Origin of the sequence: Acinetobacter sp. IK23 (genome assembly GCF_035615275.1) — a bacterium.
GTDB lineage: Bacteria > Pseudomonadota > Gammaproteobacteria > Pseudomonadales > Moraxellaceae > Acinetobacter > Acinetobacter seifertii.
On the sequence record NZ_JANBNX010000030.1, the window covers coordinates 1 to 44419 of the forward strand.

Sequence of the window (44419 nt, forward strand, 5' to 3'; positions counted from 1 at the left end):
TTTTAAAACTTATTTTTCAAACCACCTTATCATCAAATTCATCACTTAAAGCAACCAACTTAATCACAAGTAACTGTTTTTCAACAAGTTTCTATCTGCATCACCGCCGATGGATGTGCATTATAGAGGATTAAGAACCAGTTGCAAGCGAAAATTAAAAACTTATGACTTGAGCGTTCACTTTTAAATCAAGTATTAGGTTAAGTTATTGTTTTATATTGATAATTATTTTAAATATTTATTTTTGACCCAAATAAGCCAGTATCATCATCGATAATTCTTGCTTAAGTTGTTGTTCTGATATGAGAAAATTATTCTGACTCACGTAACGCATCATCGTAAAAAGCGTACTATTAATAATTACAAAGGATTTATGTTTCACTTGTTCGAAGTCCCACTGATGAGGATTTCTACTAAATGTATATAGTCCCACTTCAAAAAAATGCTTCTCTAAAATCTGAGCAGCTTGCGAATGACTATAGTCATGCCAATGTTTCAGTACTTCTATAAAAAATCCGTGATCGGCTTTTAATGCATTAAATCCTAGCTCTATCGCCAAGGGAATAAGCAGATCTAAAGGAATATTTCCTTGATGCATAACTAATTCTTTGAGTTGTTGTCCTAATAGTTCGCTTTTACGGCGCAATAGTTCTTCTATGATTTGATCTTTATTCTCAAAGTATTGGTAAATCGAGCCTACACTTACTCCAGATTTCTCTGCAATTTTAGGAGTTGTGGTATGAAGCAATCCATATTGGGCAATACAGTGCTGTGTTGCCTCTAAGATATGGTCAACAATAACTTTTGAACGCTGTTGCTGTGGGACTTTTCTCATCGTTTTTTTATTCGTTAAATACGAATTGAATGCGAATAATTATTCATATTAGCCTATTTATTATTCAGATCAATAAGTAAGTAACGATATGCAAATGATTAGCCCGACTCGACTTGCTTCTTTTAATGATATGCAAGATAGTAATTTCTTTACTCAGTTTTTAAATATCTGTTGTGAAAAACCTGTACAACCCAACTATACGGAATATGTATCTTTACAACGTGCTCTTTGTGAAGGGGACGTTGAAATGGATAAGGTGATTGATTGGGTTATGCAAAACCCCAAAGATCATCGCATGATTTTTGAAAAGATATTATTTCAAGGCCGTAATGACCTATTCGAGCCTATACCTACTGAGTTAGAAAATTTCTTTAATTACATTGAACAAAAGCCTGAGTGGTTAGATCAGCGCCAAATTGATGCGGCTGTTAAATTTACTCATCGTTTAGGAATAAATAATGGTTTTATTCTTAGAGATTTATCTTTAATGGCGGGATATTTATATCCTGGATTTAATCAACCCTTAATTTTAACAGGCGCACTAAAGAAACAGGCAGGTACTCGTTTAGCAGAAACTACAAAATGGTGGGTTGATATTACTGAACCTCAAGGACTTGATCGTTTAAGCTCAGGTTTTACTTCAACGATTTATGTTCGTTTTATTCATGCTCTTGTTCGCCGACAATTAAAAAAGTCTGATCGTTGGAATAGTGACGTTTGGGGAATTCCTCTTAATCAGTTTGATTTAGCCATGACTAATTTGGCTTTTAGCAGTGTAGTTTTACTTGGTATGAGAGCTTTAGGTATCTGGCCAACCAAACAAGAAGCCAAGAGTTTTTTGCATTTTTGGCGTTATGTCGGATGGTTAATGGGTATTGATGAAAAATGGCTTATTCAATCTGAAACTGAAGGCTGGCGATTACTTTATTGGATGCAGTTTGCTCATCCTCACTCCGATCACAGCAGTGTTGAGTTAGGATCAAGCTTGTCAAAAGAACCTTTTGAAAGAAAATATCTGCATCTGCGCTCTTTGCAGCAGAAGCTTGCTTATCGACAACATTTAGAACTTACCCAATTTTTTATTGGTAAGAAACGGATGAAATTACTTGGATTGCCTCAACAGTCTGCTCCATGGTTTGCTTATTATCTGATTTTGCGTAATTCAGTACTTTTTAACGGCGCAAAAATTTCACCAAAAGTTGAATTTTTTTTAACTCAATCAGGTCGTAATCTACAGAAACTTGGCCTACGTCTTTATGAAAATCAAGGCAAGGCAAAAACCTTAGCGAGTATGCATCAATAGTTTTTAAAACCTAAAAATAAAAAATGGAAGCCCGTTATCCGGACTTCCATTTTTAAATATTAAGGAGCCTATTGAGCTGATGAACTGTGCATTTCTGCGTGATTCATTTGCTCATGTGACTCCATCATCTGCTTATTCTTTTGACTTGGCATATAGTCTGGTTCATTATTAATTGCCCAGTAGAAAATAAGCATAAATAGTAAGGCTAAGATAGAAGCTACAATAAGTAACTTCCATCCCCACCAAGATTGTTCAGGCGATAATTTATTTGTCATTTCATTTCTCTCTTTAAATTAATTCTTTCAGTTCATTTAATTCATTAAGCTGTTTAAAACTTCATGCTCATACGAACCCAATAATTTCTTCCGATATTATTGAACTGCTCTTCGCTCGCAAATCCAAAGCCTGCACTACCCGCTTTATTTAAGTGTTCTGTGTAGGTCTTATCTAATACGTTATCGATGCCAACAGAGACATCAATATCTTTACGAAGGTTGTAACTTCCGTTTAGAGAAAGAGTTGAAAAACCTTTACTTGGTTTTAGATCATATCCCACGATATTACCTTGATGTAGACTCACACGGTTTTGCTCAGCAACCGCTCGCCACAACAGACCCAAGTTATACTTATCAGCTACATAGCGAATATTTAGGCGACCTTCTAAAGGTGAAATTTGAGGTAGCGGCTTGTCATCTGTAGTGTTTTTACCCCATGCATACATTGCACTCAAATCTGCTTGAATATGGTCAGTAAATTGGTATCCAATACCCGCCTCTGCACCAGCAATAGTCGCGTCAACATTTTTGGCACCCGCAGTAATATCATTGCTCATATCATGCCCACCCATTCCCATACTTGGGTGATGGTGGTAACTCATTAAGATGTAGTCATCTACTAAACCTGCATAAGCTGAAGCCCATGTATTTAAAGCTCCATGTTGTTGCTGGAAGCCTAGATCCAACTGCAATGTTTTCTCAGGGTTGACACCGTTAAAGGTATTGGTTGAGCCAGCGTTACCATGTTTAGGCGAGAAAAGCTCCCAATAATCAGGCATACGCTCTACATAACCTAAACCAATATAGCTTTTTAAGTCATGCTCAGGATGTTGATTTTCCCAACGGACGAATGCACTCGGTAACGTCTTTTCAAGCTTTGTATTAAAGCCTTGTGCTTTAGAGTCGGCACGTTCATCTTCAACTGTGACTCGATCTAAACGCACACCTGTAACTAGTTTATTGAGATCGTTCCATTGATAACCAAGTTCACCAAAAGCACCGTATGATTGAAAACGCATATCTTGACGATATGGAATATTCATTGAAGGCATATTTGGCGATGACATGCCACCGCCATGTTGATTAAATTGAGAATCTACACCTGTGATTAGGCTCCACTTATTCCATTCAGAGGTCATGGCCAAGCGCGAGTTTAGTGTACGGCGTGTCACTTCCATTGCCATCGCGTTTGGCATGAGCATGGTCATACCACCATGATTCATTTCAACTAATGGCGGAGTACGTAAGCTAAAGTTATCCATGATATGGTCGTTATAGCTGTAGTTCACCTGCCCTTCAATTTTCTTAATGACATCAGTGATATTTTTCTTTTCAAAACGTAGCCCTAAGCTTTCACGTGCAAACTGAGAACCATCCATAGAACGCCCAGCATAAAGCGATTCACCATCCGATTTCCCACCCGTGAGCTCGATCCACGTGTTTTCATCTGGAGTAAAGCCAAGTGCTACATCAGCATTCCACTTCTTCCATGCTGAAGGTACGGTATTGCCGTCACCATCTTGATAACTATTGGACTCTGAACGGTTGGCATTTAAACGGATATATTTTTTCTCATCACCAACGGCCGCTTCAACATTATGATCAATACGTCCATATGAGCCTAGTAAAACACTCGCTTGTCCACGATAAGGTTTTTCAGAGGTGAGCTTTTCAGGCTGACGTTCAAACAGGACTGTTGCTGCCGAACCTGTATTGGCATATTGAACAGTTTGCGGACCTTTAATGACAGAAATACGGTCATAACTTTCTGGAGAGATATAAGAAGTTGGAGCATCCATACGGTTTGGACATGCACCTAGGTTTTCCGTTCCATCTGTCAAAATTTTGATGCGTGAACCAAACATGCCTCGGAATGTCACATCACCATTTGTTCCACCACTTTGTATTGAGTTAAAACCCATAATACTTTGTAGATAGTCTGCCCCATCTGTAGCAGGTACTGGCTGAATTGGCTGTTTCGGGTCTGCATGTACAATCAAACCATTTGCATCGTTTCCTTGCTGTGCTGTAACAACAATAGGTGCTAATGAATGAAGCGATTTTGAATCGGCATCATTTTTTTCTGAATCGGCAAAAGCGAAACCCGAATGAGAGACAGCAAGCATCGCAACCCATAAAGGCTGTAATAAGAATTTAGAATGTGGCATTTTTTATACGCTCTAAAACATAAATAAAGTGATATTGAAGTCAATGAAGACCCCAACAAAAAATTGCTTTTATTTATGCAAATAGAGGCGGTGCACGCCCTTGCGGGAGTAAGAAGAGTCGCTGTAGTGCAAAATAAACATGTCGAAATGCTTGTTGATAGGCGACTAAGCGAACTTGTATACGAACAAGTACCTCTTTTACGCCAAATTCAGGTGGTAAAACGAGATTGGCATAGACGGTACAATATTGGCACTGGTGATTTGCATCATGGTGGTCATGATGTTCAGGTACTTGTGCCTGTTCGATATGGTGTTCGTGATGTGAATGATGCATGGCATGTGACATGGTTTCCGTCTGTGCCTTGGGTTTAAGCAAAGCACGGGTAATAGTTTCACAGACCGGAGCAATTTGATATTGCTTCGGTAATAGCGGCTGTAGAAATACCGCAATCTGTAAAAACACTGCTGCACATGCGAGCAACAGACCACTACGAAAAACCAAAAATCACATCCACATTATAATGTTTGAAAAACTTTTAACGTTTTACCGCAACTTTTTCACGCTCGCGTTGACGAACAATCTTTTCGACTTTTTCACGTGCGCGCTGACGTTTAAGTGGCGACAAATAATCCACAAACAATTTGCCTTTTAAGTGATCCATTTCATGTTGGATACAAACAGCGAGAAGTCCGTCAGCTTCTATCTCAAATGCTTGACCTTCAAGGTTAATTGCCTCGATTTTCACACGTGACGGGCGATCAACTTTGTCGTATATTTGTGGCACTGATAGACAGCCTTCTTCGTACGGCTGCGTCTCTTCAGTCAGTGGAGTTATTTTGGGGTTAATGAAAACCAAAGGTTCATCTTTAGATTCAGACAAATCTATGACGATAAGCTGAATATGACGATCGACCTGAGAAGCTGCTAAACCAATACCTGGTGCCGCATACATGGTTTCAAGCATATCTGCTGCAAGTTGACGAATTTCATCAGTAACTTCTTCAACAGGCTTAGCAATGGTACGAAGACGGGGATCAGGAAAACTTAAAATAGGTAATAAGGCCATACTGACGTCCTCACTTATGCCATTGATTAAAAAACCAAATGAAGGAAATACTTCATCGAAAAATTGTGTGTTAGCCGCCTATTATAACGCATCTGCACGCATAATTTTTAGGAATTATCATAATGAAAAAGGTTTTTGACGGCATGGTTCAATTTCATGCTTTGGGGATAAAAAAGCATTTACTTGCTTTAGCACTCTGTACAGGGGTTGCATTTGGTACGGTAGCAGAGGTTCATGCTGCCAGTCCGAATCATAATCCGCCTTCTCTTAAAAGCAATGCACCCAATGTGTATGTTGTAAAACGTGGAGATACCCTATGGGATATTTCCGGTCATTTTCTAAATAAACCATGGCGTTGGCCTGAAATCTGGGCAAGCAATCAACATGTGAAAAATCCACACTGGATTTATCCAGGTGACAGATTACTACTATGCAGCTTAGATGGACGACCATTGGTAGGTAAAGATGAAGGAGATGGCTGTGTAGGTATTATTCGTCGTTACACAGGCCAAACCACAAACTTGCAACCACAAGTTCGTGTCGAAGCATTAAATAATAGTGTACCGGTTATTCCACTTGAACATATTAAACAGTGGTTAGAGCACAGTACTATTTTACCAGCCGATTCAATTGCCAACACACCTTACATTGTTGGGACAGCAGATCAACGTGTACTTGCAGGAAAAGGCCAAACTATTTATGCAAGAGGAAAAGGTCTAGTTGAAGGTCAGCGCTATGCTGTTTATCGCGAAGGCGAACCTTACTATTTCACAGACAGTAAAGGTAAAAAGCATAGTTTAGGCATAGAGCTGTCACAGGTTGCTTCTGGTGTTGCGATGTCTACTGAAAAAGACATTACCACATTAGAACTTACCGATAGCTATGATGGTGAAGTACGTCGTGGCGATCGTGTTATGCCTGAAGAACAAGCTAATTTACCAACATTATTTTACCCCGTAGATGCTAAACAAGTAACTGACGGCGGCAAAATTATTCGGGTCATGGGATCAATTGGTAGAGCTGCAAAAAATAGTGTCGTGACTTTAGACCGCGGTACAGCACAAGGTGTTCAGGTTGGTCAGGTTTTTGATATTGATCAACAAGGCGAGACCATTCGCGATCCAAAAACAAAAGAACCAATTCAGCTCCCTGGTCAACAAATTGGTAGTTTAATGGTCTTTAGGACTTTTGATCAGCTGAGCTATGCTTATGTTCTAGAAAGCAACTTACCAATTAAAGTCGGTTCAAGCATTCAGCCACCTCGTTTTACTGATTAGTGCTGGATGTACCATTTACAATGCTTACCCAACTTTCTTCACACCATTACCACACACTTAAAGTGTGGTATTTGGTGCAACACTCATTAGTTAGCTTCAAAAAAATTATTGATTATTTTGGAGACTGTGAAAAAGCCACTCAACCTGATGGTTTAGCAAAGTGGCAATCTCTTGGCTTACATGCTAATCACTTAAAGCGTCTAAACGAGTTTCAAACGGCGCAAGGTCAAACCGAGTTTGAACGACTTATACAACAAGTTCAGCAGCATACTGATTTTATTTTAACGCCAGATGATGCTGGCTATCCAACTCAATTACTCCCTTATATAGATCATCCACCTGTTATTTTTGGAAAAGGTCAGGCACAAGCATTATTACAACCGCAAATTGCGATTGTCGGTAGCCGAAAACCTAGCCCACATGGTCGTCAGGTGGCTTATGATTTTGCCTATTATTTAAGTGAAAAAGGTTTTTATGTGAGTAGCGGCTTGGCATACGGCATTGATGAAGCAGCTCATCAAGGTGCATCTGTTCATCAACGTACGATAGCGGTGACAGGTACAGGTTTAGACAGTACCTATCCAGCTCAAAATAAAAAATTGGCAGAACATATTCTGGCTCAGAACGGCGCCATCATTAGTGAGTTTTTACCGGGAACACCACCACTACAGCAGCATTTTCCGCGTAGAAACCGAATTGTTAGCGGTCTGAGTTTAGGCGTATTAGTTGTAGAAGCGACTTTAAAAAGTGGCTCCCTCATTACTGCCAATAAAGCAGCTGAGCAAGGCAAAATCGTATTTGCCATTCCCGGTCATATTTACAGTGAATTTCATCAAGGTTGCCATCAACTTATTCGTGAAGGTGCAATTTTAGTCGATCACCCTGAACAAATTATTGAAGACCTCGCCCTACCCACCCAATGGCAGAGCCAACAAAACTCAACAGAGGAGGCAATCGTTTCTTGCACCCCAGAAATTCCAGAGCATTTGATTAATCTTTATCAGTCTTTAGACTGGGTAGGCCAAAATATTGACCAGCTTGTTTTGCACCATTCACAACCTGTTTCTGAACTCATCTCATCATTGATGGAACTAGAACTACTCGGTTTATGTATGCAACAATCAGGATTGTATTTACGTTGTCGTTCTTAATATTAGAGCGCACAATAACGACTCTGTTTGATTGAAAGGAAAGTATTACCATGATTACGACCTCAGTGACCGAAGCAGCCGAATGTTTACAACAAGGTCAAGTTTTGGCATATCCAACTGAGGCAGTCTGGGGACTAGGCTGTGACCCGTTTAATGAGCAAGCTTTTCAAAAAATTCTTGAATTGAAGCAGCGTCCTATCGAAAAAGGCGTCATTTTATTAGCTGGGCACATTAGTCAAGTCGAGCATTTGCTGACTTCTTTACCTCAAACGACTCAACAAGAGATCATTGACTGCTGGTCTAATCATCAACCATCAGAAAGAGCTACGACTTGGTTATTGCCAGCTGATCAACATATTCCTTCATGGATTAAGGGCGAACATCCTCTTGTTGCTGTACGAGTAACAACACATCCTTTATGTGTGGCATTGTGCAACGCTTTTCATGGTTTTATTGTGTCGACGAGTGCTAATCCTAGTGGACAAGAACCTGCTCATTCACTACAAGATGCCTGCCAATACTTTGGTTCACAATTAAACTATCTCAATGGCGACTTAGGGCAAAGTCAGCAACCAAGCCGAATCATTAATGCATTAACTGGTGAAGTCATTCGTCCTTAATTGTAGACAAAAAAAAGCTCAGTTATATAGGGATAACTGAGCATAAAAAAGGATGGGTATATACCGCATCCAGAGGGTTTGGATATCTCTGGAACGAAAGAAAAATTGCTTAAAATAGCGTCTTTCGTAGTGGACGCTATTATGTGGTAAGAGACTATCGTAGAGAAATATATAATTTCTCTAAAAAAAGCATGAAAAGTGTAGGGAATTTAGATTTTTTCGCTTATAAGTTAAAATTATATTAATATTTTTACTCGTCTTTTTTAATATTTATATTTCAACTTGTTTTTATAATCTATTTATAAATCATATAGAAAAACTTTAACTAAGAAAAAAATGGCATATTTTCATCAGTTTTTTCAAAAATATGCCATAGTTTTTTTAATGACTTTAGTTTTGCTCTTGGATTAAGTCTGTTTTTTTAACACTGACCTTTTTTTGAGCCATAATGATACCAATTAAGATCACGATGCCACCTAAGGTATGGTAAATGGTCCACTGTTCAGATAACCAAACGCTTGCAATGACTGCCGTAAAGACAGGAACCAAGTTCATGAAGATGCTGGTTCTATTTGGGCCAAGTTGTTGTACGGCCAGCATCCAAACTAACGGCGCAATTAAAGAGGCAAATACTCCAGCATAAATTGCACTTGGCGCATTTGCAGCATTCAAGCCATCAAGACCAAACCAGAAAATTAAAGGCAAATGAAATATCACAGAAAACCCAATCTGCACATATAAGCTTGTCATGATTGGAAGTGGCAGCTGCCATTTTTTAAGGAAGACTCCATAAAATGCGTAGAAGAACACGGCAATAATCATTAATGCATCACCAAGATGTCCACCACCACTTAACAGCTTATGAATATCTCCTTGGGACATGACATATAGCAAACCTGCGAAAGATAAAATACTGCCAAAAACTGCAAATCGATTAGGCACATCTTTTAAAATCGCAAGAGAAACAAAAATAGTAAAAATAGGAATGAATGCGTTCACAATCCCCATATTAGTTGCAGTGGTATAGTGAGCTGCTGTGTAAGCAAGACCTTGATAGAGCACCATTCCAAATGCACTTAGCACAGCAAGCTTAAGCAAATATGGTTTTACTAACTGTCTCTGTCTCCAAACTGACACAATCATAAATGGAGTCAAAATGATAAAAGCAATTAGCCATCGATAAAAACTAATGCTCACCGGAGAGATATAATCCGAGACGTATCGAGTGACTACAATATTTAAAGACCAAATCAATACTGCCAAAATGGGGAAAATAAATGCCCATTTGTGATATTTCATGACCTGACTCATAGTAATACACCCTCTACAAAAGAGATTTTATTTTGGAGAATGTCTTAATAAATTGAAATATCGCATTTCCGACATTGATATTGAACTTAGGACATTACTAATTTTTTTAAAATAATGCCCAAGCTTTCATAGCATGCTCTACCACTTTGTGTAGTTGCTCGGTACTCGCGCCATCTCTCGCTTGAATCGTCAGCCCTTGAATAACTGTAGCATAGAAATCTGTCATTTCTTGAAGAGGTGCATCGGCAGCTAAGTCACCCTGTTCTACACCCTGTTCTAGACGTTTTAATAACTTTTCTTTGGTCTTTATTCTCTTATCTAATAAATTTTGCTGTACGTCTTGCGTTGCATCAGAACAATTCATAGCTGCAACTACCAACATACAACCAGCTGGCTTATTAGGTTGAACCAATCTTTTTACATTGTCATAAAGATATAATTCAAAAGCAATTTTTGCTGTTTTGGCTTCTAAAAAAATTGTTTCTATAGGACATGCTTCATGAGCTAAGTAGTAATCAATACTCTTATAAAACAAGCCTGCCTTATCACCAAAAGTACTGTATAAGCTTGGTGCTGTAATTTCTAAAGCCTGCGTTAAATCACTAATCGACGTTGCTTCATAGCCGTGTTCCCAAAAAAGTAACATTGACTTCTCTAACACTTGCTGCTCATCAAAGCATTTAGGGCGTCCACGCTTCTTTTTCAGCGTTTCTTCATTAACAACAAGATCTGTTTCATGCCTATTTGTCATAAAGATCACATCTATTTTTATAACAATCGTTATTAAATTAATTGACGTTCGATTTTTTATCAACTATTTTATTTTCATAATGATCATTAGTTAATTAAAAATTTGTCTTTCTTCACTTTGAATTTAGCCAAGTCAGGATTTCTTATGGAACAATCTACTACTTCTAAAGCACGACCCACGACCTCCACTCAAGGGAGCTGGTTTGCCATTTTGGCCGTTGCCATTGCAGCATTTGCATTAGTAACAAGTGAATTTTTACCAGTCGGTGTTTTAAATAGCGTTGCGGCTGATTTGCATATTTCTGTAGGTACAGCTGGTCTTATTATTACTGTCCCTGGCATTATGGCAGCGATTGCAGCTCCGCTATTACCTGTTTCAGTCAAACAACTTGACCGTCGTTATGTGCTTATTTTACTCACTGCAATTATGGTCATTGCCAATACCATTACTGCTTTTGCTGAAAACTTCCATGTTTTATTACTGAGCCGCTTAATTTTAGGTATCTCAATCGGTGGTTTTTGGGCCACAGCTATTGCATTAAGCGGTAAGCTCGCACCTGCACATTTGCCTATTGCTAAAGCCACTGCCGTAGTTATGGCTGGTGTAACCTTTGCGACTGTATTAGGAGTACCAATTGGAACTTGGTTAAGTGAGTTTTATGGCTGGCGTAGTGCATTTGGTATTACCGCTGCGATCGGTCTTGTTGTACTCGTACTTCAACTGATTTTCCTACCTAAACTTATACCAGACTCAGCAATTCATATTCGTGATTTACCTGCGTTATTGCGCACACCTAAAGCACGTAGTGGCATGTTGATTGTTTTATTAATTGGTCTTGCTCACTTCTGTGCTTATAGCTATTTAGCACCTTTCTTTAAGAATATTGCAGGATTTAACGGTACCACCATTAGTTCATTATTATTGCTTTACGGAATTGCCGGTATTTTTGGAAACGCGTTTGCAGGATATAGCGGTAACTTAAATGTCCGTTACACTCTAGCCTTCGTTGGAACATGTTTTGCAATCGTGTTTTTCGGCTTCCCTATCTTTGCTATTCATGAATTTGGTGCAATCGTACTTACTGCATTATGGGGCTTCGCATTTGGTGCTTTCCCTACCTCTGCCAATATTTGGATGTTTGTACATGCACCCCATGCCGTAGAAAAAGGTATGCCGCTCTTTGTTGGTATGTTCCAAGTCATGATTGCTACAGGTTCATTATTAGGTGGTTATGTAGTTGATCATTTCAATGAAAATACTTTAATTTATGGTGTATTAAGCTTCGTTGCTTTAGCATTAATTAGTACATTTACTTTTGCCAAAGGCTTAAATAATCCTAAAGTAACTTGTGAAAATTAAATATTACTTAGAGTAAATAGATGAAAAATGAGGGCCAACAATTTTCCTTATTGAACCATATAGAAGTTCATGAATTTCTATATGAAAAAGAAGATATTGTTCGTCCTCATGCTTCACTTTGGGGAGATTTTAATTTCAGTTTGAATGGTATTTTGGAAATGCAGGTAGAAGAACAAATCTACTTATCTCCTCCAAGCTATGGACTTTGGATTCCACCTCAAACAGTTCATCAATCTACTCATATCGATCATGAAATTCACTATATCTGTATTCGACTACACCCTAGCCTCTGTTCTATTTTAGGTGATGTCTGTAAATGTTTTAGTATTCAGCCTTTCTTTCGAATCCTCGTTTTACAAATTGTGGAACAGCAAAAACAAAATGGAAAACCTGAATATTTAGAACATCTTTTGCAAGTTCTATTTGATCAGTTACAACAAGCCACAGCATATTCTCATTACTTACCCCAAACACGTCATCCAGTTTTACTACCAATTTTGGAAAAGCTTTCAGACCCATTGTTTTTTAATCACTCTTTACAGCAATTACTTCAGAATTTTTCAGTCAGTGATCGTCATTTATTGCGTCTAAGCCAACAAGAGTTACAACTTTCATTATCAGAATGGCGTAATCGAGCCAAAATTGTTTACGCCATTCATCAAATTCGACAAGGCATGTCGATTAAACGTTTAGCATACGATTTAGGTTATCAGCATAGTTCTAGTTTTATTGAATTTTTTAAAAGGTATACAGGCCAAACACCTGTTCAAATCAGAAACAATTAGATCGAGGACAGTTTTTTCTTCTCTTTTTATTTTTGAACACGAATATTATTGCACTCCTCAGGAATAGCAGTTAAAACAAATGCGTTACTTGATATCAATTACAATCTTTAGGAAAGACTCATGACTCAATCTGTATATCACATTCCAGTAAAAGCCATTTCAGGCGAAGCGGTTGACCTTGACCAATATAAAGGTAAGGTTTTATTAATCGTAAACACAGCATCTAAATGTGGTTTAACTCCACAATACGAAGGCTTAGAGAAGCTTTATCAAGCAAAGAAAGATCAAGGTCTTGAAATCTTAGGTTTTCCTGCAAACAACTTTAAAGAACAAGAACCTGGTTCAGATGAAGAAATTCAACAATTCTGTTCATTAAACTACGATGTTCATTTCCCACTTTTTTCTAAAATTTCTGTAGCAGGTGAAGATAAACACCCACTTTATCAAGCACTCACAACAGCTCAACCAGAACGCGTTGGTGAAGGTCCTTTCCGCGAGCGTTTGGAAGGCCTAGGTATTCCAACTAACCCAGCGCCAGAAGTTTTATGGAACTTTGAAAAATTCTTAGTGAATAAAAATGGTGAAGTTGTTGCTCGTTTTGCACCGAACTTAACAGCAGACGATGAACAAATTGTAAAAGCAGTTGAAGCAGAACTAGCTAAATAATTTTTATAGCGATTTAATAAAAAAGAGTGCTACAGCACTCTTTTTTATTGTCTGGTCAAAATGTTGTTCATTTGCAACAATACCTTATTTCTACATATTTTATGCATATAGTACGCACTTGCTTTAGTTGGTATTGTTTGTAGTTATGAAAAAAGTTTTACAAGGTGCATTTCTTCCTTTTGTGATTTTTGCTTCAGGTATGCTATTACTTGGATGTGATCAGGCACAAGATCGTGCAAAAGATCAAGACTCTGCTCAAGCTACTGAACAAACACTAGATCAAACTGAGAATTCTCAAGAAGAAACTCTGCCTAAAAATAATAAAAATGAATTAAAAAATGGGAATGTTTTTTATATTGTTCGAGATGCTGCGAACTTACAACTCAAAGCCGGTGACTATATTGAAAAGCTTAAGGACACTCAACTTGATGTTGAGCAAGCCATTCAAGATAAAGATCAGCAAGAGCTAAAAACAACTGTAACGACACTAAAACAGCAGTTAAAAGGCTTAAATCAAGCACTACTTAGTTTAGATATTAAAAGTCAGGAAGTTGAAAATATTCGTCAAAACTTATTACAAGCAAATCAACAAGTTTTAAGCATGCCTTTATTAAATGGAAAATTAGAACAAATCGATTTCGACCAAATTGAGAAACAGCTCAATACAATCCAAATGGATATGGTCAAACTTGCTGCACTAATTGTGGCAGGAGATGACAAATCAGATTCAAAAACTGATTCTTAATTTTCTTTTTAGCAATAAAAAAAGCCACCGTAAGGTGGCTTTTTCAATCTCAAACCGCGTCTTATTGAGCGCGGTTTTTGATTTTACGGATTGTTTCAAGCTGACCTGCAATCTCTGAAAGAGATGCTAAAGCAGCAGCTGAGTCCAAATCACTCTTTTGGTTTGCAAGCAATTGTTCAGCATTTTTACGTGCTTCTAAAATTGCTGCTTCATCCAAATTGTCAGCACGGATAGCAGTATCTGCAAGAACCGTTACAACATGAGGTTGAACTTCTAAAACACCGCCAGATACATAGACGATTTCTTCTGTACCATTTTCCAACTGAACACGAATCGGGCCCGGTTGAAGCAAAGTAACAAGTGGAGCGTGTCCTGGCAAAATACCAAGCTCACCACCTGCACCTTTCGCGATTAACATCGATACTGCGCCAGAGTAAATAGACTCTTTAACACTTACGATATCACATTGCATAGTCGCCATGAGATGATCTCCTTAAATTAGAGTTTCTCAGCTTTAGCAATCACTTCGTCAATACCACCAACCATATAGAACGCTTGTTCTGGGATGTGATCGTATTCACCAGCTAATAGACCTTTAAAGCCACGAATCGTTTCTTTAAGTGGTACTAATTTACCAGGAGCACCAGTAAATACTTCAGCTACGTGGAATGGTTGAGAGAAGAAACGTTGGATTTTACGCGCACGGTAAACAACCAATTTATCTTCTTCTGCCAATTCATCCATACCCAAGATTGCGATGATGTCTTTAAGCTCTTTATAGCGTTGCAATACGTTTTGTACTGCGCGCGCAATTTCATAGTGCTCTTGACCAACAACTAATGGGTCTAACTGACGTGAAGTTGAGTCAAGTGGATCGATCGCTGGGTAAATACCAGAAGATGCGATGTCACGGCTCAATACTACTGTTGCATCTAAGTGAGCAAATGTAGTTGCAGGCGATGGGTCTGTTAAGTCATCGGCAGGTACATATACTGCTTGGATCGATGTGATCGAACCAGATTTAGTAGATGTAATACGCTCTTGAAGAACACCCATTTCTTCTGCAAGTGTAGGTTGGTAACCTACCGCAGATGGCATACGACCTAACAATGCTGATACTTCAGTACCCGCAAGTGTATAACGGTAGATGTTGTCGACGAATAATAATACGTCACGACCTTTACCATTTTCGTCTTTTTGATCACGGAAGTATTCAGCCATAGTCAAACCAGTTAACGCTACGCGTAAACGGTTACCTGGTGGCTCATTCATCTGACCGTAGACCATTGCTACTTTGTCAAGAACGTTAGAATCTTTCATTTCGTGATAGAAGTCGTTACCTTCACGAGTACGCTCACCAACACCAGCAAACACAGATAAACCTGAGTGTGCTTTTGCGATGTTGTTGATCAATTCCATCATGTTAACGGTTTTACCAACACCAGCACCACCGAATAAACCAACTTTACCACCTTTTGCAAACGGGCAAAGTAAGTCAATTACTTTAATACCAGTTTCTAAAAGGTCAGTAGAAGCTGCTTGTTCAGCATAAGAAGGCGCTTGACGGTGAATCGGCAAACGTTCTTCAGTCGCAACAGGACCTGCTTCATCGATAGGACGACCCAAAACGTCCATGATACGGCCAAGCGTAGCTGGACCCACTGGAACAGAGATCGGTGCGTTTGTACTAGTTACATTAAGGCCACGTTTAAGACCTTCTGTAGAACCCATTGCGATGGTACGAACAACACCATCACCAAGTTGTTGCTGAACTTCTAAAGTAGTTTCAGTACCGTCAACTTGGAGAGCGTCATAGATCTTAGGAACGCTTGTGCGCTCAAACTCGACGTCGATAACCGCGCCGATGATCTGAATGATACGACCGCTACTCATTGCTGTCTCCTCAATTCAAACTTAATAATGTTAAACGGCAGCGGCACCGCCAACGATCTCGGAAATTTCCTGAGTAATCGCGGCTTGACGCAGCTTGTTGTAAATGAGTTGTAGGTCTTTAATCAATTGTCCTGCGTTGTCTGTCGCTGCTTTCATCGCGACCATACGAGCTGACTGCTCACATGCAACGTTCTCAATCACACCTTGATAAACCATAGACTCGATATAGCGAACCAACAAACCATTTAACAATTCTTCTGCTTCTGGTTCGTAGATATAGTCCCAACCATAAGTACGGTTGAGATCATCGCCTTCTTCTGCTGGTGCTAAAGGAACAAGTTGTTCTACTTTAGGCTGCTGAGTCATTGCATTAACGAAGCCATTTGATACGAGGTAGATACGATCTAATTCGCCTTTATCAAATGCATCAAGCATAACTTGCACTGAGCCAGTTAACTGTTCCAAACTCGGCGCATCGCCAAGTTGGGTAGTTGCACCAAGCACTTTACCGCCGTAATTCTTAAAAAACGAAACCGCTTTTTGACCAATTAAAGCAAATTCAACTTCAATTGACTGCTGTTGTTGTGCTTTGACATGCTGCACAACTTTCTTGAACAAGTTAATGTTCAAGCCACCTGCCAAACCACGATCTGAAGACACTACGATATAGCCAACACGCTTAACTGGGCGGTCAACCATATAACGGTGTTTGTATTCAGGGTTTGCTTGTACCAAGTGAGCAATTACACGGCGCATATTATCGGCATACGGACGGCCCTGAGCCATGCGCTCTTGCGCACGACGCATTTTAGAAGCAGCTACCATTTGCATCGCGCGAGTAATCTTTTGCGTGCTCTTGATACTAGCTACTTTGGCGCGAATTTCTTTTAAATTTGCCATACGCTTAACCTAGTATTCGAAAGCCCTTTCGAGCTTCCGAAGGTTGATCCGTGAACCAAACTTAACTAAAACTGAACTTAGTAAGTTTGAGTCGCTTTAAAGCTTTCAATACCTGCTTTGATTGCTGCTTCGATGTCTTTGTTGTAATCACCAGTTTCATCGATTTGTTTCATCAACGGAGCATATTCAGAACGGAAGTAAGCAATTAACGCAGCATCAAAGTCTACGATTTTCTTAACTTCTACGTCAGCCATATAGCCTTCGTTAGATGCATAAACAGAAACAGCTTGGTCAGCAATTGAGTAAGGAGCATATTGTTTTTGCTTCATTAACTCAGTTACACGTTGACCATGTTCAAGTTGCTTACGAGTTGCTTCATCAAGGTCAGAAGCGAACTGAGCAAACGCAGCCAATTCACGGTATTGTGCTAAAGCGGTACGGATACCACCAGACAATTTTTTGATGATCTTAGTTTGAGCAGAACCACCAACACGAGATACAGAGATACCCGCGTTCACAGCAGGACGGATACCTGCGTTGAATAATGATGTTTCTAAGAAGATCTGACCGTCAGTAATCGAAATTACGTTCGTTGGTACGAATGCAGATACGTCACCCGCTTGAGTTTCAATAATTGGCAATGCAGTTAAAGAACCAGTTTGACCAGTTACTGCGCCATTAGTGAATTTCTCAACGTAGTCAGCAGATACACGTGAAGCACGTTCAAGAAGACGTGAGTGAAGATAGAATACGTCACCCGGATACGCTTCACGACCTGGTGGACGACGTAAAAGCAATGAAATTTGACGGTAAGCAACAGCTTGCTTAGACAAATCATCATAAATGATAAGAGCGTCTTCACCGCGGTCACGGAAGTATTCACCCATTGTACAGCCAGAGTACGGAGCTAAATACTGCATTGCAGCAGGATCAGCAGCCGCAGCAGCGACAACAGTTGTATACGCCATAGCGCCAGTTTCTTCTAGCTTACGTACAACGTTTGCAATTGTTGATTGTTTTTGACCAATCGCAACGTATACACATTTAATGCCAGAGTTTTTCTGAGCGATGATCGCATCGATCGCCATTGCTGTTTTACCAGTTTGACGGTCACCAATAATCAACTCACGCTGACCACGACCCACAGGAATCATGGTATCAACTGATTTATAACCAGTTTGAACAGGCTCGTCTACAGATTGACGCCAAATTACGCCTGGTGCTACTTTTTCAACAGCATCAGTTAATTTTGCATCAATTGGGCCTTTACCATCAATCGGGTTACCCAAAGCATCTACTACACGGCCAAGAAGTTCAGGACCAACTGGAACTTCTAAAACACGACCTGTACAACGAGCTTTTTGACCTTCTTGAAGGCTTAGGTAGTTACCTAAAACAACGGCACCCACTGAATCCTGTTCTAGGTTCAGTGCCATACCAAATAAGCCGCCGTCGAATTCGATCATTTCACCGTACATTGCATCAGCAAGACCGTGAATACGCACGATACCGTCGGATACCATAACAATGGTACCTTCGTTTTTAGCGGTCGCGCTGGTGTCCAGATCTCCGATACGCTGTTTAATGAGCGCACTGATCTCGGATGGATTCAGTTGTTGCATTGCGCTATTCCTCAATCTTTTATTAGTTCAGTCTTCATCATTTGCATTATGCAAGAAGACGAGTACGCATTTTTTCAAGCTTGTTAAGCGCAGAATCATCTATCACTTGATCGCCTGCACGAATAACCACACCTGCAATCAAAGCAGGATTAACTTCTACAGAAACATTAACTGCTGCCTTGAAGCGTTTTTCTAACGCATGTGCAAGCAATTGTTCCTGAACAGAAGTTAACGGAAACGCCGATTCAATCACGACATCAACCGTATTGTTATTCTGTGATTTAAGCTGTTCATATTCTGCTGCAATTTCAGGTAACAACACTAATCGATCGTTATCTGCAAGAAGTGTCAAAAAGTTAGACACTGCTTGAGATTGATCTTCACCTAAAACTTTAGCAAAAAGCTTCACTTGCTCCGCAGGAGTAAGTTCAGGGCGATTTAAATAAGCGGAAAATGCTTCGTCTTGCACCGCAGCACTGAGCACTTGTAACGCATTCGACCAATTGTCTGTTGCACCTTGCTCAGAAGCATAAGCAAATGCTGCTTTGGCATACGGACGTGCCAACGTCAAGAGTTCAGCCATAATTCGCCTCGCTTAAAGTTTAGCAGCCAGCTGAGACAGCATGGCGTTATGAGCTTCTGCATCAACTTGTTGGTTCAGGATCTTTTCTGCACCAGTTACTGCCAAAGCAGCTACTTGTTGACGTAATTCTTCGCGAGCAGAATTGATCTCTTGATCAACAACTTCTTTAGCTTGTTGACGAATACGCTCACCTTCAGCCGCAGCTTGAGTACGAGCTTCTTCGATCAATTGCGCTGCACGACGGTTCGCTTGTTCGATCAATTGAGCCGCTTGTGCTTTAGCTGCATCAAGTTCTTGCTTCACTTGCGCTTGTGCATCGGCAAGGTCAGCTTTCGCTTTTTCTGCTGCATTTAAGCCATCAGCGATTTTACGCTGACGCTCACTAATCGCATTGATTAGTGGTGGCCAAACAAACTTCATGCAGAATGCGACAAAAAACGCAAACGCAATCGCTTGACCAATCAATGTGAGGTTGATATTCATTGCAATTCCTCAAATAGTGGATTTAGGAATTAAGCTGATTAACCTACAAATGGATTAGCGAAGATGAAGAACAAGCCAATACCAACACCGATCATAGGCACAGCATCAAGAAGACCCGCGATTAAGAACATACGAGTTTGAAGTTGTGGAGCTAATTCTGGTTGACGAGCTACAGCTTCTAAAAAGCGACCACCCAAAAGACCAAAACCAATCGCAGTACCCAAAGCACCGAAAGCGATCAAGATAGCAGATGCAATTGCAACTAGACCTAAAGTGAGTTCCATGAAAAATTCCTCAGAGGTTAGGTTATTACCAAATTAAATTAAAAAAATTCAGCCCAACCATCATTTGATAGTTAGGCAATACCATTAATGTTTTTCGCTTGCCATGCTCAAGTAAACGATGGTAAGCATCATAAAGATGAATGCCTGCAACGTGATTACAAGAATGTGGAAGATCGCCCAAGGCACAGATAACGCCCATTGAATCCAAAACGGCAATAATGCAATCAGGATAAAGATTAACTCACCGGCATACATGTTACCGAACAGTCGGAGAGCCAATGAAATAGGACGAGCAAGGAATGTTACCAATTCCAAAATCAAGTTCACTGGAATAAGCAACGCTTTTGCAACTGGATTACTTGGGTTAAATGGGTTAAGTGCCAACTCGCCTACGAAACCGCCAACACCCTTCTCGCGGATGCTGTAGAACAAGATAAGTACAAATACAGATAAAGACATACCAAGGGTAATGTTTGGATCTGTAGATGGAACGATCTTGAAGTAAACGTGGTGAGGGTTCATACCAAATACGTTAGCACCAATAAATGCAGCTACTTGAGGAATCCAGTCAACTGGGATCAAGTCCATTAAGTTCATGAGGAAAATCCACACGAAAATAGTGAGTGCAAGTGGAGCGATTAAACGTGATTTGCCATGAAAAGTATCACGGACACTTGAGTCAACAAACTCAATGATCATTTCAATTGCAGATTGGAATTTTGTTGGAACACCAGCTTTCGCAGTTTTCGCAACCATCCAAAATAACAAACAGAAAATCACACCAAGGCCAATTGACCAACCCATTGAATCCAAGTGAATTGCAGTGAACCCCATCGAATGAGCTTCTTCAGCAGTCTCAGCCAATTTCCATGTACCATCTGGCATTTTGCCATAGGTCATATTGGTCAAGTGATGCTTGATATACTCTGTCGAAGTGAGGGCATGTTCTTCAGCAGCCATAAATCACACCTGGTCAATGTCAATTACTAAAAAGAAGGGAAACGAACATCGGCGTACTGTCGATATCTCGCCACCCTCCAAAAAATCTTCAATTCTTCTTGTTTCTATACTCGTTTTTGTAGACGTGAAACCCAAAAAGGAGCAACCCACGACATCATTTGAACGAGGATAAAACCAAACAGCAATGCTAACGGTGATAAAGGTTTAACATTGCTCAAAATCAAAATAAATCCAACGATCATGATTGCAAATTTGCCTAACATGCCCCTATACATGTTAGACAGCACTTGTTTCGATGCTCTCGCACCTGCTGTTCTGAAGGATTGCCACGCAAAATAACTGGTAGCAAGCCAGCAGACCAATGCACCAAGTGCCGCACTTAATGCTGCTGTCATGTCTTTTATGCTCCACGCCACAAGTGCGGAAACAGGGATCATGCATGCTTGTAAGAAGACCAAAGCTTTTGCTAATCGTCGGTCAATCAAGCGACTAGTTTGGCTCATTATTTATCCACTCACAGCATAAATGCTTGACAAGTTTAGCTGATGATCGCTTTTAATCGCAGGCATTATAGAGTTACACCCCTGAACATGCAATCTTTTCCCGACTTTAGTCGGGGTTTTTCGTGACAGGTGGTGCTGACGCTACAGTCAGCCTTTGTTTACTTTTTATCTTACTTTTGCGTATTTAATACGCATTTATCGGTTTTTATAGCCAGTTTCTTCCATGCTGTTACAAAATCGCCCTCATTATTCATACTTTCATCAACGGGTTGGAAGGTAATACTGCCCAGTTTCTGATATTGACCTTTTGTTGTGAAAATTTCTGCAAGTAAACACATCTGAGGTTTTGGTCGATTATCATTAAGATACTTAATTTGAGCCGCTGTAGGCGCAACATGCGGGTCATCCGTTAAAGCACCTGCAAACTTTAAATTAAGCGAGCGCTCCAAATACTGATAAGCATCATGATAAGACCAGTAAGGTTTACCATTACTTGAGCTATCGTAAGCTTGAGCTGCCTGCAACATATTCCGAGCAAATGCATTAGCATTATTCCAATATTTCGCTTTACTTTCAGGATGCTGCTGCGAACGCAAAGCCGCAATAAAAAAGCCAATTCGCACTGCATTGTTTGGTTCTAACCAGACATGTGTATCTACAGTATTTGGTAACGCCACGCCACGCGTATTACGCTGTGGCAAAACAGTAAGAATACCACTGTCTAATAAAGAAATTGCTTTCTTATTGTTACTCAGCAATTTGTTCAAAGGAGCTTCATGAGCTTTTCCCAACCAAATTACCAAAGAAGCATCATTGATTGCTTTACGATGTGCTGGGGTCAATTGAACGTCATGCCCACTTTGCCCTTGTAGCAATAACTGAGGTTCTTCAACACCTTTAGTAATTTCTTTTGCAATCAAATAGATTGGGTGTGTAGAGACAACCAAACCCTGACTCCAACCTAGCGTACTCATTAGAGAGAACATACTGAAAACAAAAACGCGGAACATGACAGACCATCAATTAGTAATAGCTCGAAGCATGTTATAATATAACAAAGTTACAAAAATACCTAAGATTAATCGAATGAAGCATCGCTTCATGCTAATATTCCATTAAAAATTTGAGGTTATGTCTATGAGTTCTTGCACGCATGAACATCATGATTCTTTGCATGGTGTACATGATCACCATAATGTCGCAAGTCGTTTAGCTGAAGCAGAAACTTTATGTTCTGCGGTTGGTGCACGTCTTACGCCTTTACGTAAAGAAGTTCTTGAACTCATTTTAAATGCTTCAGGTCCAATGGGTGCGTATGACTTATTAGCACGTATTAAAAGTCAAACAGATCGTCCTGCCGCTCCTCCTACTGTTTATAGAACTTTAGACTTCTTATTAGAAAAAGGTCTAATTCATCGATTAACATCTATTAATGCTTATATTCCATGCTGTCATCCACGCGAAGGACATCAAGCTGCATTCTTAATTTGCACCGAATGTCACACTGTTAAAGAAGCATCTTCACAAGGTCTGACTCAACAACTCGACCAACTTGCAGCTTTAGATGATTTCACAGCACAACACAGCATTATTGAAATTTCGGGGAAATGCCAGCAGTGCCGCACAGCTCGCTAAATCCTGTATTGATTCAACTTGAACAGGTTTCTGTTCACCGTGATGATCGGGATATATTAAAAAAAGTCGATTTTGATTTGCATCAAAATGAAATTGTGACCTTAATTGGTCCAAATGGTGCGGGTAAGTCGACTTTAATTAAAGTTCTACTTGGAATTTTAAAACCAAGTAGCGGAAGTGTCATAAGCGACAAAAAACTAAAAATGGCTTATGTCCCTCAAAAGTTTAACCCTTCTCATAGTCTTCCTTTACGTGTTCAAGATTTATTAGATCTTGAAAAATGTAGCCCTACCCTTCGCCAAGAAATTATTCAAGACACTGGCATTGCAAAGCTACAACAATCAAAAGTACAGCAGCTTTCTGGTGGAGAGCGCCAACGTGTGCTGCTTGCACGTGCTTTACTTAGAAAGCCAGATATCCTCGTTCTTGATGAACCGATGCAAGGTCTAGATATTCAATCTGAAGCTGAGCTTTATGAGTATGTGCGTAGTCTGCCAGAGCGTTATGGATGTGCCATTTTAATTGTTTCCCACGATTTACAGTGGGTGATGCAAGGGACTCATAGAGTTGTTTGTTTAAATAAACATATATGCTGTAGCGGTTTACCTGAAAATATTCAGCAGCATCCAGAGTATCAGGCAATATTTGGTACCCAGCGAGTTTTTTATCAACACCATCATGACCACTGTGCGCATGGTGATGCAGCACACCCCTGCCCTCACAATAGTCGACCTCACATTCACCCAGAACCGGAAGCTTAAGCCATGATGGAATGGTTACAATTATTGTTACCCGCATGGATTATGGGAACCTTATTGGTCTTTTTGACCGCACCACTTGGTTGTCTCATGTTATGGAGACGTATGTCTTTTTTTGCAGACACGATGGCACACGGAACCTTACTTGGAGTAGCAATTGCTGGTGCTTTAAGCCTTCCTTTGTGGCTTGGCGTGGCAGGTACGGCTATTTTATTAGTCGCTATTTTATGGGCATTGCATGACAATCGTTTGCCAAACGATGCTCTACTTGCCTTATGCTCAGCAACATTACTATGTAGTGGTCTTCTATTTATTCAACATGTTCCAAGTTTAAGACCAGAGCTTTTAAGTTATTTATTCGGTGATTTACTCAGTATTGACTGGCACGATTTACCTGTTTTCACATTAATTATTGCCGTATCACTGGCAATTCTTTATCGTTTTTGGCAACCTCAAATTCAAATTGCCATTGATCCAGACATTGCAATTAGTGAAGGCGTAAATGCAAAATGGCAGCGTCTCATTTTTATGTTACTGCTAGCCTTATTTACAGTATTAGCTTTACGAGCAGTAGGTTCACTTTTAATGGGTGCCTTACTGGTTATTCCAGCATTGAGCGCTCGACTACTCGCTCATTCACCAAAGCAAATGGTTGTTTGGGCTTTTGTTTTAGCTCAACTTGGTGTCAGTGTCGGCCTATGGTCAAGCGCAGCACTAAATATCTCAACTGGCCTCAGTATTGTTTTATGTATGGCTTTGGGTTTTGCTCTTATTTTCATGGTTCAAAAAATCAAAAACCAAACTCAAGCGGCCTAAATCAGGCTGCTTGATGAACTGTACTGAGTAATAAAGCCGCGCAACTAAACATGACAGCAAAACCACGATTTAAATATTTTTGTTGTTTAGGTGAGCGAAGTAATCTTAAAACCTTTGACGCCAGCCCTGTATATCCAGCCATTACAATTAAATCAATGGTAATCATAGTAGCTGCCATAATCAGATATTGTATCCATTGAGGTTTACTTAAATCTAAGAACTGAGGCAAAACCGCCAATAAAAATACGATGGCTTTAGGATTACTAATATTGACCACAAAGCCATTCAATAGCAGTGCTGAAATAGATTTATTCTTTTTTTCATGCTGAATTTCAATATCTTTTATAGGCGCAGTCCACTGCAAATAGGCTAAATACAATAAATAAGCTACCCCAAACCATTTAACCATCTGAAAAGCCAACGGCGTCGTCGCGAATAAAACGCCTACGCCCGCTGCTACAATCATGATTTGAATTAACAAAGCAATTTGCAAACCAATCGCATTCCAGTAACCATGTCTAAAACCATAGTTTAGACCACTCGACATAGAAGCAATCGCGCCCGCTCCCGGAGAAATACTAATAACCCAACAGGCCAGCATATAAGCAAACCAAATTTGCAAAGACATAGTGAAATAAACAATAAAAGTGGAATTATACCGTTTTATAAAACTATCGTGACGATAATTCAAACAATAAAATCAATAAATAGACTACTAACAGCTCTTCGCATCAGGCACAATAATTGAAGCTCATACTAAATTATAATTGAGGAGATACCTTCCAATGACTGCTCAATCTGTCATTTTGCCATTACCATCTGATCATGCCCGTTTTATTGTTCTTCGCTTAAAAGATCTAACAATTGCTGAATTAAAAGAACAACTCGAAGCTTTATTCGAAACACGTGACCGTCTCATTACTCAGCATTCAGACGCGCAAATCAAAACAGCAGTCGCTTTTGGTCCAGAACTCTGGAAACAGCTTTACAATCAATCTCCTGCGGGCTTTAAACAACTTGAACCAGAAAATGGTGCATTCAATATGCCTGTCGTACCAGCTGATGTGCTTATTCACATTGCCAGTATGCGTTCAGATATTTGTTTTGCATTAAGCCAAGCATTTTTTGAAGGTATTAAAGATAAAGTTGAAGTTCTGGATGAACGTGTTTGCTTCCGTTATTTCGATGGTCGCGATATTACTGGCTTTATAGATGGTACCGAAAACCCTCAATTTCCAGACGACCGCGCAGAAACCGCTCTGCTTCCAGAAAGTGCTGGAGTATTTGCAGATGGTAGTTTCATATTTGCACAGCGCTATGCACATGATTTGGAAAAATGGAAAAAACTTAAAGTCGATGCGCAAGAAAATGTCATGGGACGTACTAAACTTGAATCTATTGAATTAGATGATGACGTTAAGCCAGACAATGCTCACGTTGCTCGTACTGTCGTTGAAGATGATAAAGGCGAAGAAATGGAAATCTTACGCCATAGCTTACCTTATGGCGATGGTAAAGGTGATCAAGGCTTATTCTTCATTGCTTATACTAAAGACCTGAACATTATTGATGCCATGTTGAAGCGTATGTTTGGCACAAGTGGCGATGGCATTCATGACCGCTTACTGCACTTCGTGACACCACTAGACGGCGCATATTACTTTGCACCAAGTGAAGAGTTACTAGAAGAAGTTTTAGAAGATTAATTTTTTAAAAAGTAGCTATCACCATGGTAGCTACTTTTTTATTTAAAACCAAAGAACAAGTACTCTGACATTTTACAAAAATATTATCTGTACCTTTATAAATTAATAAAAATCACTCTTAAATATAAACTTAAGGCCCATTCGCATTTCTTATTTCAAGCATTTCATTACAGTCTTTAGAAGTTGAATAAACAAAAATTCGTTTATCTTGATTTTCTAGCAAAATGGCATCTTTATTTTCACCAAAGGTGTTTTTAGAGATATCACACTTATAAGCTGACAATTGAAAGTTCTTTACGACTTCACATTTAGGCTCAGCAACACTCTCATTAAAACCATACCATCGCGTAATATTTGGATTTGAACAAGAGATTTCCCCTACTTGATCAGCTGATTTAACTGCTTTATCCGTACTCTCTTTCTTTTCGCTTGCAGCAGAGCCTGATTGATTTTTATCCGCCCGCACCACATCTGACTTATGATTAGCATCATGTTGGGTTTTATCTGGGCTTTTATCGCTACACGCCATTAAAGCGCCCATAAAAATTAAAATATAAATATTTTTCATGAAAAACTACTCATAATTATGTGTTATTTAAAAACTGATCTTAATTAAAGCCATTACCTAGCAAGTATATCTAATATTAACTGAAGCAAAACTTACAAATGACTTATGATTTTAGATTAGTAATATTTTCTAAAAGTGAATCATCTATTTTATTTTTAGAAGATTTAAAAAACTTCTGTAGCCAAATTAAGTTAATAAAAAAGGGAGTACTTTACTCCCTTTTTTACACGTCTAATATTTTAGAAAGGAATTCGCTTATATTTACGGTATTCTGGTTTCCAGAATGATTGTTCAATCTTCTGTTTAAGTAAGTCATCGCTAATGGTTACAGCCACACCATCTGCCATTGCAGCTTTTGCCACTTCAAATGCAATCACTTTAGACACTTGTTGAATTTCGCCCAAAGGTGGCAATAAGTCAGCTTGTGGATCTTTCAACAATGGTGAACAGTCTGCTAATGCACTACTTGATGCCATAAGCATGTTTTCTGTAACACGTTTAGCACCTGATGCCACTACACCCAAACCAATACCTGGGAAGATGTATGAGTTGTTACACTGCGAAATATTGTAAAGTTTGCCATGATGATTTACAGGTGCAAACGGACTACCCGTTGCAATTAATGCTTTACCTTCAGTCCATTCCACAATATCAGCTGGTACAGCTTCAACACGTGAAGTAGGGTTAGACAACGGCATCACAATTGGTCGCTCACAATTAGCAGCCATAGTCTTAATAATTTCTTCAGTGAATAGACCTGGTTGGCCAGAAACACCAATTAACACTGTAGGTTTAGCATTCTTAACAACATCAAGGAGTGAAATCACTTCTTCAATATTGCCCCATTGATCAACCACCTCAGCTTTTTGGACTAACTTACGTTGGAAGTCTAGTAAGTTTGGCTGATTTTCAGTAATCAAACCAAAACGATCTACCATATAAACACGTGCATGCGCTTCAGAATCAGTCAGACCTTCAGCAACCATTTGCGCAACAATTTGCTCTGCAATACCGCATCCCGCAGAGCCTGCGCCTAAGAAAGCAATTGTTTGATCTTTTAATTGCTTGCCCGCTGCACGACTTGCAGCAATCAAACTACCTACAGATACCGCTGCTGTTCCTTGAATATCATCATTGAAACAACAAATCTTGTCGCGATATTTTTCTAATAATGGCATCGCATTTTTTTGTGCGAAATCTTCAAACTGAATGAGTGCTTTTGGCCAACGACGTTTTACGGCCTCAATCACCATATCTACAAAGTCATAATACTCATCACCACTAATACGTGGTTGACGCCATCCCATATAAATCGGGTCATTTAATAATTGAGGGTTATTCGTCCCTACATCAATTGTGATTGGCAATGTGTAAGCGGGGCTAATACCACCACATGCTGTATAAAGTGAGAGTTTCCCAATTGGAATACCCATACCACCAATACCTTGGTCACCAAGACCCAAGATACGCTCACCATCAGTAATCACGATGACTTTGACATTGTTTTTATTAACGTTTTGCAAAATATCATCAATCACATCACGATCTGGATATGAAATAAAAATACCACGATGACGGCGATAGATATCAGAAAAACGTTGGCACGCCTCACCCACAGTTGGGGTGTAAATAATCGGCATCATTTCTTCAAGATGATTTTCGATTAAGTGATAAAAAAGAGTTTCGTTGGTATCTTGGATATTACGTAAATAGATGTGCTTATTTATATCATCATTAAAAGCACAATATTGCTGATAAGAGCGTTGGCTTTGCTCTTCAATAGTTTCAATAATATGTGGAAGTAACCCATGTAAGTTAAAGTTACTTCTTTCTTCTTGAGTGAAAGCAGATCCTTTATTTAAAAGGGGTAACTCTAAAAGTGTATAGCCTGCATAAGGGATATAAAGTGGGTGTTTACTTGGGTGTCCTGATATCATTGCCTATCTCATTTTCCAGCTTAGAACTCCGAAAAGTACAGTTTCAGCACTCTCTAAAGCTCGTTGTATGTGTAAGCTTAAGACTATTTGAGACGAAATAGGTATTTTAAACTGTGATATTAAAATTAAAGACTATTTAGTAAATATATAATATAAAATAAATATTAAAAATTAATTACTTATGATTTACTAGTTTTTTAAAATTATTCTCTATTAACACTATACTGGGCTTACAATCCTATAATTTTTCAGCCTATTACATTTTTATAAAAAATACCAAGTGTTTTACTAGCTTATAATTTAGAAAATATTGTCTAAAAAGCCTATATTTACGTGCTTTTAGAATTTACTTAGGTTTATTTTTCAATATTTACAAAAAAAATAGTTGTAGAGAACGAAAAGAAAGAAATTCAGTGAAAGCGTTAAATGCACTCCCCCAACTCATAGGAAATTTGCTATATTTGACGTTTTTCTGCGACATCTATTTTCGATTGATATGAATACGGCAATACAAGCAGCTCTCGACCATGCAGTGCAAACCCTTCAGCAAGAAGGCGTGCTTCCTTCGGATTGGAATAATTCAAGCAATTTAACGCGCACCAAAGACCGAAGCCATGGCGACTTTGCTTCTAATATTGCCATGATCGGCTCTAAAGCTGCTGGTATGAAACCACGTGATTTAGCTGAAAAAATTCTTGCGGCTCTACCGGAAGTTGCAGATATCAGTAAAGCGGAAATCGCAGGTCCTGGTTTTATCAATTTCTTCTTAAATGCAGACCAACGTTTTGCGATTCTTGATCAAATTCAAGCTCAAAAAGAAATCTTTGGCCGTAGCCAATCAAATGCAGCGAAAAAGATTCAAGTTGAATTCGTTTCTGCAAACCCGACATCTAGCCTACACGTAGGTCATGGCCGTGGTGCTGCTTATGGTATGACTGTTGCAAACTTGCTTGAAGCAACAGGTGCTAAAGTTGATCGCGAATACTATGTAAATGATGCTGGCCGTCAAATGGATATTTTGGCGACTTCTACCTATTTACGTTATTTAGAATTATTGGGCCAAGACCTTGTATTTCCAAAAAATGCTTATCAAGGCGACTACGTTAAAGAGATTGCCCAAAGCATTATCGACAAAGATAACAATGCATATGTTCGTGATGTAGCAGACGTCTATAAAGATGTGCCAGAAGACGTGCAATATGCAGATGAACTCGATAGCGAAGGCAATAAAGTTGTATTGTCTGGTGACAAAGAAAAGCACATTGATGGTCTTATTGCCAACTCACAACAATTATTAGGTGAAGGCTACCGTGTTTTCCATCAAGCCGCTCTTCATGCGATTTTAGATGACATTAAAGATGACCTTGCTGACTTTGGCGTAACTTTCAATCAATGGTTCAGTGAAGCATCTCTTAGCGCAAAAATTGATGAAGCTTTAGAAACACTTGATCAACGTGGCTTCCTTTATGAAAAAGATGGCAATATCTGGTTTAAATCGACTGAATTTGGCGATGAAAAAGACCGTGTTGTTAAGCGCCGTAATGGTCAAACGACTTACTTTGCCTCTGACATTGCTTACCACTTAAATAAATTACAACGTGGTTATACTGACCTTGTTGATATTTGGGGTTCTGACCACCACGGCTATATCTCTCGCGTAAAAGCTGCGATTGATGCGATGGGTTATGACTCGAAAAAATTGACTGTTCTTTTAGTTCAGTTCGTAAGTTTGTGGCGCGGTGGCGAGATGGTTCAAATGTCATCTCGTTCAGGTCAATTCGTGACTTTACGCGACTTACGTAAAGAAGTTGGGAACGATGCTGCTCGTTTTTACTATGTAATGCGTAAAAGCGAACAACACATTGACTTTGACTTAGATCTTGCTGTATCACAAAGCAAAGACAATACGGTTTATTATATTCAATACGCTCATGCACGTATCTGCCGTATGTTAGAAAAAGCAGCAAGCACTGGCTTACAGTTTGAAGTGGATGCTGCTCGTTCGCATGCTGCACGTTTATCACTTGATGCAGAAACTGAAATTCTTGCTAAACTTGCTGCATATCCAGACGTTGTATTACGTGCTGCTAATGCATATGAACCACACCAAGTAGGTAACTACTTAAAGGAATTAGCTGCGCTATTCCACGGTTGGTACAATGAACACAAAGTTTTAAGTGATGATGCTGAACTTACACAAGCACGCTTATTACTTTCAATCAATGTACAACAAGTATTGCGTAATGGCTTAGAATTACTTGGTGTTTCTGCACCTGAAGCCATGTAAATAAATGCTGGATATTTGGTAGAACTACATATTCAGCCATGCTGTAAAAGACATCGCTTTGTGATGATATAAACCTTACAGAGCGATGTTTTAAAGTAAACTCGAAAGAAAACAATCAAAAGACAGAGGAATAATCCACGTGTTTGGCAAAACGCAACGCGGTGTATCTGAAAGACCTAATAAGCCTAAAAAGCCTTTAATCCCTAAATGGCTAGGGACACTTGTCGCTATTTTAGTCGTCTTATGCATTGCGGTAATGCTCATGCTGTGGAAACCGTGGCAACCTGTTTCTTCAAAAAATCAGATTACGTCTGATCACTATAAAGAAGAAGAGACCAATAAAGACTATCGCTTTTATGATCTATTGCCTCAGCAACAAGTAACCCCTATTCCGGAACAAGCAATCCCTGAAAGTAAAAATCAGGGTACAGCAATGATTGTAGAGGCGCCTAGTACAGCACAACCTGCTGCATCAGAGTCTGTTGCTACTACTGATAGCGATGACTCTACAGCTGCTGCACCTCAACAACCAAATTACATTTTACAAGTCCGTAGCTATACAGACCCCGATCAAGCAGATGCTCGTCGTGCAGAAATTATTTTAAATGGCTTATCTGCCGATGTAGTCAAAAGTTCTGAAAATGGTAAGACTTGGTATCGTGTTATTTCTGGTCCATATGATACTCAAGATGCTGCGCTTGCAGCCCAGCAAACATTACAACATAGTGGTATTGACTCTATCGTAATTAAACGCAAATAAAGCAAGAGTGATAAAAAAGGAACAAATATTTGTTCCTTTTCTTTTATATGTCAGCACAATTTCTTTCGTTTGAACCCAAACTCTTTTGTTTTGCCTTTTGAAAAGCTGGCCGCTGCTGAATACGATGTAAAAAGGCTTGAATATGCGGATATTTACCTTGTAAACGGGACTGAAGAGCTTCTAGTGGAAAGCTCATTTGAATATCAGCAAATGAAAAATCCCCTGCAAAATATTCATGTTCAGACAAGTAGTTTTCTAAAAAACTAATATGATCTTTCATACGCGGACGAACAAAACTTGCTTTAACCCCTTCTGTGATTTTTTTTGCTACAGGTTGGATTAACCATGGCACGTGTTTGTTTACACTATTCATAACTAAAGTCATGACCAATAAAGGCATAAGTGAACCTTCAGCATAGTGCATCCAGTAAATATATTGCTGTAAATCCTGAGATTGCTTAGGTTTAAATTGCTGATTTTGATCGTAACGCTGCTGTAAATACTCCAAAATGACCGCTGACTCTGCAATGACTTGTTCATCGTCTGTCAAAATTGGGGCTTTGCCGAGGGGATGAATACATTTCAGTGTTTCTGGCGCAGAATAGTTGGGAAGACGTTGATAATAATGAATATCATAATCCAAACCTAACTCTTCTAAAGCCCATAAAATCCGAAACGATCGCGAACATTCCAGGTGGTGTACACTAATCATGCTATTGCCTACTTTTATTTTTCTTTTTTACATAAAAAACAGCATGTGAACATGCTGTTTTATTCCATTTGTGGGATGGATATAAAATCATCCACCTCAACAAAATAGCATTTTTACACTGTAACAAGCACAGTATGAATGTCTAAACTACGTAACAAAGTTTTAGTAACAGGCGTTTTACTACACACTGTTAATATTTTTTGCTGTAGTTCTTCGCTTGGTAACTGTTTAAAAACAATACGACGTTCAATATGTTCTTCATGCTCACGATTGGTATGAAAATCAATTTCAACCGAGAACTCACCAAAGTCATAATCTTTATGCTTTGCATACATTCTTAAAGTAATAAGTGTACAAGCTGCCAGACTTCCCGTAAGTAAATCATAAGGAGCTGGACCTTGGTCATGCCCTTCTAACTTCTCTGGTTCGTCACAAAAATATTGATGACGACCACTGGTGATTTCGCCCTTCCACTGCTCAGCAAGAGGCTTTGCTTTACTGCTTGCAATTACTGCTGTCATTTTGATGCTCTCATTTGATCTGGAAGAACTGGCGCTTCTAAACGCGCACCCACGTAATCTGGAATTTCACCAAAACGCACGTCATGATTAATCCACTGCTCCCGCGCTTCTTTTAAATCATCCATTGTACGTGCAACAAAGTTCCACCATAGTAAAATTGGAGTTTCAAACGGTTCACCACCAACTAACAGCACACGGTTCCCTTTCTTTACTTCAATTTCAATTTCACTTAAACCCATATCTAATACAACCATGTTGTCGGCAGTGAGTTCATGGCCATTCACATGAGCAACCCCATCTAATGCCATAAAACCATATTCAAACTCAGGATTTAGTGGAATACGTGTTTTAGTATCTTCGGTAGCAATTAAATCAACACCTACTAACGGCGTATGCACTGCAACTGGGGAAGTAGTTGCCAAGTATTCACCCACAAGGACGGTAAACTCTAAACCATCCTTTTCAACAACGGGTAGTTCTGGGTAGTGTTCAAATTTAGGATCCATATTGCGCTTATGGTCAGGCAATGCGATCCAAAGCTGGGCAGCATGCATTTGAGTTTCTGTATGAGGGGCAACTTCTGTATGAGAGATACCATGACCTGCTGTCATCAGGTTTACTTGTTTAGGACGGATCAATTGCTTTGAACCTAAACTATCAGTATGCATCATGGTGCCTTCAATCATCCACGTGAAGGTTTGCAAACCAATGTGAGGATGAGGACCAACATCTAGACCATCACCCGCTGGAAAAGTTACTGGGCCTGCATGATCTAGGAAACACCACGCACCAATCATTCGCTTTTGACGGCTAGGTAAAGCCCGCTTAATGACTGTCCCCTGTCCAATTTCAGCAGAGCGAATTGGAAATTCCTGAATAAATTGATTGGCAAATTTCTCACAATCTTTTGAATCAGAAATATCGTAATCATTATTATTGCTCATGATATTACTCTCTTTTACCTATGCTTTTGCAATGAGTTGTTATACTGATCTTAACAATACACTCATTATTCAATATAGTCTTTTAGTAATACACAGGGTGTTATGAATGAGACAATCTTTTTTAGTTATAAAAAATAAATAAAGCTGCATTTAGCAGCTTAAGATGACTGAGTTTTAACGAGCTGTTTTAGATTTTTCATAAATTGTCCGAACTGCGGAAAGAACTCTTGAAACAATGCATGATCTCGATTTTCCAGCATGACTTCACTAAATAACTTTAGACCAACAGCAAAAGACTTTGTAGTTTGATCATCGAAAAATTCTGCACTCCTTAACTTTTCAACAATCTCAAAAATATCGTCATGATTACCAGTATAGAACTCGAGTCTTTCCATATAGTTAGAAACTTCGCCTTTGGCATCTTTTAAATGTTGTACCGTAACGTGATATTGATGTTGTTTCATAGATACATTCTCTATTAAAAAATTAATGGTTTTGGATAATTTCAATCTGCTTTAAGTCAACTTGAAATTGATTAAATACCGATTGCAAACTCGCTAGAAATTGTTCTTGTTTGGCTTCTGTCAGTTCTGCACAATGAATCTGTAGAAGTTGATTGTTGGCTAAATTTGATAAGGTAAATTTGGCTTCACCTCGTTGGAATTGAGTATTTGAAATTAGGCCTGCTCCTACCAAATCACTGACCACCCTATAAACCGTCGCCAAACTCAACTTCTGTTTTTGGGTGTATAGCTTTTGATAAATCTGTTTAACCGTTAAATCTTCCGGTTGCTGTTGAATTAAAGACAAAACAGCAAGTCTTGGATGAGTGACTTTTAGGCCCGCTTCTTTGATTTTTTGCTGTAGCTCTAACATGTTGTATCTCAACTTATAGGCGCCCGATTGCAACCGCAGCCTGATCAATTTTTTCGGCAATTTGATAGATCTGCTCTTGCTGCAAATCAGTTGTATTGAGTTTCAAGCGTAAGGCAGTTTTTAAATTTTCCATGGCGCGGTGAATTTCAATTAATTGATCATTACTGTGAATTTCACGTCTCAAACGTAATTTCTCTAAAAGTCCACTTAGTTTGTCTTGCTGTTCAGCTAAATAAGCTTCCCCAAACTCCGTAATTTGATATTGCTTACGCTCTATATCTAACAAGTTAATTAGGTTCATTTCTTCAAGATTCGTCAAAGTCGGATAGATTGTTCCCGCACTAGGCGTATAGCCATCACCGACCAAATCACTTATTTCTTTTATAATTTCATAACCATGCTTAGGACTTTGCTGAATAAGATAAAGTACTAAAAGTTTCATACGTCCAGCTTCAAAAAGTCTTCCACGGCGTCCCGAACGGTGATGGCCGTGGTGATGTTCATTGTGCTCAGTATGATGATGTTCTGATTGTTGTTTCATCTTTGAAGATTCTCTAATATGTTTAATTTATGAATATTAAGATATATCTTAATATATCTTTTATCAAGTATAATTAATAATATATGATCTATTGTATTGATAGTTATTAAGATTAATTTTTATCTTTAAAAGTTAAGCAATAAAAAAGAGTGCTTAAGCACTCTTAAAACTATTTATGTCCCATTTAAAATTCATTCTCGAACAGTTAAATTTGGCAACCAGCCTTGAACCAGTTCATCAAGGAATCACTAATTTTGCTCATATCATTAGGATCCATACTGCCCTGATCTACTACAAAAACACCCTCTCCTCGAAATGGTATAAGAATTGACATTCCACCACTGTCATCACCTATGGCTAAATAATCTTCTGCATATTTCTGCACTTCAAAAGTTTGATTTCTTTCAAAAACTTCATTAGAAGAATAAATAAGTACACCACTTTCAAATAAAATGCCGTCCGAAAATTCTAATAATTGAAAATATATGTCCGGTAGTGGCCTATGGAAATCACTTTCAATTTTGATTTTTAGTTCATTTAGTAGTGGCATAACCTTATTTCCTTCTATACTTCCTATAGAATTTTAGTTTTATACTCTAATGTTTAAAAATAACTATCTTTCTTAATAAACAAGCTTTTATTTATCTATCATAAAATTAAAAGAAATCTTTATTTGATCAATGTATTATCATTTCCTTAGATTATAAAAGTGCTAAAGAATCATGCCCACAATAAGTATTGATATTAGAAATAAATATTCGCCACAGTTTGAGCAAAAACTTATAAATACTGTTTATCTTGCATGTAAACAGGTATTAAAGTTGCCTGACCATGATAGAGATATTCGCTTAAACATACATGAGCCACATTTATTTCTCTGCCCACCAAATTTGCAAAAACCCGAATGTTTTACTTTAATTCAGATCGACTGCTTTGTTGGTCGCTCAATAGAAACTAAAAGAACTTTATATCGGTCAATCGTTAAAAACTTATCCCTACTAGATATACCAGACGACCATATCAAAATTCTTATTCGGGAACTCCCCACAGAAAATTGGGGGATACGAGGGGGACAAGCTGCTTGTGATGTAAATTTAGGATTTGATATTAATATTTAATAAGCTCTACCACTTTTCTATTACCAAACCTAAGCAGTAGAAAAGTACTAATGTACTCTTTCTACTGATAATATCCAATAAATGTGTATCTCTAATCTCTTTTGTTTTCTATAGCATTAATAAATACATAATTAACGAAACAAGAATAATTTTAAATTTAGATAATGCCAAATTATATTTAAATTTTTAATTTATTAGATATTTCCAAACCAAATAGTCTCACTTTATGCCAATCAGTAAATTCAAAGCTCTTTGAAGTATCTATAGGACCATCAGTTATTAGCATAATCATTTGAATCATAAAACGATCAAACAGCTTATACTTTGGGTAATCAATTGCTCCTGCTATAATTTTAACAAGACAAGGAGTCCAACCTGATCTTTTCTTAATTTTTTTGAATGTATATATCTACTAAAGGATCATCTCGACCAACTTTTCTAGCAGTTGCACTCACTGAAAGAAAACCATTAGCTGTTTGCTCTATTGTACATAAATTATCTTCAATGAATTTATAAACAGATTTATGATAATTTCCATATCGAATACTGGCAGCAATAAGAATAAATGAATAGTCTTCTTTAATTTTAGAACCCTCATTAATAGAGACAACATCAACTTGATGCCCATCATTAACCAATATATGTCTAATTCCATTACAAATTTTAAATGTCTGTCCATCTATACTTGAGAAGGCTATTAATATTCTTTTCATAAAGTTATTTCTTCAGCTTAAAGCTACTTATTAATAATAAATGAATTTTTCACTTAAAAATTGTATGTATAAGAGCATTTTGATAGGCCCGTCTGTACCCCTATTCCTTAGCTTTTAATTATCTCTTAAATTAACAATATAGTGACGCTTATAAGAAAAAATTTGAGTCTTTAATAGAAATCTATTAAAGGCTTCAACTTCATTAATCAAGATAGAAAAAGCCGACTTTTCCAAGTCGGCTTTTTCTTAATCTATTCTAAAATGTCACTGCCGCGAGCATAGCTCTTGGCGTAAAATTGGCAAAATGCGTTGCATTTTGAAACCCCAATTTTACTCCCACTCAATCGTTGCTGGTGGTTTAGATGACACGTCGTATACAACACGTGATACATCTTTAATTTCATTCATAATACGAGTTGAGATTTTATCAACTAGTTCATATGGTAAATGTGCAAAACGAGCTGTCATAAAGTCAACCGTTTCAACTGCACGAAGTGCGATTACCCATGCATAACGACGACCATCACCTACTACACCAACTGACTTAACTGGTTGGAATACAGCAAATGCTTGAGCAGTTTTGTCGTACCAGCCGCTGTCGCGAAGCTCTTGCATAAAGATGTCATCAGCAAGACGAAGAATATCTGCATATTCTTTTTTAACTTCACCCAAAATACGAACACCTAAACCAGGGCCCGGGAATGGATGGCGGTAAATCATGCTGTGTGGCAAGCCAAGTGTAGTACCTAACTTACGTACTTCGTCTTTAAACAAATCACGTAAAGGTTCAACCAATTCAAACTCTAAATCGTCAGGTAAACCACCCACGTTGTGGTGAGATTTAATAACGTGTGCTTTACCTTGTTTGCTTGCAGCAGATTCGATTACGTCTGGGTAAATCGTGCCTTGTGCCAAGAATTTCACGCCATCAAGTTTACGTGCTTCTTCAGCAAATACTTCGATGAATTCACGGCCAATGATCTTACGTTTTTTCTCTGGATCAACTTCACCAGCCAATGCAGTTAAGAAACGTTGTTCAGCATCTGCACGAATCACACGGATACCCATGTTTTCAGCAAACATTTGCATTACTTGGTCACCTTCGTTTAAACGAAGTAAGCCATTATCAACAAATACACATGTTAACTGGTCGCCAATTGCTTTGTGTAAAAGCGCAGCAACAACAGATGAGTCAACACCACCAGAAAGACCTAAAAGAACTTTTTCATCGCCGATTTGCTGACGTAATTGTTCCACACGTAAATCGATGATGTGTTCAGGTGTCCAAAGACCACCACAGCCACAAATTTTATGAACGAAGTTTGCAAGTAACTCTTCACCTTTTGCCGTGTGCGTTACTTCTGGATGGAATTGCACGCCATAGAAACGACGCGCTTCATCACTTACAGCAGCAACTGGACAGCTTGGTGTGCTTGCAGTAATCGTAAAACCTTCTGGAATCTGGCTCACTTTATCGCCGTGGCTCATCCAAACATGAAGTTGGTTTTCACGGTCTTGTAAGTTACCAATAAGTTGGTCACGTTTAACGATATCAACTTCGGCATAACCAAACTCATGTACAGTACCCGGCTCAACTTTACCGCCTAACTGTTCAGACATGGTTTGTAAACCATAGCAAATACCCAATACTGGAACGCCTAATTCAAACACCACCTGTGGTGCTCGTGGGCTGCCCTCTTCATGCACACTCTCAGGTCCACCTGACAAAATAATACCGTTTGGGTTAAAAGCACGAATGTCTTCTTCAGACATATCAAAGGCATACATTTCAGAGTAAACACCAGCTTCACGTACACGACGTGCAATGAGCTGACTATATTGAGAGCCGAAATCCAGAATCAGGATACGATCTTCAGTAATTTGAGTATTGGTAGTCATGACAAACCACTAAATGGCAAAAGAATTAAGCGCGCCATTTTAACATTTTTCACGCTTCGGCGCACCGCAAATCATCATATATCTTGTTTTTTTCATATCATAATCATTTTGATATTTAGATTGATTGATATAAATACAAATTTATTGATATTTATCAATGTACTGTATACCGCTTAAAATCTTCATACACATTGATAAATTCATCACATTCTATGCAACATCCTCATGAATTTGATGTTAAGATGACCCGATAAAACAGGCATTACCATGGAAAGGTAAATACCATTAAGCGATATTTGTCTGTCCTTAAACAGTGATCCGTTTTTTATGGCTTGTTGCCCCATATCAAAATCAATAGAAATCTAAGGAACAACAATGCTTCAAACTATGATTGCAGATTTCCAGCAACATTTTTGGTTGTATGTCTCTATTCCTTTCATGAGTGGTTTAATTGGCTATGTCACTAAAGTGATTGCCATTCAAATGATGTTCTCACCACTTGAATTTAAAGGTATTAAACCGTTTTTTGGCTGGCAAGGTATCGTACCTCGTAAAGCTGAAAAAATGGCAACCATTGCTGTTGAACTCATGACAGCCAAGCTGATTAAACCCGAAGAAATTTTTGCTCGTCTTGACCCAAAGCGTATTGCCAAAGAAATTGAAAAACCATTAATGGCAGCAGCAGAAGATATTACGCGTGAAGTTGCGCAAGAGTATCAACCCGGTTTATGGGAAGGCATGCCTGAGTTTGCCCGTCAAAGACTGATCCGTAGAGTGCAATCCAAAGCGCCTGAAATTGTCGAGCACATCATGAGTGAAGTGCAACGTGACGTAAATCGATATTTTGATATTAAGCATTTGGTGATTAGTAATTTGCTTAAAGATAAGCGTTTACTCAACAATATTTTTAAACGTGTAGGCAAACAAGAATTTAAATTTTTCAGTAACGTTGGCTTTGTATTCGGTTTTGGTATTGGTGTGATTCAGATGCTGTGCTGGATTATCACGCAAGGTAAATATCCTTGGATGTTGCCGATGTTTGGCGGATTTGTAGGATTTTTCAGTGACTGGATTGCGCTACAAATGATGTTTAGACCGCTCTATCCTAAAAAGATATTGGGCTATACATGGCAAGGTCTGTTTATTAAACGTCAGAATGAAGTAGCAGCTGACTATGCAGCCTTGATTTCCAAACAGCTTTTAACTTCACGTCATATGATGGAAGAGCTATTTTCCGGCACTCACTCTGCACGTGTGATTGACTTGGTGAACCGCCATGTTAAACAGGAAATTGATATGCAGGCAGGTGTCATTCGTCCACTTGTTGTATACGCAATTGGTGGAGAAAAATACCAGAATATGAAAACACAAGTTGCAGAACGTATTATGCAACAACTGCCAGAGACCATGAAATATGTTGAGTCTTATGCAGAAGATGCAATGAATATTCGCAGCACTTTAATTGAACGTATGCAAAAATTAACACCATCCGAATTTGAAGGAATGTTGCGTCCCGCGTTCAAAGAAGATGAGTGGGCACTCATTGCAGTAGGCGCCGTACTTGGTTTTGTTGTTGGGGAATTACAAATCCAGTTCATGCTCTAATTTTTAAATATAAAAAAACCGGATGAATTGCTCATCCGGTTTTTTATTTTATCTTGAATATTATTTTTCAATTGCATGGTCTAGGCTAATACGTCCAGCACCGTGAAGCATTAGGAAGAATAAACCACCTGCCATTGCCAAGTTTTTCATAAATTGAATGCCATTATTGTATTGTGCCGCTGCATCGGCACCACCTTGGTGGAACAAAAAAGCACTTAAAATACTAAAGATACCAAGCCCGAAAGCCGCAAAACGCGCTTGGAAACCAAATAACAAGGCTAAGCCACCACCAAACTCAACCAAGATAACTAATGGAAGAAGTGCACCAGGTACCCCCATTGCTTCCATATATCCTGCAGTTGCTGCATAACCGGTAATTTTCCCCCAACCAGAAACAAGGAAGATATAAGCCATAAGAAAACGAGCAATAAGGCTAATAAAACTGTCCACACCTGATTGCGTTACAATATTTTTGACCACTACATTTGGATTAAACATTTTGTCACCTTTATTTAAATGCTTATTTATTAATTAACTCATTCTAGGTTTGGGATATCGAGAATTAAATACTCAAAATCCATACATATCGTTGCACAAACAGGATGATCAATTTGTATATTTTTGATGTTTTATACTGACTTTCTATGGAGTCACTGCTAGGATTTGAGCACGGTTTACCACTTAATCATCTCATGGAACTTCTTGATTTTATTCTACACGTTGATCAACATCTCGCCGAGTTTATTACAAATTACGGGACGTGGATTTATGGCATTTTATTTTTAATTATCTTTGTCGAAACCGGTTTAGTGGTTATGCCGTTTTTACCGGGAGATAGTTTACTATTTGCAGCTGGCGCTTTAGCAGCATCTACAGGTGCGATGGATCCATGGTTATTGGGTGCTCTACTCTTCATTGCTGCCGTTTTAGGCGATACAGTGAACTACCATATTGGTCGTTTTATCGGTCCACGTGTATTTGAAATGAATTCACGATTCATTAATAAGCAGCATTTAATTAAAACTCAAGAATTCTTTGCTCGTCATGGTGGCAAAACAATTATTTTTGCTCGCTTTGTTCCATTTGCCCGTACTTTTGCCCCTTTTGTTGCGGGTGCTGGCAGCATGAACTATAAGTTTTTCTTAACTTATAATGTGATTGGCGCATTTTGTTGGGTCGCTTCTTTTTTGGCGTTGGGCTATCTATTTGGAAATATGCCAATCGTTAAAGACAACTTCACTCATCTTATTTTTGGCATCATTATTATTAGTGTTTTACCGGGCATCATCGGCTTTATACGTGAAAAACTAAAAAGCCGGAAAACCAACGCTTAAGGCTTAATTTAGAAGAAACGGAATACCACTGGAAGCATACATAAAATAAGCAACATAGCCGATCCTTTATATAAATGATCGGCTTTTATTTTTTGTACTGGGCCCGTTAATAGTGCACGTCCAAAAATCATCCAGAAACTCGCAGCTGGAATGAGCGTCAATGTAAAAACACCAAATACCATTAGACAATTTTCAGGCGTATTCCATGTTTCGGCAGGAAAAATACCAGCTGCAAACAGTAAGGATTTAGGATTTTTTAAAGTAGAGAAGAATAACTGACGTGGGCGAATATTACGGTGGTTCTGACTAAACTGCTGTAAATGTGTAGTTTTCCATAAACGAAATGCCATCCAGAACACATATAACACGCTCGTAATATGCAAAATGAGCAGTAACGCAGGCCAAACTGGAGCTGCTAAATGAATAAAGACAGCCCAAAAGCTAATCCCATAGGCATAACCTAACCATTGCATTGGAATAAGCCAGAATATTTTAGATAAACCTTGTGAATGAGCGGCGGTTGCAAGTAGTGCGTTTGTCGGCCCAGGAATAAGCAAAACAGCCAACATTGCTAATACAAAAAACCAGCTTTCAATCATAAAGTTTCCACATTGGTAAAGATGGGGCCACCTTAAACGAAATAGACAAAATATAGCAAGTTAAGAGCATAACTTGACGAGAAAAAATACAAGTATCATTGTAACCATATTAAACTAAGATACTGATTTATATTTATTTTATTATGAAACATTTTGCTAAACTTTAATCATCACAATATGCTTTGACTAGCATATTGTGATGCAAAGATGACTATTAATTCGCCTTTTTACGGACAATTATTGGACAATTTTTAAACTGAGCTGCCTGAACAATTGCTTCTTGTTGGCCTAAAACACGTGAAAGTTCGGTGTTCTTGGTTGAAGAAGATTGTCCCATATTAACAGAGATGGATGGACCGAATCCCCAACCGCCTCGTCCCCAGCCACCACCAAGTCCAAGCCCAACGCCCATACCTGTACTTTTTGGAGTTTGTACGCCATTATCGATATATTGTTGAATACGGTTATATTCACTTTGCAGTTGTTGGCAACTCAAAGATTGATACTGTGTCGGAGACACATAAGTCGGTTTTACCGTTGTAGCACAAGCGCCAAGAAGTAACGTGGCTGCCACCAAAGGCGCAATATATAAGCCTTTCATCATTTTTCTCTTATCGTTTTGGCTCAATCTCACCAAATAATGTCTCATAAGCCTGAGTCAATTTATGTTCTGGTGCCAAATGGGCCAAAGGTAAATTTTTCTGATGCGATTCTTTCATTAAAATTGAAGGCGGTAACATGCTATTGAGCACAGGCAACCCTTCATCTTTCAACTGCTGGACCACTTCCCGAGGTAATTTTGCTTGGGATTGGAACTGGTTCACCACAATTCCTTCAATTTCCAAGCGATCATTATGATCATCTTGCGTTTCGAGAACATTTTCAATCAATGTTTGTAACGCACGCTTTGAAAAGACATCACAGTCGAAAGGAATCAGGACCTTATCTGCTGCAATTAAGGCAGACAACGTGAAAAAGTTAAAAGCTGGTGGTGTATCGATATAAATACGGTCATAGCGCCCAATTAAGCTTTGAATAGAATCACGCAATTTATAAATTTTATGCTTGCTTTCAAGTGCGTGCTCAAGTGCACCAAGCGTAGGGCTTGCTGGAAGTACATCTAATTTATCAAAGGATGTCGAGTGCACAAAACTGTCGAGGTCTTTGTTCCGAGGGGCTTTTAAAATTGAGCCTAATGCATTACCAATTAGACCTTTTTGTTGATTGTTCCCCAGCACATCTTCAAAGAAGTTTTCAATATTTGGTTCTAAAACGGCTTTATCAGCAGCGTATGTTGCTTCTTCGCCTAAAAGGTATTGGCTAGAGTTGGCTTGAGGATCCAGATCGATAACCAAGGTCCTAAAGCCATGTTTGGCACTAATCGCAGCCAAATTTACAGTAATACTTGATTTCCCTACACCGCCTTTTTTTTCCGGGCATTGAACTATAGTGTCAATATTTGTGAATAACTCTATATACAAGCCATACAAGATTTATTAGTATCTATTAAATCATTGACACATGTCAACAAAGTATAAAGGAGACTACT

The 44419-nt window shown here is 38.7% G+C and carries 48 protein-coding genes and 2 pseudogenes; 17 read left to right on the forward strand and 33 right to left on the reverse strand.

Annotated features, from left to right (window positions below; genetic code table 11):
- Positions 1 to 267: 267 nt before the first annotated feature.
- A pseudogene (locus MSG95_RS16055) lies at positions 268 to 835 on the reverse strand (TetR/AcrR family transcriptional regulator).
- An 88-nt stretch (positions 836 to 923) separates the two neighbouring features.
- Between MSG95_RS16055 and MSG95_RS16060 the strand changes: the two are divergent.
- Positions 924 to 2138 (forward strand): oxygenase MpaB family protein, encoded by a 1215-nt coding sequence (locus MSG95_RS16060; protein WP_077166212.1) that lies wholly within the window; start codon positions 924 to 926, stop codon positions 2136 to 2138.
- Positions 2139 to 2206: 68 nt separating this feature from the next.
- Here the strand turns inward: MSG95_RS16060 and MSG95_RS16065 are convergent, their stop codons facing one another.
- The 4 genes from MSG95_RS16065 to def all read right to left on the reverse strand — a co-directional run bounded on the left by MSG95_RS16065 (position 2207) and on the right by def (position 5648).
- Positions 2207 to 2413, reverse strand: coding sequence for a hypothetical protein (locus MSG95_RS16065; protein ID WP_039252952.1), 207 nt, complete (start codon positions 2411 to 2413; stop codon positions 2207 to 2209).
- Positions 2414 to 2466: 53 nt separating this feature from the next.
- Positions 2467 to 4581, reverse strand: coding sequence for a TonB-dependent copper receptor (locus tag MSG95_RS16070; RefSeq protein WP_151819655.1), 2115 nt, complete (start codon positions 4579 to 4581; stop codon positions 2467 to 2469).
- A 73-nt stretch (positions 4582 to 4654) separates the two neighbouring features.
- The gene (locus MSG95_RS16075) at positions 4655 to 5083 is read right to left on the reverse strand and encodes a DUF2946 family protein (RefSeq protein WP_039252946.1); all 429 of its coding nucleotides are present in this window, start codon (positions 5081 to 5083) and stop codon (positions 4655 to 4657) included.
- 34 nt (positions 5084 to 5117) lie between these two features.
- On the reverse strand, positions 5118 to 5648 hold the full coding sequence (def, locus tag MSG95_RS16080) for a peptide deformylase (protein WP_004705924.1): 531 nt from the start codon (positions 5646 to 5648) through the stop codon (positions 5118 to 5120).
- Positions 5649 to 5770: 122 nt separating this feature from the next.
- Between def and MSG95_RS16085 the strand changes: the two genes are divergently transcribed.
- From MSG95_RS16085 to MSG95_RS16095, 3 genes are read left to right on the forward strand one after another with little or no spacing between them, the layout of a single operon-like run.
- Complete coding sequence (locus tag MSG95_RS16085; RefSeq protein ID WP_077166210.1) at positions 5771 to 6925, forward strand: LysM peptidoglycan-binding domain-containing protein; 1155 nt, start codon at positions 5771 to 5773, stop codon at positions 6923 to 6925.
- 20 nt (positions 6926 to 6945) lie between these two features.
- Positions 6946 to 8076 (forward strand): DNA-processing protein DprA, encoded by a 1131-nt coding sequence (gene dprA, locus MSG95_RS16090; protein WP_077166209.1) that lies wholly within the window; start codon positions 6946 to 6948, stop codon positions 8074 to 8076.
- A gap of 50 nt (positions 8077 to 8126) precedes the next feature.
- Entirely contained in the window at positions 8127 to 8696 is a 570-nt protein-coding gene (locus MSG95_RS16095) for an L-threonylcarbamoyladenylate synthase (RefSeq protein ID WP_019458003.1), read from the forward strand.
- Positions 8697 to 9086: 390 nt separating this feature from the next.
- Here the strand turns inward: MSG95_RS16095 and MSG95_RS16100 are convergent, their stop codons facing one another.
- Together MSG95_RS16100 and MSG95_RS16105 are read right to left on the reverse strand one after the other, a co-directional pair.
- The gene (locus tag MSG95_RS16100; RefSeq protein ID WP_077166207.1) at positions 9087 to 10007 is read right to left on the reverse strand and encodes a DMT family transporter; all 921 of its coding nucleotides are present in this window, start codon (positions 10005 to 10007) and stop codon (positions 9087 to 9089) included.
- 106 nt (positions 10008 to 10113) lie between these two features.
- Positions 10114 to 10767, reverse strand: coding sequence for a TetR/AcrR family transcriptional regulator (locus MSG95_RS16105; RefSeq protein WP_077164355.1), 654 nt, complete (start codon positions 10765 to 10767; stop codon positions 10114 to 10116).
- 135 nt (positions 10768 to 10902) lie between these two features.
- Between MSG95_RS16105 and MSG95_RS16110 the strand changes: the two genes are divergently transcribed.
- The 4 genes from MSG95_RS16110 to MSG95_RS16125 all read left to right on the forward strand — a co-directional run bounded on the left by MSG95_RS16110 (position 10903) and on the right by MSG95_RS16125 (position 14313).
- The gene (locus MSG95_RS16110; protein WP_039252932.1) at positions 10903 to 12117 is read left to right on the forward strand and encodes an MFS transporter; all 1215 of its coding nucleotides are present in this window, start codon (positions 10903 to 10905) and stop codon (positions 12115 to 12117) included.
- Positions 12118 to 12137: 20 nt separating this feature from the next.
- Complete coding sequence (locus MSG95_RS16115; RefSeq protein WP_077165028.1) at positions 12138 to 12902, forward strand: AraC family transcriptional regulator; 765 nt, start codon at positions 12138 to 12140, stop codon at positions 12900 to 12902.
- Between the two features lie 120 nt (positions 12903 to 13022).
- Positions 13023 to 13568, forward strand: a complete 546-nt coding sequence (locus MSG95_RS16120; RefSeq protein WP_004705933.1) for a glutathione peroxidase — start codon at positions 13023 to 13025, stop codon at positions 13566 to 13568.
- A 145-nt stretch (positions 13569 to 13713) separates the two neighbouring features.
- Positions 13714 to 14313, forward strand: coding sequence for a hypothetical protein (locus MSG95_RS16125; RefSeq protein WP_077165029.1), 600 nt, complete (start codon positions 13714 to 13716; stop codon positions 14311 to 14313).
- A 61-nt stretch (positions 14314 to 14374) separates the two neighbouring features.
- On the opposite strand, the gene MSG95_RS16130 is transcribed toward MSG95_RS16125, so the two are convergent.
- The 10 genes from MSG95_RS16130 to MSG95_RS16175 form a co-directional block, all read right to left on the reverse strand.
- Entirely contained in the window at positions 14375 to 14794 is a 420-nt protein-coding gene (locus tag MSG95_RS16130) for a F0F1 ATP synthase subunit epsilon (protein WP_004705935.1), read from the reverse strand.
- A gap of 17 nt (positions 14795 to 14811) precedes the next feature.
- On the reverse strand, positions 14812 to 16206 hold the full coding sequence (atpD, locus tag MSG95_RS16135) for a F0F1 ATP synthase subunit beta (protein ID WP_004705936.1): 1395 nt from the start codon (positions 16204 to 16206) through the stop codon (positions 14812 to 14814).
- Between the two features lie 30 nt (positions 16207 to 16236).
- Positions 16237 to 17106: a F0F1 ATP synthase subunit gamma gene (gene atpG / locus MSG95_RS16140; RefSeq protein ID WP_002114131.1), complete on the reverse strand. Its 870-nt coding sequence runs from the start codon at positions 17104 to 17106 to the stop codon at positions 16237 to 16239.
- A gap of 77 nt (positions 17107 to 17183) precedes the next feature.
- Positions 17184 to 18728 (reverse strand): F0F1 ATP synthase subunit alpha, encoded by a 1545-nt coding sequence (gene atpA, locus MSG95_RS16145; RefSeq protein WP_004705937.1) that lies wholly within the window; start codon positions 18726 to 18728, stop codon positions 17184 to 17186.
- A 46-nt stretch (positions 18729 to 18774) separates the two neighbouring features.
- The gene (locus MSG95_RS16150; RefSeq protein WP_004705938.1) at positions 18775 to 19311 is read right to left on the reverse strand and encodes a F0F1 ATP synthase subunit delta; all 537 of its coding nucleotides are present in this window, start codon (positions 19309 to 19311) and stop codon (positions 18775 to 18777) included.
- 12 nt (positions 19312 to 19323) lie between these two features.
- A complete protein-coding gene (locus tag MSG95_RS16155; protein ID WP_002054137.1) occupies positions 19324 to 19794 on the reverse strand; it encodes a F0F1 ATP synthase subunit B in 471 nt (156 codons plus the stop codon).
- A gap of 38 nt (positions 19795 to 19832) precedes the next feature.
- Complete coding sequence (gene atpE / locus MSG95_RS16160; protein ID WP_000424060.1) at positions 19833 to 20078, reverse strand: F0F1 ATP synthase subunit C; 246 nt, start codon at positions 20076 to 20078, stop codon at positions 19833 to 19835.
- Between the two features lie 84 nt (positions 20079 to 20162).
- On the reverse strand, positions 20163 to 21038 hold the full coding sequence (gene atpB, locus MSG95_RS16165; protein ID WP_004705939.1) for a F0F1 ATP synthase subunit A: 876 nt from the start codon (positions 21036 to 21038) through the stop codon (positions 20163 to 20165).
- A 104-nt stretch (positions 21039 to 21142) separates the two neighbouring features.
- Positions 21143 to 21541 carry an ATP synthase subunit I gene (locus tag MSG95_RS16170; protein WP_004705940.1) on the reverse strand — a complete coding sequence of 133 codons (399 nt, stop codon included), beginning with the start codon at positions 21539 to 21541 and terminating at the stop codon, positions 21143 to 21145.
- A 170-nt stretch (positions 21542 to 21711) separates the two neighbouring features.
- Positions 21712 to 22551, reverse strand: a complete 840-nt coding sequence (locus MSG95_RS16175; protein ID WP_139344746.1) for a metal ABC transporter solute-binding protein, Zn/Mn family — start codon at positions 22549 to 22551, stop codon at positions 21712 to 21714.
- A gap of 127 nt (positions 22552 to 22678) precedes the next feature.
- Between MSG95_RS16175 and MSG95_RS16180 the strand changes: the two genes are divergently transcribed.
- From MSG95_RS16180 to znuB, 3 genes are read left to right on the forward strand one after another with little or no spacing between them, the layout of a single operon-like run.
- Positions 22679 to 23176 carry a transcriptional repressor gene (locus MSG95_RS16180; protein ID WP_002054239.1) on the forward strand — a complete coding sequence of 166 codons (498 nt, stop codon included), beginning with the start codon at positions 22679 to 22681 and terminating at the stop codon, positions 23174 to 23176.
- The gene (gene znuC / locus MSG95_RS16185) at positions 23149 to 23937 is read left to right on the forward strand and encodes a zinc ABC transporter ATP-binding protein ZnuC (protein WP_077165030.1); all 789 of its coding nucleotides are present in this window, start codon (positions 23149 to 23151) and stop codon (positions 23935 to 23937) included. The genes MSG95_RS16180 and znuC overlap by 28 nt, the downstream gene beginning before the upstream one ends.
- A gap of 3 nt (positions 23938 to 23940) precedes the next feature.
- Complete coding sequence (znuB, locus tag MSG95_RS16190) at positions 23941 to 24750, forward strand: zinc ABC transporter permease subunit ZnuB (RefSeq protein ID WP_019457995.1); 810 nt, start codon at positions 23941 to 23943, stop codon at positions 24748 to 24750.
- A 1-nt stretch (position 24751) separates the two neighbouring features.
- Here the strand turns inward: znuB and MSG95_RS16195 are convergent, their stop codons facing one another.
- Positions 24752 to 25378 (reverse strand): LysE family transporter, encoded by a 627-nt coding sequence (locus MSG95_RS16195; protein WP_004705944.1) that lies wholly within the window; start codon positions 25376 to 25378, stop codon positions 24752 to 24754.
- A 157-nt stretch (positions 25379 to 25535) separates the two neighbouring features.
- On the opposite strand from MSG95_RS16195, the gene MSG95_RS16200 reads away from it, so the two are divergent.
- Positions 25536 to 26456, forward strand: coding sequence for a Dyp-type peroxidase (locus tag MSG95_RS16200; protein ID WP_077165031.1), 921 nt, complete (start codon positions 25536 to 25538; stop codon positions 26454 to 26456).
- A 130-nt stretch (positions 26457 to 26586) separates the two neighbouring features.
- On the opposite strand, the gene MSG95_RS16205 is transcribed toward MSG95_RS16200, so the two are convergent.
- Positions 26587 to 27024, reverse strand: coding sequence for a hypothetical protein (locus tag MSG95_RS16205; protein ID WP_077165032.1), 438 nt, complete (start codon positions 27022 to 27024; stop codon positions 26587 to 26589).
- Positions 27025 to 27263: 239 nt separating this feature from the next.
- Entirely contained in the window at positions 27264 to 28961 is a 1698-nt protein-coding gene (locus MSG95_RS16210; RefSeq protein WP_151819459.1) for an NAD-dependent malic enzyme, read from the reverse strand.
- A 496-nt stretch (positions 28962 to 29457) separates the two neighbouring features.
- Between MSG95_RS16210 and argS the strand changes: the two genes are divergently transcribed.
- Together argS and MSG95_RS16220 are read left to right on the forward strand one after the other, a co-directional pair.
- Complete coding sequence (gene argS, locus MSG95_RS16215; RefSeq protein ID WP_077165034.1) at positions 29458 to 31248, forward strand: arginine--tRNA ligase; 1791 nt, start codon at positions 29458 to 29460, stop codon at positions 31246 to 31248.
- A gap of 139 nt (positions 31249 to 31387) precedes the next feature.
- Positions 31388 to 32008, forward strand: a complete 621-nt coding sequence (locus tag MSG95_RS16220) for an SPOR domain-containing protein (protein WP_004705949.1) — start codon at positions 31388 to 31390, stop codon at positions 32006 to 32008.
- A gap of 43 nt (positions 32009 to 32051) precedes the next feature.
- Here the strand turns inward: MSG95_RS16220 and MSG95_RS16225 are convergent, their stop codons facing one another.
- The 7 genes from MSG95_RS16225 to MSG95_RS16255 form a co-directional block, all read right to left on the reverse strand.
- Entirely contained in the window at positions 32052 to 32720 is a 669-nt protein-coding gene (locus MSG95_RS16225) for a glutathione S-transferase (RefSeq protein WP_039252904.1), read from the reverse strand.
- Positions 32721 to 32833: 113 nt separating this feature from the next.
- On the reverse strand, positions 32834 to 33241 hold the full coding sequence (locus MSG95_RS16230) for an OsmC family protein (RefSeq protein ID WP_019457989.1): 408 nt from the start codon (positions 33239 to 33241) through the stop codon (positions 32834 to 32836).
- Positions 33238 to 34185, reverse strand: a complete 948-nt coding sequence (locus MSG95_RS16235) for a pirin family protein (RefSeq protein WP_077165035.1) — start codon at positions 34183 to 34185, stop codon at positions 33238 to 33240. Before MSG95_RS16235 ends, MSG95_RS16230 begins: the two co-directional genes overlap by 4 nt.
- A gap of 158 nt (positions 34186 to 34343) precedes the next feature.
- Positions 34344 to 34649, reverse strand: coding sequence for a DUF3861 domain-containing protein (locus MSG95_RS16240; RefSeq protein WP_077165036.1), 306 nt, complete (start codon positions 34647 to 34649; stop codon positions 34344 to 34346).
- Between the two features lie 22 nt (positions 34650 to 34671).
- Positions 34672 to 35061, reverse strand: coding sequence for a Fur family transcriptional regulator (locus MSG95_RS16245; RefSeq protein WP_077165037.1), 390 nt, complete (start codon positions 35059 to 35061; stop codon positions 34672 to 34674).
- Positions 35062 to 35074: 13 nt separating this feature from the next.
- Positions 35075 to 35602 carry a PadR family transcriptional regulator gene (locus MSG95_RS16250; protein ID WP_077165038.1) on the reverse strand — a complete coding sequence of 176 codons (528 nt, stop codon included), beginning with the start codon at positions 35600 to 35602 and terminating at the stop codon, positions 35075 to 35077.
- A gap of 205 nt (positions 35603 to 35807) precedes the next feature.
- Positions 35808 to 36152, reverse strand: coding sequence for an SMI1/KNR4 family protein (locus MSG95_RS16255; protein ID WP_039252895.1), 345 nt, complete (start codon positions 36150 to 36152; stop codon positions 35808 to 35810).
- 172 nt (positions 36153 to 36324) lie between these two features.
- Between MSG95_RS16255 and MSG95_RS16260 the strand changes: the two genes are divergently transcribed.
- On the forward strand, positions 36325 to 36720 hold the full coding sequence (locus MSG95_RS16260) for a tautomerase family protein (protein ID WP_039252894.1): 396 nt from the start codon (positions 36325 to 36327) through the stop codon (positions 36718 to 36720).
- 178 nt (positions 36721 to 36898) lie between these two features.
- Here the strand turns inward: MSG95_RS16260 and hemG are convergent.
- A pseudogene (gene hemG / locus MSG95_RS16265) lies at positions 36899 to 37433 on the reverse strand (menaquinone-dependent protoporphyrinogen IX dehydrogenase).
- Positions 37434 to 37763: 330 nt separating this feature from the next.
- Positions 37764 to 39332, reverse strand: coding sequence for a glutamine-hydrolyzing GMP synthase (gene guaA / locus MSG95_RS16270; RefSeq protein WP_004705956.1), 1569 nt, complete (start codon positions 39330 to 39332; stop codon positions 37764 to 37766).
- Positions 39333 to 39719: 387 nt separating this feature from the next.
- Here guaA and MSG95_RS16275 point away from each other — a divergent pair, with 387 nt between their 5' ends.
- The gene (locus MSG95_RS16275; RefSeq protein WP_171057791.1) at positions 39720 to 40937 is read left to right on the forward strand and encodes a DUF445 domain-containing protein; all 1218 of its coding nucleotides are present in this window, start codon (positions 39720 to 39722) and stop codon (positions 40935 to 40937) included.
- Positions 40938 to 40997: 60 nt separating this feature from the next.
- Here the strand turns inward: MSG95_RS16275 and MSG95_RS16280 are convergent, their stop codons facing one another.
- Positions 40998 to 41435: a DoxX family protein gene (locus tag MSG95_RS16280; protein WP_077165039.1), complete on the reverse strand. Its 438-nt coding sequence runs from the start codon at positions 41433 to 41435 to the stop codon at positions 40998 to 41000.
- A gap of 194 nt (positions 41436 to 41629) precedes the next feature.
- Between MSG95_RS16280 and MSG95_RS16285 the strand changes: the two genes are divergently transcribed.
- Positions 41630 to 42271: a DedA family protein gene (locus tag MSG95_RS16285; protein WP_077165076.1), complete on the forward strand. Its 642-nt coding sequence runs from the start codon at positions 41630 to 41632 to the stop codon at positions 42269 to 42271.
- 8 nt (positions 42272 to 42279) lie between these two features.
- Here MSG95_RS16285 and MSG95_RS16290 read toward each other — a convergent pair whose 3' ends face one another.
- From MSG95_RS16290 to MSG95_RS16300, 3 genes are all read right to left on the reverse strand, one after another.
- Positions 42280 to 42870, reverse strand: a complete 591-nt coding sequence (locus MSG95_RS16290) for a LysE family transporter (protein WP_077165040.1) — start codon at positions 42868 to 42870, stop codon at positions 42280 to 42282.
- Positions 42871 to 43084: 214 nt separating this feature from the next.
- Complete coding sequence (locus MSG95_RS16295; RefSeq protein WP_005071968.1) at positions 43085 to 43471, reverse strand: hypothetical protein; 387 nt, start codon at positions 43469 to 43471, stop codon at positions 43085 to 43087.
- Between the two features lie 10 nt (positions 43472 to 43481).
- Positions 43482 to 44318: a ParA family protein gene (locus MSG95_RS16300; RefSeq protein WP_324645136.1), complete on the reverse strand. Its 837-nt coding sequence runs from the start codon at positions 44316 to 44318 to the stop codon at positions 43482 to 43484.
- Between the last annotated feature and the right edge of the window lie 101 nt (positions 44319 to 44419).

Excerpts from the sequence above, each read along its gene's own strand:
- MSG95_RS16060 (WP_077166212.1), top strand. The coding sequence starts at position 924 with ATGCAAATGATTAGCCCGACTCGACTTGCTTCTTTTAATGATATGCAA.
- MSG95_RS16065 (WP_039252952.1), bottom strand. The coding sequence starts at position 2,413 with ATGACAAATAAATTATCGCCTGAACAATCTTGGTGGGGATGGAAGTTA.
- MSG95_RS16070 (WP_151819655.1), bottom strand. The coding sequence starts at position 4,581 with ATGCCACATTCTAAATTCTTATTACAGCCTTTATGGGTTGCGATGCTT.
- def (WP_004705924.1), bottom strand. The coding sequence starts at position 5,648 with ATGGCCTTATTACCTATTTTAAGTTTTCCTGATCCCCGTCTTCGTACC.
- MSG95_RS16085 (WP_077166210.1), top strand. The coding sequence starts at position 5,771 with ATGAAAAAGGTTTTTGACGGCATGGTTCAATTTCATGCTTTGGGGATA.
- dprA (WP_077166209.1), top strand. The coding sequence starts at position 6,946 with ATGCTTACCCAACTTTCTTCACACCATTACCACACACTTAAAGTGTGG.
- MSG95_RS16095 (WP_019458003.1), top strand. The coding sequence starts at position 8,127 with ATGATTACGACCTCAGTGACCGAAGCAGCCGAATGTTTACAACAAGGT.
- MSG95_RS16100 (WP_077166207.1), bottom strand. The coding sequence starts at position 10,007 with ATGAGTCAGGTCATGAAATATCACAAATGGGCATTTATTTTCCCCATT.
- MSG95_RS16110 (WP_039252932.1), top strand. The coding sequence starts at position 10,903 with ATGGAACAATCTACTACTTCTAAAGCACGACCCACGACCTCCACTCAA.
- MSG95_RS16115 (WP_077165028.1), top strand. The coding sequence starts at position 12,138 with ATGAAAAATGAGGGCCAACAATTTTCCTTATTGAACCATATAGAAGTT.
- MSG95_RS16120 (WP_004705933.1), top strand. The coding sequence starts at position 13,023 with ATGACTCAATCTGTATATCACATTCCAGTAAAAGCCATTTCAGGCGAA.
- MSG95_RS16125 (WP_077165029.1), top strand. The coding sequence starts at position 13,714 with ATGAAAAAAGTTTTACAAGGTGCATTTCTTCCTTTTGTGATTTTTGCT.
- MSG95_RS16130 (WP_004705935.1), bottom strand. The coding sequence starts at position 14,794 with ATGGCGACTATGCAATGTGATATCGTAAGTGTTAAAGAGTCTATTTAC.
- atpD (WP_004705936.1), bottom strand. The coding sequence starts at position 16,206 with ATGAGTAGCGGTCGTATCATTCAGATCATCGGCGCGGTTATCGACGTC.
- atpG (WP_002114131.1), bottom strand. The coding sequence starts at position 17,106 with ATGGCAAATTTAAAAGAAATTCGCGCCAAAGTAGCTAGTATCAAGAGC.
- atpA (WP_004705937.1), bottom strand. The coding sequence starts at position 18,728 with ATGCAACAACTGAATCCATCCGAGATCAGTGCGCTCATTAAACAGCGT.
- MSG95_RS16150 (WP_004705938.1), bottom strand. The coding sequence starts at position 19,311 with ATGGCTGAACTCTTGACGTTGGCACGTCCGTATGCCAAAGCAGCATTT.
- MSG95_RS16155 (WP_002054137.1), bottom strand. The coding sequence starts at position 19,794 with ATGAATATCAACCTCACATTGATTGGTCAAGCGATTGCGTTTGCGTTT.
- atpE (WP_000424060.1), bottom strand. The coding sequence starts at position 20,078 with ATGGAACTCACTTTAGGTCTAGTTGCAATTGCATCTGCTATCTTGATC.
- atpB (WP_004705939.1), bottom strand. The coding sequence starts at position 21,038 with ATGGCTGCTGAAGAACATGCCCTCACTTCGACAGAGTATATCAAGCAT.
- MSG95_RS16170 (WP_004705940.1), bottom strand. The coding sequence starts at position 21,541 with ATGAGCCAAACTAGTCGCTTGATTGACCGACGATTAGCAAAAGCTTTG.
- MSG95_RS16175 (WP_139344746.1), bottom strand. The coding sequence starts at position 22,551 with ATGTTCCGCGTTTTTGTTTTCAGTATGTTCTCTCTAATGAGTACGCTA.
- MSG95_RS16180 (WP_002054239.1), top strand. The coding sequence starts at position 22,679 with ATGAGTTCTTGCACGCATGAACATCATGATTCTTTGCATGGTGTACAT.
- znuC (WP_077165030.1), top strand. The coding sequence starts at position 23,149 with ATGCCAGCAGTGCCGCACAGCTCGCTAAATCCTGTATTGATTCAACTT.
- znuB (WP_019457995.1), top strand. The coding sequence starts at position 23,941 with ATGATGGAATGGTTACAATTATTGTTACCCGCATGGATTATGGGAACC.
- MSG95_RS16195 (WP_004705944.1), bottom strand. The coding sequence starts at position 25,378 with ATGTCTTTGCAAATTTGGTTTGCTTATATGCTGGCCTGTTGGGTTATT.
- MSG95_RS16200 (WP_077165031.1), top strand. The coding sequence starts at position 25,536 with ATGACTGCTCAATCTGTCATTTTGCCATTACCATCTGATCATGCCCGT.
- MSG95_RS16205 (WP_077165032.1), bottom strand. The coding sequence starts at position 27,024 with ATGAAAAATATTTATATTTTAATTTTTATGGGCGCTTTAATGGCGTGT.
- MSG95_RS16210 (WP_151819459.1), bottom strand. The coding sequence starts at position 28,961 with ATGATATCAGGACACCCAAGTAAACACCCACTTTATATCCCTTATGCA.
- argS (WP_077165034.1), top strand. The coding sequence starts at position 29,458 with ATGAATACGGCAATACAAGCAGCTCTCGACCATGCAGTGCAAACCCTT.
- MSG95_RS16225 (WP_039252904.1), bottom strand. The coding sequence starts at position 32,720 with ATGATTAGTGTACACCACCTGGAATGTTCGCGATCGTTTCGGATTTTA.
- MSG95_RS16230 (WP_019457989.1), bottom strand. The coding sequence starts at position 33,241 with ATGACAGCAGTAATTGCAAGCAGTAAAGCAAAGCCTCTTGCTGAGCAG.
- MSG95_RS16235 (WP_077165035.1), bottom strand. The coding sequence starts at position 34,185 with ATGAGCAATAATAATGATTACGATATTTCTGATTCAAAAGATTGTGAG.
- MSG95_RS16240 (WP_077165036.1), bottom strand. The coding sequence starts at position 34,649 with ATGAAACAACATCAATATCACGTTACGGTACAACATTTAAAAGATGCC.
- MSG95_RS16245 (WP_077165037.1), bottom strand. The coding sequence starts at position 35,061 with ATGTTAGAGCTACAGCAAAAAATCAAAGAAGCGGGCCTAAAAGTCACT.
- MSG95_RS16250 (WP_077165038.1), bottom strand. The coding sequence starts at position 35,602 with ATGAAACAACAATCAGAACATCATCATACTGAGCACAATGAACATCAC.
- MSG95_RS16255 (WP_039252895.1), bottom strand. The coding sequence starts at position 36,152 with ATGCCACTACTAAATGAACTAAAAATCAAAATTGAAAGTGATTTCCAT.
- MSG95_RS16260 (WP_039252894.1), top strand. The coding sequence starts at position 36,325 with ATGCCCACAATAAGTATTGATATTAGAAATAAATATTCGCCACAGTTT.
- guaA (WP_004705956.1), bottom strand. The coding sequence starts at position 39,332 with ATGACTACCAATACTCAAATTACTGAAGATCGTATCCTGATTCTGGAT.
- MSG95_RS16275 (WP_171057791.1), top strand. The coding sequence starts at position 39,720 with ATGATTGCAGATTTCCAGCAACATTTTTGGTTGTATGTCTCTATTCCT.
- MSG95_RS16280 (WP_077165039.1), bottom strand. The coding sequence starts at position 41,435 with ATGTTTAATCCAAATGTAGTGGTCAAAAATATTGTAACGCAATCAGGT.
- MSG95_RS16285 (WP_077165076.1), top strand. The coding sequence starts at position 41,630 with ATGGAACTTCTTGATTTTATTCTACACGTTGATCAACATCTCGCCGAG.
- MSG95_RS16290 (WP_077165040.1), bottom strand. The coding sequence starts at position 42,870 with ATGATTGAAAGCTGGTTTTTTGTATTAGCAATGTTGGCTGTTTTGCTT.
- MSG95_RS16295 (WP_005071968.1), bottom strand. The coding sequence starts at position 43,471 with ATGAAAGGCTTATATATTGCGCCTTTGGTGGCAGCCACGTTACTTCTT.